This is a genomic window from Janthinobacterium leeuwenhoeki (assembly GCF_051380795.1).
In the GTDB taxonomy this organism is placed as follows: Bacteria; Pseudomonadota; Gammaproteobacteria; order Burkholderiales; family Burkholderiaceae_D; genus Janthinobacterium.
In genome coordinates this window covers 1-41,397 of the sequence record NZ_JBNYXT010000042.1, presented here as the reverse complement: position 1 = coordinate 41,397, position 41,397 = coordinate 1, and the positions used below count along the sequence as shown (strand labels likewise).

Below are 41,397 nucleotides of genomic sequence, written 5' to 3'. Positions count from 1 at the left end.
AGTTTGGGGCTTTGATGATAACGGACATCTCACCCGACTGCGTCGCCTCATATCCGCTTCCTGTTCGTCAGGCCAGCGCTTTGCCTTCGGCTTCCTCCAGATCCGCAGTCGCCCGCGACACCCTTGCCGTTCAGCTAACTCTTCCCCTTGTCGGGCGAGTAGAGGACTTTCACCTCCCAGTGAGTGCGCCCTGCCGGGCGCACCGTAAAAAAAGCCGCGCCACCCTTGCGGATGGCGCGGCTTTCAGGAAGTGCTAACGATCACACCTTGCGTTGCGCGACAGCATCTACTACGCACAAGGCCGTCATGTTGACGATGCGGCGCACGGTGGCCGATGGCGTCAGGATGTGCACCGGCTTGGCGCAGCCGAGCAGGATCGGGCCCACGGCGATGCCGTTGCCGGCGGCCGTTTTCACCAGGTTGTAGGCGATGTTGGCCGACTCGATATTCGGCATGACGAGCAGGTTGGCGTCGTTCTTCAGTGCCGAGTTTGGCATGAGTTTCTGACGCAGCTTGCTGTCGAGGGCCGTATCGCCGTGCATTTCTCCGTCGATTTCCAGGTCCGGCGCGCGTTCCTTGATGATGGCCAGGGCGGCGCGCATCTTTTGCGCCGAAGCGCTGTCGCTGGAACCGAAGTTCGAGTGCGACAGCAACGCTGCGCGTGGCGACAAACCGAAACGGGTCATCTCTTCGGCGGCCATGATGGTGATCTCGGCCAATTGCTCGGCGTCCGGGTTTTCATTGACGTGCGTGTCGACCATCACCAGTTGGCGTTCCGGCATGATCAGCACGTTCATGGCGGCGTAGACATTGCTGCCGGCGCGCTTGCCCAGCACCTGGTCGATGTATTTCAGGTGCAGCTGGGTAGTGCCGAAGGTGCCGCAGATCATGCCGTCGGCATCGCCCTTGTGGATCATCATCGAACCGATCAGGGTGTGGCGGCGGCGCATTTCCAGCTTCGCGTATTCCTCGGTGACGCCCTTGCGGCTGGTCATGGCGTAATAGGTGTTCCAGTAATCGCGATAGCGCTCGTCGAAGTCCGGGTTGATAACGTCGAAATCGGCACCTTGCTTCAGACGCAGGCCGAATTTCTGGATGCGCGCTTCCAGCACGGGCGGGCGGCCCACCAGGATAGGACGCGCCAGTTTTTCATCAACCACCACTTGCACGGCGCGCAGCACGCGCTCTTCTTCGCCTTCGGCGTAGACGATGCGTTTGAGTTCGACCGGCGTGGATTTGGCCATCAGGAACAGCGGCTTCATGAAGGTGCCGCTGCGGTAGACGAATTGCTGCAGGCTGTCGGCGTACGCTTGCAAGTCCTTGATCGGGCGCGTGGCGACGCCCGATTCCTCGGCCGCCTTGGCGACGGCTGGCGCGATCTTGATCAGCAAACGCGGATCGAAGGGCATCGGAATCAGGTATTCAGGACCGAAGGACAGGTTGCTGATGCCGTAGGTGGTGGCGACGATGTCGGACTGCTCGGCATGCGCCAGGTCGGCGATCGCGTGCACCACGGCGATTTCCATTTCGCGCGTGATCGTCGTCGCGCCGCAATCGAGGGCACCGCGGAAGATGTACGGGAAGCACAGCACGTTGTTGACCTGGTTCGGATAGTCCGAACGGCCCGTGGCGATGATGGCGTCGCTGCGCACGGCTTTGACTTCTTCCGGCAGGATTTCCGGATTCGGGTTGGCCAGCGCCAGGATCAGCGGGTTCGGCGCCATCTTGCGCACCATGTCTTGCTTCAGCACGCCGCCGGCGGAGACGCCGAGGAAAATGTCGGCGTCCGGGATGATCTCGGCCAGGGTGCGCAGCGGCGTGTCTTGCGCGAAGCGTTCCTTGTCCGGATCCATCAGTTCCGTGCGGCCCTTGTAGACGACACCGGCCAGGTCGGTGACGTAGATGTTTTTCAGGGGGAAACCCAGGTCGACGATCAGATCCAGGCAAGCCAGCGCCGCGGCGCCAGCGCCCGACACGACCAGCTTGCAGTCCTCGATTTTCTTGCCGACGGCTTTCAGGCCGTTCAGGATGGCCGCGCCGACGATGATGGCGGTGCCGTGCTGGTCGTCATGGAAGACGGGAATCTTCATGCGGTCGCGCAGCTGGCGCTCGATGTAAAAGCACTCGGGCGCCTTGATGTCTTCCAGGTTCACGCCGCCGAAGGTCGGTTCCAGCGAAGCGATGATGTCGACCAGCTTGTCCGGGTCCATCTCGTTGATTTCGATGTCGAAAACGTCGATGCCGGCGAACTTCTTGAACAGCACGCCCTTGCCTTCCATCACCGGCTTGGCGGCCAGCGGGCCGATATTGCCCAGTCCCAGCACGGCCGTGCCGTTGGTGATGACGGCCACCAGGTTGCCGCGCGCCGTATATTTATAGGCATTCGCCGGATCGATGACGATTTCTTCGCACGGTGCCGCCACGCCTGGTGAGTAGGCCAGTGCCAGGTCGCGCTGGTTGGTCAGTTGTTTGGTGGGCGTCACGCTGATTTTGCCGGGGCGCGGGCACTCGTGATACTCGAGTGCGGCCAAGCGCAATTGTTGACGCAATTCTTCTTTTTTATCAGATGACGAATCCATGCTGTGCTGCCTTCCTGTTTGGTCGATCGGGTGTTCCGGATTTTATCAGACCGATTCTTTCAATTAGCTAGGTATTTTCCGCTAGCCACAGTCTGATATCACGAAAACGCATAACCTAGCATTGTAAAGCCGTCCGGCGGCACAAACGCTGCGAACAAGAAAAACTATCAAATTTTATATTTCAATTAGTTTTTTGATGAGTCACCGGGAGCACGCCACAGCGGCAGCGCGGCGACGGCGCGCTCGATATCGTCCATCTCGTCCGCGCCCAGCGTGCTGGCGAACGGCGCGGACAAAATGCTGCGCATCAGCGCCAGGCGGGTCGTCGCTTGCTGCGCGTCGATGAAGTGCGTCGTCTCCGCGCAATACTGCGCGCGGCGCTGGGCATCGGCGCCGTCATCGTCGCCGTCGGGATAATAATGGCGGCCGATGTGATGCAGCGACTGCAGCAGGAATTCGATTTCGCGCAGGATGCGCAGTGCATCCTCGCCGGACAGCACGATGCGGCGGTTGGCGGGCAGCAGGGAGGGCGGCGTGGCCGGACTATTCAAAATTGTCCTCGATCAGGAAGCCGTAGCCGTCATCGATCAGCATGTGCAGATAGGCATCGAAGCTGTCGGCGATGACCTGGTAATTGTCGGGGTCGTGCAGGAAGCGCACCACCTGTCCGCAGGTACCGGACGCCGTGGGGGCGAAATCGATATACAGCCGCGACGAGCCGCCATTGTTCATGCAGTGCGAAAAGCACAGGCGCTGGCCCTGTTGGATACTGGCGTCGATGCGGGCGTCGACGATGCCGGGATCGTCTTCCAGGTAATGGCCGTAGATATCGGCGATGCTGCGCTGGTTCGCCTGTCCGTCCTCCAGGATTTGCTCGACGGAGCTCAGGTAATACGGATACTCGAACACGTCCGAGCCCAGCATGTACACCAGCACCGTGCCGCCGGCATACTCCTGATAATAGGTGCCGTTGTACGTGCCCAGCAGGCGCAGCAGGCTATCCGGGCACAGCGGATAGGTTTGGCGCAAGCTGGCCAGTTGTGCCGCGCTGGCGCCGCTGGCCAGCGCCAGCTCCGCCAGCGGTGCCGGCGGCAAGGCCTGGCGCAAGCCTGTCAGATAGTGGTCTACGATGTTCATAGCCGAAATATATCAGCTGCGTGCACACGGCATATGCACCCTAGCGCGACTGGGCCAGCCTGCCTCCCGGCGCGAAGCGCACCGCGATCAGCAATAACACCACGACGCCAGCGGCCATGACCATCCACGCCTGGGCCAGACTGGACGAGTGCTGGCGGATCAGGCCGGCAATGAAGGGCATGCTGCTGGCGATGATGTAGCCGCCGCCCTGCACAAAGCCCAGCAGCGCCCCGGCGCCGGCCGGGTCGCGCACGTGGTCCATGCTGACGATCAGCGACAGGGGAAACAGAGCGCCGATGCCGCAGCCCAGCAGGATCACGGCGGGGATGGCCAGTTGCGCGGGTGCCACGATCAGGCAAGCCAGGCCCGCCAGCACGGCCAGCAGTACCGACAGCAGCAGGATGCGGCGGTCGGGGAAGCGGTGGATGATGCTGGAAACCAGCAAGCCCGCCAGCACTTCCACCAGGGTCAGGGCGCCCAGCAGCAAGCCGCTGTCGGCCGCGCTCCAGCCCAGTTCCGTATAAAACGGCGGCAGCCAGGCCAGCACCAGGGTGTAGGCGCCCGTGCCGATGCCGAAAAACACCATCAGCAGCCAGGCACGGCCACTGCCCACGGGCAGGCTGGCGCCCGCGCCGCTGGCCACCTCCACGCGCGAAGCGGCGGCGCGGCGCCACAACAGCGCGGCGGCCACGGCAGGCAGCGCCCACAGGGCCAGCAGCGCATTCCAGCCCCAGCTTTGCGCCAACGGTGAGGCGGACGCGGCGGCAATGGCCGCCCCGCCCATGATGCCGGTCGTGTAAAACCCCATCAACTGGCCTGCCCGCGCGGGGAAATGGCGCTTGATGAAAGCCGGCAGCAAGGCTTGCACCAGTGCGATGCCCAGGCCGCCCAGCGCCGCCGTGGCGATCAGGCCGCTGCTGCCATGCAAGGGCCAGCGCAGGGCGCAGGCGGCAGCGATGATGGCGATGCCGATGCCGATGCCGCGCGCCACGCCCAGCCGGCGCTGCAGTTGCGCACCGGCCAACGTGCACACGCCCATGGCGAACACGGGCACGGTAGTCAGCAAGCCAGCATCGGCATTGCTGATGCCCGTGCTGGCCTGGATGCTGTCAAGCAAGGGGCCGATGGCCGCCAGTATCGGGCGCAGGTTCAGGCCCAGCAGGATGATGGCGGCCACCAGCAGGGCCGAAGAAGCGGAAGAAGAAGAGGTCGCGGCAGGTCGTGCGGATGGCATGGGATAGTCCTTGCCTCGCTGGGAGGCACATGGTTTAATGCGTCATCAATTATGACTCGATGAAAAGTATCTTAACATAAAGATAGAAATCTATCTTGATGTCGAGATAAATGAATAACCCATGACAACTATCCCGCAAGAACACACGCGCGCGCAATTTGCCGCCGCACAATGGCAGCGCGAACTGCCGCAGATGGATACCAGTGCCATGCAGCTGGTGGGCCAGTTGGGCACGGTGGCGCAGCTGATGGCGCGCGACTGGCTCAACCCGCTGTTTGCCGAACACGGTTTGCAACCGGGCGAATTCGACGTGCTGGCCACCCTGCGCCGCTCGGGCGCGCCCTACAGCCTGACGCCGACGGCCCTGTACGAGGCGGCCATGCTGTCCTCGGGCGGCATGACCAACCGTATCGACCGGCTGGAAGCGGCTGGCCTGATCGAACGCCAGAAGCACCCCACCGACCGGCGCGGCGTGCTGGTGGCCCTGACACACAGGGGATTGGAATTAATTGAAAAGCTGGTGCTGCTGCACGTGGACAACGAACGCGCCATGCTCTCGCCTTTGAACCCGGACGAGCAGCGCCAGCTCGACCAGTTGCTGGCCAAGCTGCTGCACGGCATGGCGCAGGCGAAGAAAAGTTAGGAAAGGTTAGGAAAGCAGACGCGCCAGCTCGCGCAGCGCCGCATTGCCGCGCCGGGCCAGGCGCTGCAGTTCGGCAGGGGCGCGACTGTCGTAGATGGCCTGGACATGGCGCGCGCTGGCCGCGCGCAGGTCGATATCGCTGTCGCGGTCTGGCACATCGGCATCGGCCACGTGCCCCTCGACCAGGGTCAGATAGTAATGACGGGGCTTGCCGCGCAAGTTGGCGGCAAACTGCAGCACCAGTCCATTTTCGAACAGCAGGGCGCCGCTGCGGCCACCCTGCTCGAGCAGCACGCGAAACGCCGGCAAAGGCTGCCGCGCCGCGCGCAGAAAACCCGCCAGGTGCACCTGATACCCCAGGTCCAGGCCATTCGCGCCCAGCTGGCCACGCTGCAGATACGCCTTGAACGATGCCTGCACCGGCCGCCCTCCCCGGCGGAACAGGCGGGCATCCTCGTACAGGCACAGCTGGCCGCCGTCGCTGATGGCGTCGAAGCCGCGCGCCGCCAGTTCCTGCGCTTCGAAGCTTGTCAGGCCGACGGCTTGCGGGTCGCGCAGCCAGCCGTGATCGAGCCAGGATTGCAGTAAAACGTGAATATCGAGAATGGGCATGACAAGTTGCTCGGCAGTGGCAAAGACCCGTATTGTAGGCCAGCCTATAATAGCCGGGCCACACCATCACTCAACGAACAGACTACGCCATGGCCCCACACGACGCGCTTTCCGAATTCGACCTGATCAAACAGTATTTTGTGCGCCAGCGCCCCGGCCGCGCCACCCTGGGCATCGGTGACGATTGCGCGCTGATGACGCCAGCGGCGGGCAAGCAGACCGCCATCTCCTCGGACATGCTGGTCGAGAACCGCCACTTCTTTGCCGGCGCCGACGCCCGCATGCTGGGCCACAAAAGCCTGGCCGTGAACCTGTCCGATCTGGCCGCCATGGGCGCGCGCCCCGTGGCATTTACCCTGGCCCTGGCCCTGCCACAAGCCGAACGCAGCTGGCTGGCGGGCTTTGCCGAAGGCCTGTTTGAGCTGGCCGACGCCTTCGGCTGCGAATTGATCGGCGGCGACACCACCAAGGGCCCCTTAAACATCTGCATCACCGTGTTTGGCGAACTGGCGCCGGGCCAGGCCCTGCGCCGCAGCGCGGCCGTGGCAGGCGATGACATCTGGGTCAGCGGCACCCTGGGCGACGCGCGCCTGGCGCTGGCCGGCTACCGCATGGAACAAGAGCTGGCACCAGCCGACCTGCTGACAGCCGCTGCGCGCATGCACACGCCCACGCCGCGCGTAGCGCTGGGCTGCGCCCTGGCCGAAGCGGGCCTGGCGCATGCTGCCATCGACATCTCGGACGGGCTGGTGGGAGACCTGGGCCATATTCTGAAGGCTTCGCAAGTGGGCGCCACCCTCGACGTCGACGCCCTGCCGGCCGGCCCCGTGCTGGCGCGGCAGGAAATCGCCCTGCGCCGCCGCTACACGGCCGCCGGTGGCGACGACTATGAACTGTGCTTCACGGCACCCCCATCGTCACGCGATGCCATCGCCGCGTTGGCGGCCAGCTGCGGCACACCGGCTACGCGCGTGGGCCGCATCGAGGAGCAAACGGGCTTGCGGCTGGTCGATGCGACAGGCTTGCCACTCGATTTGCAGTTATCGTCCTTCGACCACTTCAGCGACTGAATCAGCGCAGCGCCACGCGCGCCAGCCCCGGCTGGTTCACCATCCAGTAGTGCTGGAAGGCCAGGCGAATATTGTCGCGCAGCTGGGTGTCATCCCACGGTTTCGTATAGAAACGGTAGATGGCGCCCCGGTTGATCGAGTCGAGCACGGCTTCCAGGCCCGTGTAGCCGGACAGGATGATGCGGATGGTTTCCGGGTACAGCTCCTTCACTTTACTCAGGAACTCCGTGCCGCTCATGCTGGGCATGCGCTGGTCGCAGACGATGACGTGCACGCGGTGCAGGGCCAGCATTTCAAAGCCTTCGGCCGGCGTACTGGCCGTGAGAATTTGATAACCCTCGGGACGGAACAAACGGTGCAGGGACGACAGCACGTTGACATCGTCGTCAACGATGAGCAGCGTCTGCGCCGGCTGGGCAGCCGGATCGTGGCCGGGCGGCAGGCCCGCGCCGGCGACGATCATCTGCCCCAGTTCCAGCGCCGGCAGGGCGCGGCTGAAATAAAAACCCTGGATTTCGTCGCAGCGGTTGCGCCGCAGGTATTCCAGCTGCGGGCGCGACTCCACGCCCTCGGCCACCACGCTCAGTTTCAGGCTGTGCGCCATGCTGACGATGGCCAGCGCGATGGCCGCGTCGTTCGGGTTGCTGGTGATGTTGCGCACGAAGGCGATGTCGATTTTCAGCTTGTCGATGGGGAAGCGCTGCAGATACGCCAGGCTTGAGTAACCGGTGCCGAAATCGTCGATGGCCACCTTCACGCCGATTTTTTTCAGCTTGCCCAGCACGACGATGGTGCGCTCGGCGTTCGACATCAGCGCCGTTTCCGTCAGCTCCAGTTCCAGCAGTTCCGGCGCCACATTGTGCTGCGCCAGCGCGTGCGTCACCTCGGCTTCCAGGTCGCCTTCGGCAAACTGGCGGCTCGACACGTTCACGGCCACGTGCACGGGCCCCACTTCGCTATCACGCCACGCGGCGATCTGGCGGCAGGCGGCCTGGATCACCCAGGCGCCCACGCGCACGATCAGGCCCGTGTCTTCCAGCACCGGCACGAATTCGGCCGGCGCCACCAGGCCGTAGCCGGGACGGCGCCAGCGCAGCAGCGCTTCCACGCCGCTGATGCGGCCCGTGCGCAAATCCACCTTGGGCTGGTAATACAGGATGAATTGATCGTGTTCGAGCGCATGGCGCAGCGCCAATTCCAGGTCCAGGCGCGCCAGCACCTGCACGTTCATGCCGGCCGTGAAAAAGCGGTAGCCATCGCGGCCCGCCTGTTTGGCGCCGCCCATGGCCGTATTCGCGTATTTGATGAGCGTTTCCGGGTCGGTGGCGTCGTCCGGATACATGGCGATTCCGATGCTGGCCGTCAGGGTGGCCGCATGGCCGCGCAAGTCGAACGGCGCGCGCAAGGCTTCGCGCACCTGGTTCGCTACCGCCACGGCTTCCTGCTGGTTGCGGCTCATGGTGAGTATCAGCGCAAATTCGTCGTTGCCCAGGCGCCCCACCGTGTCGCGCAGGCGCACGCATTCGACCAGGCGGTTGCTGAACTGGCGCAGCAACTCATCGCCCAACGCCGCGCCCAGGGTGTCGTTGATGCTTTTAAAACGGTCGAGCGCGATGAACAGCACCACGATGCGCCAGCTTTTTTCCTGCGCCAGTTCGACGGCATGGGCCAGGGTCTGGTAAAACAGGCTGCGGTTCGGCAGCCCCGTCAAGCCATCGTAATGGGCCAGGTGCTTCAGGCGCTCCTGTGCCTGGCGCCGTTCGCTGATGTCGCGCGCCACGGCGATCAGCAGCAGGCCACCCGTGCCAGGGGTGCCAGGATAGCCGCCCGCCACGGGTGCCTGCGCATACCAGTGCCAGCCCAGTTCCACGGGCACCAGGCTCAGGTCACGCCGCACCAGTTCGCATTCCGTCACTTCCCTGGCCAGGTGGGCCGGGCCGCCGGGCAGCGCGGCCAGTGGCGGGGCCGGCGGCGACGGCAGCAAGGTGCCGGGCGCCAGCGCCAGCAGTTCGGTGCGCGCATAGCCGAGCAGGCGGCACGCGCCGTCATTGACATCGACCAGGGTCATGCCCAGCACGTCGACGAGGAAGATGGCGTCGGTGGTGGCGTCCATGGCGCCGCGAAAGCGCTGCAGTTCGGCCGTGCGCTGGCCCACCGTGCGTTCGAGCAGGGTGTTGTAGTGGCGCGCGGCGCGGTGCAGCAGCCGCACTTCAAGCATGTTGCGGATGCGCGTGAGCACTTCGAGCGCGTCGAAGGGCTTGCTGATGAAGTCGCGCGCGCCCGCTTCCAGCGCGGCCAGCTTGGCGTCCGGGTCGGCGGCGATCACCAGCACGGGCAAATAGCCTTCCAGTTCCAGCGGGCGCAAGGCATCCATCACGTCGTAGCCGCTCATGCCGGGCATCACCAGGTCGAGGATGATCAGGTCGAACTGGTGGCGCTGGTGCAGGCCGGCCACGGCGCGCGCGTCGAGGGTGCTGCTGAGGGCCGTGTAGCCGCCGCTTTGCAGCAAATGCTCGAGCAGGCGCAAATTGACTTCCTGGTCGTCGACGATGAGAATTTTCGCCGCATAGATATCGGCCTGGCTGATCATGACGCGCCTGTTCCCTTCTGCCGGCGCTGCTGCGCCACATAGGCCAGGGTGCTGTTGATCGCCTCGGTAAATTCATCGAGGTTGATCGGCTTGGTCAGATAGCGGTAAAAACCCAGCGCCATGCTGCGCTCCACATCGCCCGGCATGGCGTTGGCCGTCAGGGCGATGACGGGAATGTGCGCCGTGCGCGGGTCGGCGCGCAGCATTTTCAGCGCGTCCGTGCCGTTCACATGCGGCAGGTTGATGTCCATCAGGATCAGCTGCGGCAAATGCGTGCGCGCCATGTCCACGCCCATGCGGCCATCCGTTGCCGTCAGCAGCTGCAATTGGGGGCAGTAGCGCACGATTTCCTCGACCAGGGTCAGGTTGGCGGGATTGTCTTCCACGTACAGCAAGGTCACGGGGGCGCTGTGCTCGAGCAGCGCCCCGGCCAGGTCCGGCCGTGGCAAGGCCAGCGGGTCGGGCGCGGGCAAGGCATCGACCACGCGCAGCTCGATCCAGAAGGTGCTGCCCTCGCCGGGCGCGCTGGAGACGCCGATGCTGCCATCCATCAGCTCCACCAGGCGCTTGGTGACCACCAGGCCGATGCCGCTGCCTTCTTCCGTGCCGCCTTCCTGTCCCAGGCGGTTGAAGGGCTGGAACAGCAGCGCCACCTGTTCGCCGTCGAGGCCCACGCCCGTGTCGCGCACGCTGATGCGCACCCGGCCGCCCGCCTGCGGCGCGCAATCGATGGCCACCTGCCCCCGCTCGCGGTTGTACTTGAGCGCATTTGACAGCAGGTTCAATAAAATCTGCTTGAGGCGCGTGCGGTCGGCCAGCACATTCAGGGGGCAGGCGTCGGGGAAGGCCATGCCGATGCCGCGCTGGCTGGCCAGCGGCGCGATCATGTCGCGGCATTCCTGCAAGATGGCGTCCAGGCCCACCGGTTCGAGCGACAGGCTGACCGTGCCCGATTCCACCTTCGCCAGGTCGAGGATTTCATTGATCAAGGTCAGCAAATGGCGCCCCGATTTCAGGATATGCCCGGCAAATTCCTTCTTTTGCTCCAGGGTCGACGGCAGGCGGTCGGAACTGAGGATTTGCGCGAAGCCCAGGATGGCGTTGAGCGGCGTGCGCAATTCATGGCTCATCGACGACAGGAAGGCCGACTTGGCATAGTTGGCGCTGCGCGCCTCTTCCATCGCCATGGCCAGTTCGCCATTCGTCATTTCCAGCTGCATCGTGCGCTCGTGCACGCGCACTTCCAGCTCCTGGTTCAGGCGCATGACTTCCTGCTGCGCCTGGGTGCGCCGCTCGCCCTCGCGCGCCAGCTCGCCGTTCGAGCGCTCCAGCGCCTGCGTGCGCAGCTCGATCTCGGCCAGCATCTTGTTGAAGGAATCGACCAGCTGCGCCACTTCGTCGACGCTGAGCTTGCGCGCGCGGCGCGAGTAGTCACCCGTCTCGATCACTACACGCGCCACGTCGGCGATATCGAGGATGGGTTGCGTAATGACGAAATCGAGGCGGCGCAGCAGCAGCAAGGCAACCAGCAGCGCCAGCACCGTCACGCTCAGGGCGATGGCCAGGTAATCGGCCGTGCGCCCGGCCAGCTCGTAGTCGGCGCGCAGATACACGGTGCCCAGCAGTTCGCCATTGTCGACGATGGGCTTGAACAGTTCCACCGAGCTGCCGGCGATGCTTTCGCCTTCCTTGCCCGCCTTCGCCGGCACCTCGCCCACGCGCTCGTTTGCGCGGTAGCTGGCGAACAGGCTGCCGTCGGCCTTGTACAGGGCGCCGGCCGACACGCGCGGGCGGATGCGCATCAGGTTGAGGTTTTCCAGCGCCAGGCGTTCGTCGTCGAAGGCCAGCGCGGCCGAGCTCATGTGCCCCAGCAGCTCGGCCTGGGTACTGATGTCGGCCACCAGGTTGCGGTGGTAAGCGCGCAAGTCGTAGACGACGATGGTACCCAGCGAAATGACGAGGGCCACCAGGGTGGTCAGCAAGACCACCGACATCAGCTTGTGGCGGATGGAACGCAATCTGATCATCTAGGCGCCCCCCGTCTGCACGCGATAGGCGGCCAGCAGCATGCGCGCGCTGATGCGGATATGCGCCTGCGCCACGGGCTTGAGGGACACGTCGAAGCGCACCTTGTCTTCGGCCATCACAAAATTGATCATGCTGCCCATCGCGTAGACCTCATCCGAATCGGATACCGTCAGCAACGCCAGGCCACGGCTGGCGGCCAGCATCTCTTGCAGGGTCGCCTTGTCCAGCGCGCCCAGGTACAGCACGTGCAGCCCGGCCAGCGCTTCGCCGCGGCGCACTTTTTTCACCTGCACGGCGCGGCCGTGGACGCTATGTCCGGCCACGCTCTGTTCGAGCTGCTCGGCCAATGCATCGGCGCCCGCCACGCCGATCACCAGCGGAGAATCGGGCCGGGCAAAGCTGCCGTCTGGCCATTCGACATAGCCGGCAAATTTGTACAGATATCCGGCCTTGACCTGGCGTTCCAGTTCCCCCGGCACCTGTGCCCGCGCATCGGCGCACAGCACCCCGAGGAACAGCAATAGCCAGCCCCAGCGCAGAGAGCGGCCAGCGCCGCGCGCGGGGCGGCGCAGGGGGCCAGGATGAAGCCACCAGGTCCAGTTCAGAATTGCCATGACAACCGAGTAAAGATAATGCAATACGAAGGCGCGGCACCATGCCGCTTGCCCGTTCGAGCGATGCGCACCAGGGTGGCGCAGCGACAGAGCGCCTGCCGGCCCGAAGTGGTAGCAAATTTATAAAAGAGTGTACGCATTTTCGCTGTTACCGGGGAAAGTTTCTTTTACCGTTGGCCATGCTACAGTCTTACCACCATTCTCACCGCATGCAGGAGTCATCCATGAGCAGCCCACTCGTCCCCCTTTCTACCGCAGTCGGCCTGGCCTTGCAGACAAAGGGCTTGCTGCTGGCCACGGCCGAATCGTGCACGGGCGGCGGCGTGGCGCAAGCCGTCACGGATATCTCGGGCTCGAGCGCCTGGTTCGAACGGGGCTTCGTCACCTATTCCAACGGGGCCAAGAGCAGCATGCTGGGCGTGCCCGCCGAACTGATCGCCGCACACGGCGCCGTCAGCGAGGAAGTGGCCGCCGCCATGGCGCAGGGCACCCTGGCCCACAGCGAAGCCCAGGTGGCCGTCTCGACCACGGGCATCGCCGGCCCCACGGGCGGCGTACCGGGCAAGCCCGTCGGCACTGTCTGCTTCGGCTGGGCCATGCACGGACGCGTGCAAACACAGCGGCTGGTGTTTGCGGGCGACCGCCAGGCCGTGCGCGAGCAGGCCGTGGCGCACGCCCTGCGCGAACTGCTGCGCTTTATCCAGTAGCGTCGGCGACGCATCAGCAATGCGTGGCGGCCGGTGCCATGGCGTGGATATTCGGCGATGCCGGCGGAAAAGCTGCAGCTTGACAGGCTGCGCGGCGCGAACTGGATCAGCACTTCATCGCCAAAGATCTGCGCCTGGCGGCGGTTGCCGACGAGGCAAGACAGGGCTTGCTGATTCAGGCGGTCTATAGCGGCTTGATCGAGACTGAAGATCGGCACTGCGTCCTCGTTCACACTCTGGGGTGGATTTTTCACACAAAACTTGCTCTGTATCAATGGTATCCTGATCAACATCATAAGCAGATTCGCTGTCCCGCATCGCATCTTTGCAAAGGACTGTGGTAAAAATACCAGTCGCGGCCAGACACGCAGCGGCCGCCGCTGTCACGGATCTTTGATTGTCACTGACGCAACAACTTGGAGTAGTCGCAATGCAAAACACGGTACATTTCATCTTGCAGGGCAAGGGCGGCATCGGCAAGACCCTCGTCTCGACCCTGCTGGCGCAATGGATAGGCGGCAAGGACGACACGCCTTTGCGCTGCTATGACACCGATCAGGAAAACGCCACGTTCTCGCGCTACAAGGCGATGAACGTCAAACATGTGCCCGTCATGACGGATGCGCGCAACATCGATCCGAAACGCTTCGACGCGCTGATGATCGACATACTCGAAGAGGACGGCAACTGCGTGGTCGACAATGGCGCGAACACGTTTTCGCCGCTGATGGGCTATCTGCTGGAAAACGACTGTTTTTCGCTGCTCGAAGAATCGGGCCGCAAGGTCTATATCCACACCATCGTCGGCGGCGGCGACACCTTGCACGACACGGCCACGGGCTTTGTCGCGACAGCCCAATCGACAACAGTGCCGCTGGTGCTGTGGCAAAACGAACACTTCGGCCTGCTGCAATCGGCGTCCGGCAAGCAGTTCGTCGACTCGCAGTCGTATGCAGACAACCGCGCGCGCGTGAAAGGCAGCATCACCTTGAGCCAGCGCAATCCCGACACCTTCGGCGCGGACGTCAAGAAAATGAACACGGCGCGCCTGACGATGCAGGAAGTGCTGCAGAACGACAAGTTCAATATCATGGAAAAGCAACGCATCAAGGTCGTCTACCGCGACATCTTCGAACAACTCGACAAGGTGCAATGGTAGATGGACCAGCATAAACTGCGCAGCCACGTGTTCGACAAGACGGGCATCAAGATCGACGTCGATGACCCGATATTCGCCCTGGTGGCGCTGAACGAAGCGGTGCTGGCGGAAACCGTCGAGCGCCAGCTGGCCTTGCTGGACGCCGCCACGCAAGCGCTGGCGGCGCAGGCGCGCGCGGCGGGCGGCTTGCCTGCGCTGCCGCCAGCCGCCCTGGCCAGCCCTGCCGATAATGCGACGGCGCCAGCCGTTGGCTTCACGCCGCGCGAATGGCGCCTGCTGGGCGCGGCCGCCATCGTCTCCGTCGCCTGCGCGCTGCTGGTGCTGGGCGGGGCGGCGCTGCTGTATACACTGTAGCACCGTCGCGCTGCGCCAGCCACGAGCGGGCCGCAGCGTCTTCTCCACTCATCCCTGGAAGCATGCATGAAACCGATCAAACTGCTGGCCCTCCCCGCCCTGCTGCTGTCGCTGTACGGCACCCCGCTCTCTCTCAGCCACGCCGCCGATGTGGCCATCGCGACGGGTGCGACGTCCGTGCCGCATATCGCCTACGAAAAATACACCTTGCCGAACGGCCTCGACGTGATTCTCGTGGAAGACCATAAGTTGCCCGTCACGGCCGTCAATATCTGGTACCACGTTGGGCCGGCGAATGAAGCGCCGGGCCTGACGGGCTTTGCCCACCTGTTCGAGCACATGATGTTTGCCGCCACCAAGCACGTGCCGCGCGGCATGGCCGACCAGTTGCTGGAAGGTGCGGGCGCCACCGATTCGAACGGCAGCACGGATTTCGACCGCACCAATTATTTCGACACGGTGCCGTCGAACCAGCTGGAACTGGCCCTGTGGACCCATTCCGACCGCATGGGCTATCTGCTGGACGTGCTCGACCAGACGGCGCTGACGAACCAGCAGGACGTGGTGCGCAACGAACGCCGCCAGAGCGTGGAGAATGCGCCGTACGGCATCGTGCAGGAAGCCCTGTACCACCAGCTGTTTCCCAAGACCCACCCGTATTACGCCAGCGTCATCGGTTCGCACGCGGATATCCAGAACGCGAAACTGGCCGACATCAAGGATTTCTTCAGCAAATACTATGGCCCCAACAACGCCAGCCTGGTGATCGCCGGCGACATCGACAAGGCAAAGACCAAGGCACTGGTCAATAAATACTTCGGCAGCTTCAAGAGTGGCCCAGCCGTGCCGAAACCGAATGTCGTGACGCCGCCCATCACGCAGGAACGCCGCAGCGTGGTGCAGGACCGGGTCGAATTGCCACGCGTCTTCATGGCCTGGCTGACGCCGTCCGCCTACACCAAAGATGACGCGGAACTGTCGATGGCCGCGCACATCCTGGCCGGCGGCAAGTCCAGCCGTTTATACAAATCGCTGGTGTACGACAAGCAGATCGCCCAGGACGTGGACGCCAGCCAGGGCTCGAACGCCCTCACCTCCATCTTCACCATCGACGCGACGGCGCGCCCGGGCCGCAAGCCCGAGGAAATCGAGCAAGCCCTGCAGGCAGAGCTGGAGCAATTGCGCGACCAGGGCCCCACCGAGAAGGAACTGGAACGGGCGCGCAACAGCATCGAGACCAGCATGCTGAGCCAGGTGGAAAAAATGGGCGGGCACGGCGTGGCCAACTTGCTCAACGAATACAACCAGTACCTGGGCGACCCCGGCTATCTGGCCAAGGATATCGAGCGCTACCGCCAGGTGACGGCAGCCGGCGTGCAGCGCGCGGTGGACACCTACCTGAAAAACCAGTCGCGCGTCGTCGTCTACGGCGTGCCGGGCACGCCGGACCTGGGCGCGGAAGTGCCGACGCCGGCGCCTGGCAAGGTCAAGCCTGCGCCAGGCACGGCCATCAATGCGGACGAGCCATGGCGCAATGCCGTGCCAAAGGCTGGTCCCGCACCGAAGATTGTTTTACCGCAAGGAAAATCGTTCACCCTGGCGAACGGTTTGACCGTGATCCACCACTACAACGGGGCCGTGCCGCTCGTTTCCAGCCAGCTGGTGATCAAGAGCGGCTCGGGCGCCAATCCGCTGGCGCAGCCGGGCTTGGCTAGCTTTACGGCGCAATTGCTGCAGGAAGGCACGGCCACGCGCAGCGCGCCGCAAATCGCCGACGACGTGGCGCAACTGGGCGCCCTGTTGAGCACCGGCTCCGGCACGGATGCCTCGTTTGCCCAGCTCACGTCGCTCAAAGCCACGTTCCCGCAAGCGCTTGACGTGCTGGCCGACGTGGTGCTGCACCCGCAATTCCCCTCAGCCGAAGTAGAGCGCCAGCGCGCCAGCCGCATCGGCCAGCTGGCGCAGCAGCGCGAAAACGCGGGTGCGGTGGCCGCCCGGGTGGAAGCGGCGGCCCTGTACGGCCCGCAGCATCCATATGGCTATATCCAACTGGGCACGGAAGCGGCCCTGAAAGCGGCCAGCCGCGCCGACCTGCAAGCGTTCTGGCAGCAGCATTACTTGCCCAACAATGCGGCGCTGATCGTTTCGGGCGATATCGATGAGGCGCAACTGAAGGCGCTGGCCGAAGCCAAGTTCGGCAGCTGGAAGGCAGGCACCGTGGCGCCAGCCGTGGCCGCCGCGCCGCAGACGACGAAGGCAAAACTGATTCTGGTCGACAAGCCGGGCGCGCCGCAAACGGCCGTGCGCCTGTCCGCCATCGCCGTGCCGCGCGCCACGCCCGATTACGCGCCGCTGCAAGTGATGAACGCGGCGCTGGGCGGCTTGTTTACCAGCCGACTGAACACCAACTTGCGCGAAGAGAAAGGTTACACGTATGGCGTGCGCTCGCAATTCCAGTACCGCAATCAGCCTGGACCGTTCTCGATTGCCGCCAGCGTGCGCACCGATGTGACGGGCCCGGCCGTATCGGAAACCGTCAGGGAAATCCGCGCCATGATCGCCAAGCCCTTGGCTAGCCAAGAACTGGCGAATGCGCGCAACTCGCAAGTGCTGTCCTTGCCCGGCCAGTTCGACACGAATGCCAGCATCAGCGCCAGCATGGCGAACGCGTATATCTACGGCCTGGGCCTCGACTATTACACGACCTTGCCGCAGCGCTTTGCCAGCGTGACGGACAAGCAGGTGCAGCAGGTGGCGAAAAAATACCTGCAGCCGGAAAAGCTGATCGTTATCGGCGTGGGCGACAAGGCGAAGATCGCCCCGCAATTGTCCAAGCTGAAACTGGCGCCCGTGGAATTGCGCGATGCTGAGGGGGCAGTAAAGTAAGTTCTGGGGTCTGCCCCCATTGCTAGCGGCGCTTGAACAGCGCCAGCTTGTCGATGAACGCCGCCACGGCCACCCCGGCCGTGTAGGCGATCAAATCACCCCAGCCGAAGGCGGAACCCAGCACCAGGTGCCCCAGCGGATGCGAACGCAGTTCGACGAGCCATGGCGCCTGAACCAGCTGGCCAAATTCTACGCCAAAGCAGATCAGCAAGGACCACAAGGCCAGTTGCCACGTGCGCATGCGCGTGGCGAGGATGCCCAGCGCAAAGACGATCATCATGGCCCACAGGGCGTCGCCCGGATACTTGCCGAGCGCGGCGGGGAGAAATTGGGGATAGGCGCGCGAGGCCAGGCCCAGCGCGATGACAGCCACGGTTGCGCCCACCTGCAGCAGGCGGCGGCGTTCAGGTTTTACCAGGAACATATTTCCATTCAAAGGCACAATACGGGCCGAACCATTGCGGCCCGTCCGATATTGTACTGTGCCTGCCCTGCCCGCCTGGCGCCTATTTCGTCATGGCAAGTTCAACCGGCACCCTTGCGCTGCGCCGGTCAAGGGGAGCCACCTGCGCAGCCCCGCCGGACGGATGGGCGCTTAGAGCCTATCCCGGTAGGGAGCGTCTTCTGCTGGCAGTTCATCAGGAGCGCGGACAAGGCGTGAGGAGGACGCGTGGCGAGCCACGCGATGACGAGCAACGCCGTCCCCGCTTCTGAGGGCCGCCAGCAGGGGATGTATTCATCTACTGGGATAGGCTCTTAGTCTCCCAAGCCCGCATACAGCGCCGTGCTCAGGTAGCGCTCGCCGAACGACGGGATGATGGTGACGATGGTCTTGCCCGCGTTTTCCGCGCGGCGCGCCACTTGCAGGGCGGCCCACAGGGCGGCGCCCGACGAGATGCCGACCAACAAGCCTTCATCGCTGGCGGCCAGGCGCGCCGTGGCGAACGCATCGTCATTCTTGACGCAGATGATTTCGTCGTAGATGGCCGTGTTCAAAATCTGCGGCACGAAACCGGCGCCGATGCCCTGGATCGGGTGCGGCCCTTTGGTGCCTTTCGACAGCATTGGCGACGCTTCCGGTTCCACGGCAATCACTTGCAGGCCCAGCTTGCGTTCCTTCAGCACTTCGCCGATGCCCGTGATGGTGCCGCCCGTGCCCACGCCGGCGATGACGATGTCGACTTGCCCATCCGTGTCGCGCCAGATTTCCTCGGCCGTCGTGGCACGGTGGATGGCGGGATTGGCTGGGTTGTTGAATTGCTGCAGCATCAGGTAGCGCGGGTCGGCCGCCACCATTTCCTCGGCCTTGCGGATGGCGCCCAGCATGCCTTCGCTGCCGGGCGTGAGCACCAGCTCGGCCCCGTAGGCGCGCAACAGGATGCGCCGTTCGCGGCTCATGGTGTCGGGCATGACGAGGGTGCAGCGGTAGCCGCGCGCGGCGCACACCATGGCCAGCGCGATGCCCGTGTTGCCGCTGGTGGGCTCGACGATGACGGTATCGGGATGGATCTTGCCCGCAGCTTCCGCAGCGACGATCATGGACAGGCCGATGCGGTCCTTGACGCTGTGCGCGGGATTGTAGAATTCGAGTTTGGCCAGGATGGTGGCCACACTGCCGGCGGCGATGCGGTTGATGCGCACCAAGGGGGTGTTGCCGATCAGTTCAGTGACGTCGTTGGCGATGTTCATGGAAGCAATCTCCGCTATTTCAAGAAACCCCAGTCTACCGCGTTTCAGAGCACTGATGGCGGCGGCGCAAGCATGCGCCACCGCCAAAATGAACAATTACTTCACGTCCAGCAATTCCACGTCGAAGATCAGTGCCGAGTTCGGCGGAATGTCGCCATTGCCGGCGCCGCGCGGACCATAGGCCAGTTCGCCTGGAATGATCAGGGTGCGCTTGCCGCCCACTTTCATGCCGGCCACGCCCTGGTCCCAGCCCTTGATGACCATGCCCTTGCCGAGCGGGAAGTCAAACGGGCCACGGCCTACGGAGCTGTCGAACTTCTTGCCGCGCGAATCTTTCGCCAGCGGACGATACAGCCAGCCCGTGTAGTGCACGGTAACGGTATTGCCGGCGGACGCTTCCTTGCCCGTGCCGACCTTGTTGTCGATCAGGATCAATTTATCGGCGACAGGGCCGGGGCTCAGCGAGACGGCGGAGGCGGGAACAGGCGCTGGCGCCTGTGCCTGCGCCAGCGACGCGGCGACGGAGCAGATCAGGGCGAACAAAACGGAGCTACGCGTCATGATGGTTTCTTTCATTGAGTTTCGGTGAGATACCTGCAGTCCAGATAGCGCAGGGACAACAATAATAGCAAACCGCTGCCCGAAGTTGAAAACGCTGTCACAAGACTTACACTTTCCACGCCCGTTGCCGGCACGCAAGAAGAGCTGGTACTGCCGGAATGGGCTTAGAGGTCCTGCAAGGCTGAAGCCCCAGGCTGGCGCAAGCTTTTCAGCACATGCGCGGCCGCCACCATGCCGAAGCTGGCAGTGACCACCACGCTGGAACCGAAGCCGGCGCAGTTCAAGCCCGTGACGCCGGCGGGCGCGCTGCCATCGATGGCGCAGGCTTCCGCGCTTTCTGGCGTGCTCAACGGTTCCATGGAAAATACGGCGTCGACGTTGAATTTGTTTTTCACGCCACGGGGGAAACCATATTCGGTGCGCAACAGTTTTCGCACGCGCTTGAGCAGCGGTTCCTGTTCCGTTTTCGACAGGTCGCGCACGGCGATCAGGGTCGGGTCCGTCTGCCCGCCCGCACTGCCGATGGTCAGCATGGGCAGATTGCGTGCGCGGCAATACGCGATCACGGCCGCTTTCGCCTTGGCATTGTCGATGGCGTCGACCAGGTAGTCGAAATCGCGCCCGCCCAGCAACTGCTCCAGGTTATCGGGGCTAATAAAATCCTCGATCTGCGTGACCTGGCACAAGGGGTTGATCAATTCGATGCGTTCGGCCAGGGCCGTGATCTTGGCCTTGCCGATGGTGTCGCTCATGGCCTGGATCTGGCGATTGATGTTCGATTCAGCAACATTGTCCAGGTCGATCAGGGTCAGGCGGCCGATGGCGCTGCGCGCCAGCGCTTCGACGATCCAGGACCCGACGCCGCCCACGCCGATCACACACACATGCGCGGCGCGGAAGCGTTCCAACGCGGGGGCGCCGTACAGACGGGCAATGCCGCCGAAACGCCGCTCAAAATCGATCTCGGTCAAGTCCATGGAAATTAGTTCATTGGTGGAGGTATGCATGGCGCCATTTTAACGGACACTGCGCTGGCGGATATTCTAAAATAGCTGAATTGACACAGCGACAAGCTGCATTGTCGCCGCGCCCCCACACCGCCACCACGAGAACTCGCCATGACCACTCCCCTGTTCGACTCCGTTCCCGGCTTTGACCAGCCCATCGCCGTACTCAAGCATTGCCACGACAAGATCCGCAAGCAGCTGACGACCCTGCAAAACCTGCTGGGCCACCTGGGACAGAATGGCAACACGCCGGAAGCGCAGCAGGCGGCCAAGGCCGTGTTGCAATACTTCAATAAAGCCGCCCATCTGCACCATGACGATGAAGAGCAGGACTTGATGCCCATGCTGCAGGCGACGGCCACGGGCGAGGACGCCGCCCTGCTGGCCACCCTGGTGCCGGAAATCCTCGCCGACCACCAGCGCATGGACCAGGCCTGGCTGACCCTGCGTCCGGAACTGGACGCCATCGCGGTCGGCACGGCCTCGCAGCTGTCGCATGATGGCGTGCGCGACTATGTTGCCGCCTACCAGGCCCACATGGCCAAGGAAGAGGGCCAACTGGCGCCCATGGCCAAGCGCCTGTTCAGCGCGCAACAGATGGAGCAGCTGGGCACGGCCATGCAGCGCCGCCGCGGCATCGCGCCCGATGCGCCTGAAGTGCCGGACACGGCCGCCGTGCTGGCAGCCATGCGCACCGATTACGTCCAGTCCAGCCTGAGCGAGACGGATGTGCTGGCCGATCCCATCGCCATGTTCCAGAAATGGTTTGCCGAAGCCGTCAACGCGCAGGTGATGGAGCCGAACGCCATGGACTTGTCCACCGTCACTCCCGATGGCAAGCCCAGCTCGCGCGTCGTGCTGATCAAGCAGTTCGATGAGCGGGGCTTTACCTGGTACACGAATTACCACAGCGACAAGGGCCAGCAGCTCGAGCACAATCCCAACGCCGCCCTGCTGTTCTTCTGGCGCGAGCTGGAGCGGCAAGTGCGCATCGAGGGCACGGTGGTGAAAACCACGGCGGCCGAGAGCGACGAGTATTTCAATGTGCGCCCCGTGCAAAGCCGGCTGTCGGCGATTGCCTCGCAACAAAGCGCGCCCATCGACAGCCGGGCCACGCTGGAAAGCCATTACGCGGCCGTGGTGGCCGCCGTCGGCGACGCACAGCCGCCGCGCCCGGCCCACTGGGGCGGCTATCGTTTGCAGCCGGAACGTATCGAATTCTGGCAGGGCCGCCGTTCGCGCTTCCACGACCGCATCGTGTTTACGCGCGGTGCTGACGGGCAATGGAGCATGCAGCGTTTGCAACCCTGAGCAAGCTAGTCAAGGCGGCGCAAAGCGAGCTGGTCAATATAGGTGTAGGCTATGAGGGCAGAAGTTACTAAATGACATTGTTTCTCAGTTTGCGGATGCCACGGCCGCCGCTGCATTGGAGGCCATTTTGTTTATACAAAACCAACTCAAGTCCTGGATCGCCAGCATCCGCAGCAAGACCGCCTTGCCGCTGCGCATCGAGTTGTGGAACGGCCAGCATGTGGACCTGTCCAGCGAAACGCCCAGAGTCACCATCCGTTTGCCGACCGTCGCCTCGGCCCGCTATCTGCTGAATCCGTCGCTGGCCAATCTGGGCTCGGCCTATGTGGAAGGCAATATCGAAGTCAAGGGCACGGCGATGGACATGATTGCCATCTGCAATGCCCTGGCGCGCAATACCTTGAAACCGGAAGGCAAGCTGGCCCGCATCGTGCGCAGCTTTACGCACGACAAGAGCAAGGATGCCGAAGCCATCCGCTACCACTACGACGTGTCGAACGCGTTCTATGCACAGTTTCTCGACCCCGCCCTCGTGTATTCCTGCGCCTATTTCGAGCACGGCGATGAAACCCTGGCGCAGGCGCAAGTCAAGAAGATCGACCATATCCTGAAGAAAATCCAGTTGCAACCGGGCCAGACCCTGCTCGACATCGGTTGCGGCTGGGGCGCGCTGGTCATTCGTGCCGCGCGGCAATATGGCGCCCGCTGCGTGGGCGTGACCCTGTCGGAAAACCAGTACGCGCTGGCGCGCGAGCGTGTGGCGGCGGCTGGCCTGGCGCACCTGATCGATATTCGCCTGCAAGACTACCGCGACGTGTCGGGCCAGTTCGACCGCATCACCAGCGTGGGCATGTTCGAGCACGTGGGTCTGAAACACTTGCCCGACTATTTCTCCATCATCAACAAGCTGCTGGCGCCCGATGGCATGGCGATGAACCACGGCATCACCTCGACCGACCCGGAGAATGGTGAAACACCGTATGGCGGCGGGGAATTCATCGAAAAATATGTGTTTCCGCACGGCGAGCTGGCACACATCGGCAATGTGCTCAAGACCATGCAGCAAGGGGGGCTGGAAGTGCTGGACGTGGAAAACCTGCGGCGCCACTATGCGCGCACCTGCGCCCTGTGGACGGAAAATTTCGAAGCCCATGCCGAGCAGATCCGCCCGCTGGCGGATGAACGGCACTTCCGCATCTGGCACGTCTACCTGGCTGGCTGCGCCTATGCCTTCGAGCAAGATTTGATCAGCCTGTACCAGATCGTCTGCGTGAAGGCGGGCCGGCGTTCTTCCACCCTGCCCTGGTCGCGCAACTACATGTATGCGCACGATGCCAAGCCGGCGCCCGTGCTCGCGACCTGACAGGCGCGCAGCGCCGGGGACTGCATCACTTCAGGCGCCCCGCATACATGGCGCGGAATTTCTCTACCTTGGGCACGACGACCAGGGCGCAATAGCCCTGCAAGGGATGCTGCTCGGCATAATTTTGGTGGTAATCCTCGGCCGCATAAAAGGTGGCCGCCGGCGCCAGTTGCGTGACAATGGGCGCATCCCACACGCCGGCCATCTCGGCCAGCACCTTGCGCGCCACGCTTTCCTGCCCGGCCGACTGGTAATAGATGACGGAACGGTATTGCGTGCCGACATCGTTACCCTGGCGATTCAGGGTGGTGGGATCGTGCAAGGTAAAAAAGATTTCCAGCAAGTCGTGATAACTGACGACGGCGGGATCGAATTCCAGGCGCACCACTTCCGCGTGGCCCGTGTCACCCGTGCAAATCTGTTCATATGTGGGGTCGGGCACGCTGCCGCCCGTGTAGCCGGACTCGACGCGCGTCACGCCACACACTTCCACGTACACGGCAGCGTGGCACCAAAAACAGCCACCGCCGAATACCGCCACTTCCGTCTGTTGATGCATGATGCCCTCCCGCAACGCCTCTGCGACGTATCATTTCACCACTGTAACGTAAAGCGCCATAGCCCGCAGCGCCGCGTGCAACGGCACGTAATGCACCGCACATAGGGGCATACTGGCCACGTTTGCGCTGGCGCGGCCAATTTTTGGCATAATGTCAGCAAATAGACAGGTCACTCATGAACACACGCTCCCCCCGCGCGCCAGCGCAAGAATTCGATACGACACATTTCCGTCAGGCACTGTCGCAGTTTGCCACCGGCGTGACGGTCATCACGACGCGCCTGGCCGACGGCAGTTTCCGTGGCTTGACGGCCAGTTCCTTCAATTCCGTCTCGCTATCGCCGCCCCTGGTGCTGTGGAGCCTCGGTTCCGTGGCGAACAGCATGCCCATTTTCAGCGGCAACTCGCATTACGTCATCAATGTGCTGGGCGCCGACCAGGCGGAACTGGCGACGCGCTTTTCACGCCGCACGCCGAATCCCTTCGACGACGTTGAATACGAACTGTCGCGCACCGGGCAGCCCATCCTGAAAGGCGCGTCGGCCTGGTTCGAATGCCACAACCGCAGCCGCTATCCGGAAGGCGACCACGTCATTTTCGTGGGCGAAGTGGAACAATGCGCGTTTGCCGCGCAGCCGCCCTTGATCTTCCACAATGGAAAGTTCAATACCCCGCCAACCTGAGCGGGAGCGGGACAAAAAAAATCCGCCGAGGCGGATTTTTTGTTTTACAGGGTAAAGTTATATCCGATGCTGACACTCACGGCAAGCGGGTCGAGCTTGATGTCCTGCGTCTGCCCCGTCGAGAATTTCGCCCTGGTTTTCAGGTAAGTCTTGACCACGGCCACGTCGGCAAACCAGCGCTCGTTGAAGGCCAGGGTGCTGCCGACCACCAGGCTGCCTGTCAGCTTGTTATCCATGCGGTAGGTGACTGGTTTTCCACCCGGATCCAGCAAAGCCGTCATCTGGCCCGAGCCTTTTTCCTTCTGGAAATAGGCATACGTCAAGCCCGCACCCACGTAGGGGCGGATCATCGCATTAGGCTGGAAGAAGCGGTACTGGATGAAGGCCGTCGGCGGCAAGGCTTCCGCCGTCCCCAGCTTGCCCGTGCCCTTGATGGCACCATCGCCGATCAGGTCATGCTTGTACGGCACGCCCAGGATCATTTCAGCGGAAATATTGTCCGTGATCATGTAGGCAAAGGTCAGGATGGGCTTGGTATCGGGCTTGACATCGGCTTTCGTGCCCGGCAGCGCCGGCGCGGAAATGTCGCCACTGTCGACGTGCGGCGTGATCTTGTTGAGGCCAGCCTTGGCCATCCAGGTGCCTGCGCTTTGCGCCGAAGCGCCCGTTGCCATGGCCATCGCGGCTGCTGCGGCCAGCACGCGTACAGCGGTATTCAAACGATTCTTCATCTTGTCTCCTGATCATTGTGTGCGGATAGCCGGGCTATCCAAACTTGTCGCTGCCAGCGCCAGCCAGGTCCCGTAGACGTAGCTGGCGCGGCCATCCCTTACAGCCAGCCCCGCACGACCATGTCCTTGGCCACGTAGCGGGCCAGCAACAGGTTGTTGAACGGCGTAGGGTGCACATCGTCGGCATACGAGAAGTGGCTGACGTCGCCCGCTTTCAGGTTCGTGCCATTGCAGACCAGCGAGCTGCCCAGGATATTGCCTGGCGCGCTCAAGTCGCACGCCGTCTCGCTGACGTTGGTCAAACCATACGGGCCAGGGTTGGTGCCCTGGTCACGGCTGACGGCAAACACGTCGACCAGCAAGACTTTCGCATTGCCGCTCAGGCCGCCGCTCAGTTCGCCATTGAAGGCGCTGACCATGGCATTGATAAGCGCTTTCGTGTTCGCATCCTTGCTCAAGCCCGATGGCGTACCGGCCACGTCCGGCAGGTTGTTGACCACCACATAGTTGGCGCCCTTGGCGATGATCTGATCCTTGATCAGCACCACCAGTTCGGTGCCCGCCTGTTTCATGGAGGCAACCAGCAACGGGCCCTGGGCCGCAGCGTAATCGGCACCGGCCTTGGCGCCGGCGGCATTGCCCGTCACCGTCGCATCGGCTTGTGCCTTGGCGACCAGCGGGCCAAACACGGCAGGCGAAGCTACTGCGGAATTACCCTGCTGGACGGCAGCAGCGGCGACAGCGGCCTGCACGATAGATGTCGACGTGGCGCCTGGCGCCGCGCTGGCCGTCTTGACGGCGGCGCCGATAGCAGCCGCTGCCGTGGCAGGGTTGGTCGCGCCGGCCGCCAGGGCCATGGTCAGATTGGTGGCGAAAGCCTGGGCGCCAGCGGTCGCGCCCGCAGCCTTGCCGGCCTCCGTCGCGCCCGCCTGCAATGCACCCAACTGGAACAGCACGTCATTACCACCGGCCATCACGAAAACAGCTTCCGTGCCGCTGAACTTGCCGCCAGACACAGCCAGGTGGTTCGCGATCTGCGTCACCACGGGCACGGTCAGGGCGCCCAGCGCGCTGCCCGTCGCCTTGTTGTTCGGGCCAACCGGATTGGTCACGCGCGAGCCGCCCATGGCGTAGCCAAAGCAGCCGGCATGCTTGACGCGCGGTACGGACAAGCCTTGGGCCGCATTGCCTTCCAGGCCAGTCTCGGCGGCGCATGGCTTGGCCAGGCCGAATTGCGCGGCCAGGTGCTCGGTCCAGTTCTTGCCCGTCAGTTCAGGATTGATCTTGGTATTGTCGCCATTAATGGTGAACTTGCCGCCACCTTTCGCCGCCACCGTGCCTACGGCATACGAGCCGACATCGGACAGGCTGTCGCCGAACGACACCTGCGCCGTGTATTTGACTTTCAAAGTTTGATCACCGCCACTGGCGCCGCCGCAACCTGCCAGGACAGCCGCAGCCAGCACGGCCAGCGCGAATTTTGTTTGATGCATTTTGTCTCCTCGGTCTTTTTTCTGGTTTCTAAACGAACGGGCGTGCTATTCGCTACCCAACTAATATGCCATCGTTCCGTAGGCTTGTATAGAAAATATGTTTTAAAAATCAACGAAATAACAACACCGCCGGCGCCCTGTCACGAGCGGACGATCGCCTGAATTATGGAGGATATAAGATGTTTCGTGGCAAGCATCTCTATTGCGCTGCATCAAGAAAAAGCCCCTTTCGGGGCTTTTTATGAAGCGGACAGGAATTGCTGCAAGATACCACTTGAGCCGAACGCGGCACGCCGCAAACGGTCATTCACGCCCAGCCAGGCGGGGCCGGTGGGCGGTGCTTCGACGAGTATCAGCTCGGCGCCGACCTGGTCCATCGTGCGCAGCGAGGCATACAGCGCATGTGCGTAATTTTCCGGGCTGGGCGCCAGGCGCACGCTGGCGCTGGCCGGCGGCAGATCCGAGTAGTGGATCAGGGCCACGCGGCGCCCGTCATTGAGCAGGCGGTTCAAGGTGGCGCGCACGTCGTCGCTGTGCTGCATCGCAACAGGCGTGTGCGGTGCATAGTGCGATTCCAGCGTGCCCGAGGCGCGCGGCGCGGCCGCGTCCGCCACGGCCGGTGCGCGACCGATGACGGCGGCGATCTGCTCGCTGCTGATATGACCGGGACGCAATAGCACGGGACCGTGCGTGGCCAGGCGCGACAGGTCGACGATGGTCGACTCGATGCCCACGTCGCTCTGCCCGCCATCGAGGACCAGGCCCAGCAAGCCGCTGGCGAGTTCCGCAGCGAACTCATCGCGCACATGCTGCGCCGTGGTGGGGCTGACATTGCCGAATTTGTTCGCCGACGGCGCCGCCAGGCCGCCGTTGCCGCCCTTGAAGGTGCGTAGCAATTCGATAGCCAGCGGATGCGACGGGCAGCGCAAGCCCACCGTGTCCTGGCCACCGGAGACGGCGTCGGGGATATGCGCTGCGCGCTTGACGATCAGGGTCAGCGGACCGGGCCAGAAGGCAGCCACCAGTTGCTGCGCTTCCACGGGGATGTCTTCGGACCAGTGCGCCAAGTCGGCGCCGGGCGCCACGTGCACGATCACGGGGTGATCCGATGGACGGCCCTTGGCTTCGTAGATGCGCGCCACGGCGGCCGGGTTTTCCGCATCGGCGCCCAGTCCATACACGGTTTCCGTCGGGAAAGCGACGAGGCCGCCCGCTTCCAGCACGGCGGCGGCCGCTGCCAGGTCGTGTGCGGACACGCTCACGGCGTGATTCCCAGGATCAGGCAAGCGTCGCGCAGGCGCTGCTGTGCCTCTGGCAAGGTGGCGGCAATCAGGGTCAGGTGGCCCATCTTGCGCCCGCGGCGCGGATCGTCCTTGCCATACAGATGCAGGCAAGCACCTGGCAGCGCCAGCACCTGGTCCCACGCGGGTTCGCAGGCGGCATCGCTGCCGTCGGCAAACCAGGCGTCGCCCAGGATGTTGAGCATCACGGCCGGCGAATGCTGGCGCACGTCGCCCAGCGGCAAGCGCGCCATGGCCCGCACCTGCTGCGCGAACTGGCTGGTGACGCAGGCGTCCATCGTGTAGTGGCCGCTGTTGTGCGGGCGCGGCGCCATTTCATTGACTACCAGGCTGCCATCGTCGAGCACGAAAAATTCGATGCACAGCACGCCGACATAAGCGAGTTCGGCGACCATGGCTTGCGCCGCGCGCTGCGCCTTGGCGGCGCAGTCGTCGGACACGTTCGGGCCCGGCACGGTGGTGGTAAACAAGACGCCGTCGCGGTGCACGTTTTCGGCGATCGGATACACGACCGACTCGCCGTCCACGCCGCGCGCCGTCAGCACGGATACTTCATACGCCAGCGGCAGCATTTTTTCCAGCAAGCAAGTAACCTCGCCCATGTCCGCGAAGGCGGCACGCACCTCGTCGCGCGTGCGCACGCGGAACTGGCCCTTGCCGTCATAGCCCATGCGCACGGTTTTCAAGATACCTGGCAGCAAGTCGTCGGCTATGCTGTCGATATCGTCCTGCGTGGCAATCACCATGTGCGGCGCCGGCAGCACGCCCGATTTCGAGGCGCAATCGACAAAGAAACGCTTTTCCGCAATGCGGTCTTGCGCCACCGACACACCGTGCGCATCCGGCGCCACGAACACGCGTTCGGCCAAGCGCGACAGGCTGTCGGCCGGCACGTTCTCGAATTCCGTGGTGACGGCCAGGCATTGCGCAGCCAGCGCGTCGAGGCCGGCGACATCGCTGTAGCCAGCATTGACCAGGCGCTGCGCCACCTGCCCCGCAGGGCAGGCGTCCGACGGTTCCAGTACAGCCACCTGATAGCCCATGCTCTGGGCAGCCTGGGCAAACATGCGGCCGAGTTGGCCGCCGCCCATCACGCCCAGCCACGCCGGTGGGTTGGCGGCGGGCAGCAAGGGGGAAGTCGATTTACTATTCATTATTTTTCAAACACATTATTCAGGCAAGACCATGGCCTTGGCGGCGGCCGTTTGCGTGGTACGGAAGGCTTCCAGCTGGTCGGCCAGGGCATCGTCGTTGGCGGCAAGCATCGCCACGGCCGTCAGCGCCGCATTCGCCGCGCCCGCTTCGCCGATGGCGAAGGTGGCTACCGGCACGCCCTTGGGCATTTGCAGGATGGACAGCATGGAATCTTCACCGCGCAAGTACTTCGATGGCACGGGTACGCCCAGCACGGGCACGATGGTCATCGCCGCCACCATGCCAGGCAAGTGGGCCGCGCCGCCGGCGCCGGCGATGATGGCGCGCAAGCCGCGCGCGCGCGCGCTTTTCGCGTACGCATACATCTCGTCGGGCATGCGGTGCGCGGAAATGACTTGCGCTTCGTACGGCACGCCAAACTGTTTCAGGATGGCAACCGCATTCTGCATCACGTCCCAGTCCGAGGACGAGCCCATGATGACGCCGACCAGCGGCTTATTTTGCTCGCTCATCTCAGGCCTTCAGCTTCTCGCCCGTCAGGCGTTCGATGGCTTCAAAGTACTTGGCCTGGGTTTTTTCGATGACGTCGGCCGGCAGCGCAGGCGCCGGTGCGGTCTTGCCCCAGGTCAAGGTTTCCAGGTAGTCGCGCACGAATTGCTTGTCGAACGACGGTGGCGAAATGCCAGGCTGGTAGGAATCGGCAGGCCAGAAGCGCGACGAGTCGGCCGTCAGCACTTCATCCATCAAATGCATGACGCCGTTGTCGTCCAGGCCGAATTCAAATTTGGTGTCGGCGATGATGATGCCGCGCGTGGCGGCGTATTCGGCGGCCGTCTTGTAGAGTTGAATGGCCACGTCGCGCATCTTGGCGGCCAGGTCGGCACCGATGCGCTCTTCCATTTCTGCAAAGCTGATATTTTCGTCATGCTCGCCCAGCTCGGCCTTGGCAGCCGGGGTGAAGATCGGTTCCGGCAGTTTTTCCGCCTGTTGCAGGCCGGCTGGCAGCGCGATGCCGCAGATGCTGCCCGTGTCCTGATAATCTTTCCAGCCCGAACCGATGATGTAGCCGCGCACGACTGCCTCCACCATGATGGGTTTCAAGCGCTTGGCCACGACGGCGCGGCCCTTGACTTGCTCCACTTCATCGGACGCCACCACGGATTCCGGCGCCACGCCGGTCAGGTGGTTCGGCACGATATGGCCCAGTTTCTCGAACCAGAAGTCGCTCATCTGGTTGAGGACCTTGCCCTTGCCGGGGATAGGCTCGTTCATGACGACATCGAAGGCCGACAAGCGATCCGTGGTGACGATCAGTATCTTGTCGTCGCCAACGGCGTAGTTGTCGCGGACCTTGCCGTGGCCCAGCAATGGCAGGGAGTGGATGGAAGTCTGATAGAGGCTGTTCATAGCGGGGGAATAGTTGGATGAAACGAAACCGGCAGGCAGGGGATGCCTGCCGGTCGAGAAAATCGGGCACGAGGATACGCTGTATGCGCAGGCCTCCTGCCCGTTCCAGACAGAATTTTACTTCACAATTTGCGACAGCTCGCCGGCCTTGTAGCGCTCGGCCATTTTTTCCATCGTGATGACCTTGATTTTCGAGGCCTGGCCTTCGCAGCCGAATGCCTGCATGCGCGCGCGCACGATTTGCTCTGCAGCAAGACGGGCTGGCTTCAGGTAGTCGCGCGGGTCGAATTTCGATGGGTTTTCAAACAGGTATTTGCGGATCGCGGCCGTCATCGCCAGGCGGATGTCGGTGTCGATGTTGATCTTGCGCACGCCGTGACGGATGCCTTCCTGAATTTCCTCGACTGGCACGCCGTAGGTTTCCTTCATGTCGCCGCCAAATTCGCGGATGATGGCCAGCAATTCCTGCGGTACCGACGACGAGCCGTGCATCACCAGATGGGTGTTCGGGATGCGCGCGTGGATTTCCTTGATGCGGTCGATGGCCAGGATGTCGCCCGTCGGCTTGCGCGTGAATTTATACGCGCCGTGCGAGGTGCCGATGGCGATCGCCAGGGCGTCGCACTGGGTGCGCTGCACGAAGTCGGCCGCTTGCGCCACGTCCGTCAACAGTTGCTCGCGCGTCATGGTGCCGTCGGCGCCATGGCCGTCTTCCTTGTCGCCCTTCATGGTTTCCAGCGAACCGAGCACGCCCAGTTCCGCTTCCACCGTCACGCCGATGGCGTGCGAGAATTTCACCACTTCACGCGATACTTCCACGTTGTATTCGTAGGAAGCCACCGACTTGCCGTCCGCTTCCAGCGAACCGTCCATCATCACGGAGGTAAAACCCGAGCGGATGGCGGCCATGCAGACGGCCGGCGACTGGCCGTGATCCTGGTGCATGACGACGGGAATGTGCGGATACGCTTCGACGGCGGCGTCGATCAGGTGGCGCAGGAAGGCTTCACCAGCGTACTTGCGCGCGCCAGCGGACGCTTGCATGATCACCGGGCTGTTGAGCGCATCGGCGGCGGCCATGATGGCTTGTACTTGCTCCAGGTTGTTGACGTTGAAAGCAGGAATGCCATAACCGTTTTCGGCAGCATGGTCCAGCAGTTGACGCATGGATACGAGAGACATGGTAATACTCCAGAGAACAATAGAAACTGTTGCGGCGCTTCGCGGTGGTCAATAACCGCGCCGGCGCCTGAATTCTTTCAACTAAATTAGAACTTACTCGAACTCGCCGACTGTGACGATTTTCAGGGCATTCGTGCCGCCCACCTGGCCCATCGGCTCGCCCCAGGTGACGACGATCATGTCGCCCTTGCTGACGATGCCCTGCGCCACCAGCAGTTCTTCCGCCTGCTTCAGCACTTGCGCGCTGGGGGCGTTCTGCATCAGATGATACGCCCGAACATTGCGGTACAGCGCGGCTTTGCGCAAAGTGGTGACACTGGGCGTGAGCGCGTAGATCGGCGTATCGATACTGTGGCGGCTCATCCACAAGGCGGTGGAACCGGATTCCGTCAGCGCCACGATGGCTTTCACGCGCAAATGGTGGGCCGTAAACAGGGCGCCATACGCGATCGACTGGTCGATGCGGGTAAAGGTAACGTTGAGGAAATCGGCATCGAGCTTGTTGTATTCGGACTGTTCCGCTTCGACGCAGATGGCGGCCATCATTTCCACCGTCTCGATCGGGTACTTGCCCGAGGCCGTCTCGGCCGACGTCATGACGGCATCCGTGCCATCGAGCACGGCATTGGCCACGTCGGACACTTCCGCGCGGGTGGGCACGGCGTTGACGATCATCGATTCCATCATCTGCGTGGCAGTAATGGCCAGCTTGTTCGACGCGCGCGCCATCTTGATCATGCGTTTCTGCAAGGCCGGCACGGCCGCATTGCCCACTTCGACCGCCAAGTCGCCACGCGCCACCATGATGCCGTCGGAAGCGTCGAGGATTTCCTGCAGGGCAGGAATGGCTTCCGCGCGCTCGATCTTGGCGATCATCATCGGCTTGTGGTGGTAGGGTTCGCCCGCGATATTGGCCAACTGGCGCGCCATTTCCATGTCGGTCGCGCATTTCGGGAAGGAAATAGCCAGATAGTCGGCCTGGAAACTCATGGCCGTCTTGATATCTTCCATATCCTTGGCCGTCAGCGCGGGCGCGGACAGGCCGCCGCCCTGGCGGTTGATGCCCTTGTTGTTCGACAACTCGCCACCGATCTTGACGGTGGTGTGGATTTCGCTGCCGTGGATGCGCTCGACGATCAGCACGATGAGGCCGTCGTTCAGCAACAGCACATCGCCCTTGTGCAGGTCGCGCGGCAAGGCCTTGTAGTCGAGGCCAACCCGCTCCTGGTTGCCCAGTTCGCCGTTTTCTCCCCACTTGGCGTCGAGGATGAAGCGCGCGCCCGCTTCGAGCTCGATGCGCGTGTTTTCAAACTTGCCGACGCGAATCTTCGGCCCCTGCATGTCGGCCATGATGGCCACTTCGCGCCCGCATTCAGCTGCCGCCAGGCGCACCAGCGCCGCGCGGTCGATATGGTCTTGCGCCTTGCCGTGGGAAAAATTCAAGCGCACCACGTCGACGCCCGCACGTATCATCTTCACCAGGATATCGAAGTCGGTGGAGGCGGGGCCGATTGTTGCTACGATTTTTGTACCGCGTGGCATAGGAGTCCTTGTGCGCGAGCGAAAGTGAGCAAGGCCGGCTCGATGCTGCATCCGGCAAGGTAAAAGCGCAGCGATCAGGCTGCGCTTGGTACTGAACTGCTGACTGCAGCGCCTTAAGCGGCGCGTTGCATCAGAATCTCAACTGCTGGGAGGGTCTTGCCTTCCAGGAACTCCAGGAAAGCGCCGCCGCCCGTCGAGATATAGCTGATTTTATCGGTAATGTCGTATTTGGCAATCGCCGCCAGGGTGTCGCCACCGCCAGCGATGGAAAATGCTTTCGACTCGGCAATGGCCAGGGCCAGGGTCTTGGTGCCGTTGCCGAACTGGTCGAATTCGAACACGCCCACGGGGCCGTTCCACACGATGGTGCCGGCGGCAGCGATCTGCTGTGCCAGCAAGGCGGCCGTTTTCGGGCCGATATCGAGGATCATGTCGTCATCCGCCACGTCGGCCACGTCCTTGACGGTGGCGGCGGCCGTGGGCGAAAACTCCTTGGCGCACACGACATCGACGGGAATCGGCACTTGCGCGCCACGCTTGGCCATGATTTCAATGATGGCCTTGGCTTCTTCGACGAGTTCCGCTTCCACCAGCGACTTGCCCACGTTCAAGCCGACGGCTTTCATGAAGGTGTTGGCGATGCCGCCGCCGACGATCAGATTATCGACCTTGTCGGACAGGGCTTTCAGGATAGTCAGCTTGCTCGATACTTTCGAACCAGCAACGATGGCCAGCAGCGGGCGGGCAGGGGCGTGCAAAGCTTTCCCCAGCGCATCGAGTTCGGCGGCCAGCAGCGGGCCGGCGCAGGCGACAGGGGCGAACTTGGCGATGCCGTGCGTGGACGCCTCGGCGCGGTGGGCCGTGCCGAACGCGTCATTGACGTAGATATCGCACAGCTTGGCCATTTTTTGCGCCAGCTCATCGCTGTTTTTCTTTTCGCCCTTGTTGACGCGCACGTTTTCCAGCAGGACCACCTGGCCGGCAGCCAGGTTGTCCAGGCCGGCGCCATCGACCCAATTCTGTTTCAGTGCAACTTCCTGGCCCAGCAGCTCGGACAGGCGGGCGGCCACGGGCGCCAGGCTGTCGGCAGGCTTGAACTCGCCTTCCGTCGGACGGCCCAGGTGCGACGTCACCATGACGGCAGCGCCAGCGTCCAGCGCGGCGCGGATGGCCGGCACCGAGGCGCGGATGCGCGTATCTTCGGTGATCTTGCCACTGTCATCTTGCGGGACATTCAGGTCGGCGCGGATAAACACGCGCTTGCCTTGCAGTGCATTTTGGGCGATCAAATCTTGCAGACGGATGAAGTTGAGAACAGCTGACATGGCGATCCAGATGACGAGTGGAAGGAAGTGCGCTATTTTACCGCAATGACCAGACCAAATCCCCGATTTGTCCTGCTTTACTGAAAAACATGCAACAGTCGCAAGCCCGTGAAAACCAGCATGCCAAACACGATGGTTTGCAGCATATTGCGGCGGATCACGAAAAAGAGCGTGGCGGCAATACCCGACAAGAGTTTCAAATTCGACAATTCAAAGTGTACTTGCTGCCCTTCCATCAGCATGTCGGGCGCGATGATGGCCGCCAGCGCGCAGGCCGGCGCATAGCGCAGCATCTCGTTGATCCTGCGCGGAATGCTGATGTGATGGCCAACCAGCCAGAACGTGCTGCGCGTGGCGGCCGTGGCCACCACCAGCACGGCGATGGCGATCCACACATCGGTCCTGCCCCAGTCCAATCCGTCAAACATGGCGTTTGTTCCATTTCTCGGTCAATTCTTCCACGGCCATGGCCGACAGCATGCCCGCCAGGACGGCCACCAGCAGACCCAGCTTGTATGGCAAGCCAAACGCCAGCACGGCCACCGTGCCCGCCACCAGCACGCCGCACAGGGCGGCGCGGCTGAGGATCAGCGGCACCGTCACGCACAGGATCGCCAGGGTGCCGGCAAAACCCAACCCCCATTCGGCCGGCACGACGGCGCCCAGCACGATGCCGATGAAGGAACCGATTTGCCAGGCCAGCCAGTTGGGATAGATCAAGCCTTTCAAGAAAGGCAGCTTGGCCGGGTCCGGCGTTTCATGCGGGTAGCGCTGCAGGAACAGGCCCACGGTGATATCGCCCGCCACATAGCCGAGCGCAAAGCGCTGGCGCCACGGCAGATGGGAAAAATGGGGCGCCAGCAGCACGGAAAAGATGACGAAACGCAAATTAACGACGAGGGCCGTGGCAAAGATCACCCACACGGGTGCCTGCGCGGCCAGCAGGGGCAAGGATGCGAGCTGGGCCGAACCGGCAAAGACAAACAGGGTCATGGCTCCCGCCTGCGCTACAGTCAGGCCACTTTTCACCATGGCCACGCCCACTACCATGCCCCAGGCGGCGATGCCCAGCAGGGTGGGCGCACCCAGATTCAGCCCGGCGCGCCAGGCATCTTTCAGCAGGGCATCGTCGCTGGCGGCCGGGACGGTGCTCACGCGGCGCTCCAGCAGGCGCACTGTGGTAACAGCACAACAATGGTGCGCGGGGCGCATGGGCGCAACAGTAATACCGGCAAGGCAAATCCAGTCAGTGTGGCGCTGCAGGCGCCATATTTCCGCAAAAACCCGCGCCGCAGCCGAAGATGATCGAGTCGACATTTTAGCCATGATTTTTGCTGTCTGCCTGAATCCGTTAAAATCGTACTTTTGGCAGCAGCCGACTTCCTTCCATACAGCCTCACGGAGCATGACAAGATGACAAAAACCACCCAGCCAGCGGTCGAACTCGACAGTAAAGACCTGCCAGCCCACTGCCCTAACCCGGCCATGCCGCTGTGGTCGTCGCATCCGCGTGTGTTTCTGGAATTCAACAAGGAAGGCATCGCCAAGTGCCCTTACTGCGGCACGGCGTACACCCTGAAGGAAGGCGCCAGCGCCGGCCATCATTAAACTGCCCAGCGGCGCGCCCCCAGCGCGCCGTTTTCATTTGCCCTTCCGAGTGTCATATAAGCCGCTCAAGCCGGAGTCGTCATGAAACGTCTGAAAGAACTCAATGGCAGCGCCGCCGAAGTCGAAGCGGCGTTCTACGATGCCTTGCACCGCGCCGACCTCGAAGCGCTGATGGCGCTATGGGCCGACGATGAAGAGATCGTCTGCATCCACCCGGGCGGCGCGCGCCTGATCGGCCATGCCGCCATCCGCGCCTCATGGGAAACCATACTGGCGGGCGGCGGCCTGCACATCGTGCCGGCGCAGCTGCATGAAACGCACAATTTGATGAGCTCGGTGCACACCGTCATCGAAGGCGTCACCACCGAAGAAGGCGGTCCGGCGCATCTGCTGGCCACGAATGTGTATGTGAAAACGCCGCGTGGCTGGCGCATCGTGCTGCACCACGCCTCCATCGCCCCGGGTGGCGTGCCGGCCGATGCCACGGGGGCGCAGATCCTGCACTGATGTCTTTGCCTCTTATCTACCACACTCCCTACACCGCCCCGCTGTGGCTGCCTGGCGGCCACGCGCAGACGATTTATCCTGCCGTGTGCCTCGCCAAGCCGGCCGTGGCCTTCCGCCGCGAACGCTGGCAAGCGCCAGATGGCGACTTCGTCGACGTCGATCTGGTCGACGGCCAGCCGGGCCAGCCCTTCGTGGTGCTGTTCCATGGCCTGGAAGGCTCGTCGAACAGCCATTACGCGCGTGCCCTGATGGCCGAGGTGGCCGCACGCGGCTGGTCGGGCGCCGTGCCGCATTTTCGCGGCTGCTCGGGCGAAGCCAACCTGGCGCCCCGTTTCTACCATTCGGGCGATGCGCAGGAAGTGGACTGGGTCGTGCGCACACTGCGCCCGCGCGCCACGGGAAAATTTTACGCGGCCGGCGTGTCGCTGGGCGGCAACGCCCTGCTGTGCTGGCTGGGCCAGTCGCAGCACCAGGCCGATTTCATCGATGCGGCCGCGGCCGTGTCGGCCCCGCTGGACCTGGCACAAGGGGGCAAGGCCCTGTCGTCCGGCGCCAACCGGCTCTACACGCGCATGTTCCTGAACACGCTCAAACCGAAATGCCTGGCCAAGCTGGAACAGTTTCCCGGCTTGTTTGCGCGCGAGGCCATGCTGGCCGCGCGCGACTTGCACGCCTTCGACAATGTCGTCACGGCGCCCCTGCACGGCTACCGCGACGCCGACGATTACTGGCACCGCGCCAGCGCCAAGCACGTCATCTCGGACATTACCGTGCCAACCCTGGTGCTGAATGCGCAAAATGATCCCTTCCTGCCCGGGCGCTTCTTGCCGCGCAGCGCAGCGCCCAAGGTCACGCTCGAGTATCCGCGCCACGGCGGTCACGTCGGCTTTGCCGCAGGCAAGTTGCCGGGAAGCACGCGCTGGCTGCCGCAGCGCCTGATCCATTTTTTTGAAGGCGGCAACACGGCGCCCTCTTCCCTGCAAAGCTGTCACGCTGCTAGCTCGCAAACGCACACGGAAAACGCACCACATGGATGAACTCGTCAAACAGGCGCTGGCCAAATGGCCCAACGTGCCCCACTGCTACGGCTGGCTGGGCCTCGATGCACGCGGCCACTGGCGCATGCGCGACCAGCAGGCGCAACAGCAACAACTGCCCGGCGACAAGATCGCCCACGCGGCCCTGTTGAACTTTATCAACCGCAATTACGGCCAGGACGAACGCGGTTGCTGGTTTTTTCAGAATGGCCCGCAGCGCGTGTATGTGAACCTGGAAGCGACGCCGTACATCGCCCGCAGCGATCCGCAGCACGGTTTTGTCTTGCAGACAGGCGCGCCGCTGGCGGCCATCGAGGTAGCGTATCTGTGCGACAACGGCGCGCTGATCCTGCACCACGGCGGCATCGTGGCGCAAGTCGATGACCGCGACATGGCCCACGTGCTGGCGTCGCTGCGCGTCGATGGCCAGCAGGCCAGCGACGAGGCCCTGCTGGCATGGCTGGAAGAACGCCAGGGCAAGCTGAGCCTATTGCATGATGGCAAGGAGATTGCCGTGCAGCCGCTGCGCTACGATGCCGTGCCGCAGACCTTCGGCTTCCAGCGCACGCCGCAAGCCGCATAAGGGTCAGTCCTTCTGGTCCTTGATCTGTTCGCGCCGCTTTTCCTGCAATTCCCGCTCGCGCGCATCGATCACGGCCTGGTCATAAAAGGTTGCATCCGTCGATTTGCGGGCGATCGTCAGCTGGTCCAGCGCGGCCATGGTGGCGCCCTGCAGCACGTAGGATTCGGCCAGCGCCATGTGCTGCAAGGTCATCTTGCCCTGGTCCGCATAGGCTTTCGCCAATAAATCGTACAGTTCCGGCTCTTCCTTGTAGAGCTGTACCTGCTCGCGCAAATACAGGGTTGATTGCTCCAGCTTGCCGGCAGCCATCAGCGCTTGCGCATACTGGTGGGCAATGCCGCGCGAGAGGGGAAACTGCTGGCGCGCCGCATCGGCCGCCTTCAAAGCCTGTTGCGCCACTTCCTTCTTTTGCGCCGGCATCAACAGCACTTCCAGCCCCATCGCCGCCAGCAGCGAATTGGGGCTCTGCGTGCCGCCCGAGGTAAACACATTCGGCCCGGCCGGCTGGTGCAGGGCGGCGTTGGCCGCATCGAGTTCCTTTTGCGCCTCCGCCGGCTTGCCCTGCTTGACGGCGACAAAGGACAAGCCGTAGTGGGCGGCCGTCACCTGGAAGCGGCTTTGCTGTTCCAGCTGCGTCTTGAAGACGGCCTTGGCATTCAACAGGCCTTGCACGCTGTCATCCTGCAGCACGCGGGCGCGGGCCCGCGCCAGGTGGAAACTCAGGCTGTCCGCACGCTGCTTGTAGGGCTGCTCGCGGATGCGCGCCTGGATGTCGGCGATGCGTTCCGTCGTCAGCGGGTGGGTCTGCAGATAGGCAGGCATCAGGTCGCTGTACGAACGGCTGGCCGCCTGCATGCGGCCGAAGAAGGCCACCATGCCGGTGGTGTCGAAACCGGCCTCGCCCATGATCTGGAAACCGATGCGGTCCGCCTCGCGTTCGGCATCGCGGCCGAAATTGAGCTGGCGCTGGATGGCCAGTCCCTGGCCGGCGGCAAACACGCCCAGGGCCACATCGCCGCCCGCGCGCGACGCGAGCGCCGCCAGCAGCATGGCCGCCAGCGGCATCAGGGCATCCTGGCGCTGCTGGCCCAGCATGCGCGCGATATGGCGCTGCGCCACGTGGCCGATCTCGTGCGACAGCACGGAAGCCAGTTCCGCCTCCGTCTGCGCCGCCAGCACCAGGGCCGAGTGGACGCCGATAAAGCCGCCCGGCAAGGCAAACGCGTTCAACTGGGGATCGCGCACGGCAAAGAAGAAATAGTCGTAATTCGTTTCGCCGCGCACGCTGGGGCGCGCCGCCACGAGGGCGTTGCCGAAAGTATTCAAGTATTCCAGCAAGGGCGCGTCGTCGAGGTAATCGCGGTCGCCGCGGATGCCGCGCATGATTTCCTCGCCAATCTTGCGCTCCATCGCCGGCGACAGGTCTTCGCGCGAGGTATCGCCCAGATTCGGCAGATTCGGCGCCGGCGGCACGGCCAGCGGCGTCCTGCTGGCGGCCGGCGCCGCTGAAGCGGCTGTATACGTTTGCGCCAGCGCAAACGGCGCCGCCAGCCACAATGCAACCAGCATGGATGCACGCCGGGAGCCGCGCAACCATGCCGCAGCGGCGTTTTCAAGGACGATCGGGAGGGAAGTTTTTGCATTCACGGGTGCTATCATACCTTGTTAGCGGCGCCCATTCCCACGCAACAAGCATGCGCCATGCCAGTGGCATGACGTCGTGGCCCGGCGTGCCGCGCCCCCACTTCTCACCTATTTTGACGCCATGACAACAGCAGACAAGCAAGCCCCCGCCGGAGAACTGACCCATTTCGACGCCACGGGCCAAGCCCATATGGTGGACGTGGGCAGCAAGGAAGATACGCGCCGCAGCGCCGTGGCCGCCGGCACCATCCGCATGCAGCCGGCCACCCTGGCATTGATCATTTCCGGCAACGCCAAGAAAGGCGACGTGCTGGGCATCGCCCGCATCGCCGCCATCATGGGCGCCAAGCGCACCAGCGACCTGATTCCCCTGTGCCACCCGCTGGCCCTGACGCGCGTCACCGTCGATTTTGAAGTCGACGAGGCGGCCAACAGCGTGCACTGCCGCGCCCAGGTCGATACCACGGGCAAGACGGGCGTGGAAATGGAAGCGCTCACTGCCGTGCAAATCGGCTTGTTGACAATTTATGATATGTGCAAGGCCGTCGACCGGGGTATGCTCATGACGAACGTGCGCGTGCTGGAAAAACATGGCGGCAAGTCGGGCGACTGGACAGCGGAGATTGATAAGTGATTGATCCGATTAGAGAAACACCTCTCCTTGACGCAACCATAAACCCAATGCGCCACGACGCCGCCTGAGCCTGCACAAGCCGTCAAAAGTGAAGAAAATCGGTTCTTTTCCCACGTCTGTCCCACAAGGAAGGCGTATGGCATCAATTCGACAACGGTCGGGCGTATGGCAAGCTCGTGTACGGCGTAAGGGTTACCCAGAAGAGGTAGCCTCATTTAACACCAAGGCCGAAGCACAGAAATGGGCTAGAAGCATTGAGTCTGGAATGGATCAAGGATCGCATTGGAGCATCCGAGATGCAGAAGACCTGCTTCTTGCCGACATACTGCAACGGTATATGAAGGAAGGGCGTTCTCAAGAACCAAGTGCAACACCTTTGTCCTGTAAGGTGTCGGCATGTCGAACAGCTATAAACATTTAACTACCCAAGAGAGGGCCGTGGTCATGACCATGCGCGATGAC

General features: G+C 63.2%; 39 protein-coding genes. 14 read left to right on the top strand and 25 right to left on the bottom strand.

Going from position 1 to position 41,397, the window contains the following annotated elements:
- Positions 1–260 precede the first annotated feature (260 nt).
- From ACQ4WS_RS22920 to ACQ4WS_RS22905, 4 genes are all read right to left on the bottom strand, one after another.
- Positions 261–2,579, bottom strand: coding sequence for an NADP-dependent malic enzyme (locus ACQ4WS_RS22920; RefSeq protein ID WP_436479318.1), 2,319 nt, complete (start codon positions 2,577–2,579; stop codon positions 261–263).
- Positions 2,580–2,764: 185 nt separating this feature from the next.
- Positions 2,765–3,130: a hypothetical protein gene (locus tag ACQ4WS_RS22915; RefSeq protein WP_436479317.1), complete on the bottom strand. Its 366-nt coding sequence runs from the start codon at positions 3,128–3,130 to the stop codon at positions 2,765–2,767.
- On the bottom strand, positions 3,123–3,716 hold the full coding sequence (locus ACQ4WS_RS22910; protein WP_436479316.1) for an SMI1/KNR4 family protein: 594 nt from the start codon (positions 3,714–3,716) through the stop codon (positions 3,123–3,125). The genes ACQ4WS_RS22915 and ACQ4WS_RS22910 overlap by 8 nt, the downstream gene beginning before the upstream one ends.
- A gap of 40 nt (positions 3,717–3,756) precedes the next feature.
- Complete coding sequence (locus tag ACQ4WS_RS22905) at positions 3,757–4,950, bottom strand: MFS transporter (protein WP_436479315.1); 1,194 nt, start codon at positions 4,948–4,950, stop codon at positions 3,757–3,759.
- A gap of 121 nt (positions 4,951–5,071) precedes the next feature.
- Here ACQ4WS_RS22905 and ACQ4WS_RS22900 point away from each other — a divergent pair, with 121 nt between their 5' ends.
- Positions 5,072–5,593, top strand: a complete 522-nt coding sequence (locus ACQ4WS_RS22900; protein WP_436479314.1) for a MarR family winged helix-turn-helix transcriptional regulator — start codon at positions 5,072–5,074, stop codon at positions 5,591–5,593.
- Positions 5,594–5,599: 6 nt separating this feature from the next.
- On the opposite strand, the gene ACQ4WS_RS22895 is transcribed toward ACQ4WS_RS22900, so the two are convergent.
- On the bottom strand, positions 5,600–6,205 hold the full coding sequence (locus ACQ4WS_RS22895) for a hypothetical protein (protein ID WP_436479313.1): 606 nt from the start codon (positions 6,203–6,205) through the stop codon (positions 5,600–5,602).
- An 89-nt stretch (positions 6,206–6,294) separates the two neighbouring features.
- Here ACQ4WS_RS22895 and thiL point away from each other — a divergent pair, with 89 nt between their 5' ends.
- Positions 6,295–7,275, top strand: coding sequence for a thiamine-phosphate kinase (gene thiL, locus ACQ4WS_RS22890; RefSeq protein ID WP_436479312.1), 981 nt, complete (start codon positions 6,295–6,297; stop codon positions 7,273–7,275).
- Position 7,276: 1 nt separating this feature from the next.
- Here thiL and ACQ4WS_RS22885 read toward each other — a convergent pair whose 3' ends face one another.
- From ACQ4WS_RS22885 to ACQ4WS_RS22875, 3 genes are read right to left on the bottom strand one after another with little or no spacing between them, the layout of a single operon-like run.
- On the bottom strand, positions 7,277–9,865 hold the full coding sequence (locus tag ACQ4WS_RS22885) for an EAL domain-containing protein (RefSeq protein ID WP_436479311.1): 2,589 nt from the start codon (positions 9,863–9,865) through the stop codon (positions 7,277–7,279).
- Positions 9,862–11,892 (bottom strand): sensor histidine kinase, YfiR-like protein-associated, encoded by a 2,031-nt coding sequence (locus tag ACQ4WS_RS22880; RefSeq protein WP_436479310.1) that lies wholly within the window; start codon positions 11,890–11,892, stop codon positions 9,862–9,864. Before ACQ4WS_RS22880 ends, ACQ4WS_RS22885 begins: the two co-directional genes overlap by 4 nt.
- Positions 11,893–12,507, bottom strand: a complete 615-nt coding sequence (locus ACQ4WS_RS22875) for a TOL_0243 family YfiR-like periplasmic protein (RefSeq protein WP_436479309.1) — start codon at positions 12,505–12,507, stop codon at positions 11,893–11,895.
- A gap of 224 nt (positions 12,508–12,731) precedes the next feature.
- Here ACQ4WS_RS22875 and ACQ4WS_RS22870 point away from each other — a divergent pair, with 224 nt between their 5' ends.
- The 4 genes from ACQ4WS_RS22870 to ACQ4WS_RS22855 all read left to right on the top strand — a co-directional run bounded on the left by ACQ4WS_RS22870 (position 12,732) and on the right by ACQ4WS_RS22855 (position 17,613).
- A complete protein-coding gene (locus ACQ4WS_RS22870) occupies positions 12,732–13,214 on the top strand; it encodes a CinA family protein (RefSeq protein ID WP_436479308.1) in 483 nt (160 codons plus the stop codon).
- A 430-nt stretch (positions 13,215–13,644) separates the two neighbouring features.
- Positions 13,645–14,373 carry a P-loop NTPase family protein gene (locus ACQ4WS_RS22865; protein ID WP_436479307.1) on the top strand — a complete coding sequence of 243 codons (729 nt, stop codon included), beginning with the start codon at positions 13,645–13,647 and terminating at the stop codon, positions 14,371–14,373.
- Entirely contained in the window at positions 14,374–14,727 is a 354-nt protein-coding gene (gene traM, locus ACQ4WS_RS22860; RefSeq protein ID WP_436479306.1) for a conjugal transfer transcriptional regulator TraM, read from the top strand.
- 66 nt (positions 14,728–14,793) lie between these two features.
- Positions 14,794–17,613: a M16 family metallopeptidase gene (locus tag ACQ4WS_RS22855; RefSeq protein ID WP_436479305.1), complete on the top strand. Its 2,820-nt coding sequence runs from the start codon at positions 14,794–14,796 to the stop codon at positions 17,611–17,613.
- Between the two features lie 22 nt (positions 17,614–17,635).
- Here the strand turns inward: ACQ4WS_RS22855 and ACQ4WS_RS22850 are convergent, their stop codons facing one another.
- The 4 genes from ACQ4WS_RS22850 to ACQ4WS_RS22835 all read right to left on the bottom strand — a co-directional run bounded on the left by ACQ4WS_RS22850 (position 17,636) and on the right by ACQ4WS_RS22835 (position 20,870).
- The gene (locus ACQ4WS_RS22850; RefSeq protein WP_436479304.1) at positions 17,636–18,037 is read right to left on the bottom strand and encodes a ribosomal maturation YjgA family protein; all 402 of its coding nucleotides are present in this window, start codon (positions 18,035–18,037) and stop codon (positions 17,636–17,638) included.
- Between the two features lie 332 nt (positions 18,038–18,369).
- Complete coding sequence (gene cysK / locus ACQ4WS_RS22845; protein WP_436479303.1) at positions 18,370–19,302, bottom strand: cysteine synthase A; 933 nt, start codon at positions 19,300–19,302, stop codon at positions 18,370–18,372.
- A gap of 96 nt (positions 19,303–19,398) precedes the next feature.
- Positions 19,399–19,863 carry an FKBP-type peptidyl-prolyl cis-trans isomerase gene (locus tag ACQ4WS_RS22840; RefSeq protein ID WP_436479302.1) on the bottom strand — a complete coding sequence of 155 codons (465 nt, stop codon included), beginning with the start codon at positions 19,861–19,863 and terminating at the stop codon, positions 19,399–19,401.
- 164 nt (positions 19,864–20,027) lie between these two features.
- Positions 20,028–20,870, bottom strand: a complete 843-nt coding sequence (locus ACQ4WS_RS22835; RefSeq protein ID WP_436479301.1) for a tRNA threonylcarbamoyladenosine dehydratase — start codon at positions 20,868–20,870, stop codon at positions 20,028–20,030.
- A 111-nt stretch (positions 20,871–20,981) separates the two neighbouring features.
- On the opposite strand from ACQ4WS_RS22835, the gene pdxH reads away from it, so the two are divergent.
- Together pdxH and ACQ4WS_RS22825 are read left to right on the top strand one after the other, a co-directional pair.
- Positions 20,982–22,181 carry a pyridoxamine 5'-phosphate oxidase gene (pdxH, locus tag ACQ4WS_RS22830; RefSeq protein ID WP_436479300.1) on the top strand — a complete coding sequence of 400 codons (1,200 nt, stop codon included), beginning with the start codon at positions 20,982–20,984 and terminating at the stop codon, positions 22,179–22,181.
- Positions 22,182–22,308: 127 nt separating this feature from the next.
- Positions 22,309–23,544 (top strand): class I SAM-dependent methyltransferase, encoded by a 1,236-nt coding sequence (locus ACQ4WS_RS22825; protein ID WP_436479299.1) that lies wholly within the window; start codon positions 22,309–22,311, stop codon positions 23,542–23,544.
- A gap of 25 nt (positions 23,545–23,569) precedes the next feature.
- On the opposite strand, the gene msrA is transcribed toward ACQ4WS_RS22825, so the two are convergent.
- Positions 23,570–24,103 carry a peptide-methionine (S)-S-oxide reductase MsrA gene (msrA, locus tag ACQ4WS_RS22820; RefSeq protein WP_436479298.1) on the bottom strand — a complete coding sequence of 178 codons (534 nt, stop codon included), beginning with the start codon at positions 24,101–24,103 and terminating at the stop codon, positions 23,570–23,572.
- Positions 24,104–24,279: 176 nt separating this feature from the next.
- On the opposite strand from msrA, the gene ACQ4WS_RS22815 reads away from it, so the two are divergent.
- On the top strand, positions 24,280–24,786 hold the full coding sequence (locus ACQ4WS_RS22815; RefSeq protein ID WP_436479297.1) for a flavin reductase family protein: 507 nt from the start codon (positions 24,280–24,282) through the stop codon (positions 24,784–24,786).
- 44 nt (positions 24,787–24,830) lie between these two features.
- On the opposite strand, the gene ACQ4WS_RS22810 is transcribed toward ACQ4WS_RS22815, so the two are convergent.
- The 11 genes from ACQ4WS_RS22810 to ACQ4WS_RS22760 form a co-directional block, all read right to left on the bottom strand.
- Entirely contained in the window at positions 24,831–25,517 is a 687-nt protein-coding gene (locus ACQ4WS_RS22810) for an OmpW/AlkL family protein (protein WP_436479296.1), read from the bottom strand.
- 98 nt (positions 25,518–25,615) lie between these two features.
- Complete coding sequence (locus tag ACQ4WS_RS22805) at positions 25,616–27,010, bottom strand: SGNH/GDSL hydrolase family protein (RefSeq protein ID WP_436479295.1); 1,395 nt, start codon at positions 27,008–27,010, stop codon at positions 25,616–25,618.
- 239 nt (positions 27,011–27,249) lie between these two features.
- Positions 27,250–28,272, bottom strand: coding sequence for an L-threonylcarbamoyladenylate synthase (locus ACQ4WS_RS22800; RefSeq protein ID WP_436479294.1), 1,023 nt, complete (start codon positions 28,270–28,272; stop codon positions 27,250–27,252).
- Positions 28,269–29,465: a 5-(carboxyamino)imidazole ribonucleotide synthase gene (locus ACQ4WS_RS22795; RefSeq protein WP_436479293.1), complete on the bottom strand. Its 1,197-nt coding sequence runs from the start codon at positions 29,463–29,465 to the stop codon at positions 28,269–28,271. Before ACQ4WS_RS22795 ends, ACQ4WS_RS22800 begins: the two co-directional genes overlap by 4 nt.
- 15 nt (positions 29,466–29,480) lie before the next feature.
- Positions 29,481–29,978, bottom strand: coding sequence for a 5-(carboxyamino)imidazole ribonucleotide mutase (gene purE, locus ACQ4WS_RS22790; protein ID WP_436479292.1), 498 nt, complete (start codon positions 29,976–29,978; stop codon positions 29,481–29,483).
- 1 nt (position 29,979) lies between these two features.
- A complete protein-coding gene (locus tag ACQ4WS_RS22785) occupies positions 29,980–30,873 on the bottom strand; it encodes a phosphoribosylaminoimidazolesuccinocarboxamide synthase (protein WP_436479291.1) in 894 nt (297 codons plus the stop codon).
- A gap of 117 nt (positions 30,874–30,990) precedes the next feature.
- Complete coding sequence (gene fba, locus ACQ4WS_RS22780; protein WP_071075342.1) at positions 30,991–32,055, bottom strand: class II fructose-bisphosphate aldolase; 1,065 nt, start codon at positions 32,053–32,055, stop codon at positions 30,991–30,993.
- Positions 32,056–32,148: 93 nt separating this feature from the next.
- Positions 32,149–33,597: a pyruvate kinase gene (pyk, locus tag ACQ4WS_RS22775; protein ID WP_436479290.1), complete on the bottom strand. Its 1,449-nt coding sequence runs from the start codon at positions 33,595–33,597 to the stop codon at positions 32,149–32,151.
- Positions 33,598–33,710: 113 nt separating this feature from the next.
- Positions 33,711–34,922, bottom strand: coding sequence for a phosphoglycerate kinase (locus ACQ4WS_RS22770; protein WP_436479289.1), 1,212 nt, complete (start codon positions 34,920–34,922; stop codon positions 33,711–33,713).
- Positions 34,923–34,999: 77 nt separating this feature from the next.
- Positions 35,000–35,350 (bottom strand): AzlD domain-containing protein, encoded by a 351-nt coding sequence (locus ACQ4WS_RS22765; protein ID WP_436479288.1) that lies wholly within the window; start codon positions 35,348–35,350, stop codon positions 35,000–35,002.
- Complete coding sequence (locus tag ACQ4WS_RS22760) at positions 35,343–36,077, bottom strand: AzlC family ABC transporter permease (protein WP_436479287.1); 735 nt, start codon at positions 36,075–36,077, stop codon at positions 35,343–35,345. Before ACQ4WS_RS22760 ends, ACQ4WS_RS22765 begins: the two co-directional genes overlap by 8 nt.
- Positions 36,078–36,335: 258 nt before the next feature.
- Here ACQ4WS_RS22760 and ACQ4WS_RS22755 point away from each other — a divergent pair, with 258 nt between their 5' ends.
- From ACQ4WS_RS22755 to ACQ4WS_RS22740, 4 genes are all read left to right on the top strand, one after another.
- Positions 36,336–36,530 carry a zinc-finger domain-containing protein gene (locus tag ACQ4WS_RS22755; RefSeq protein ID WP_436479286.1) on the top strand — a complete coding sequence of 65 codons (195 nt, stop codon included), beginning with the start codon at positions 36,336–36,338 and terminating at the stop codon, positions 36,528–36,530.
- An 81-nt stretch (positions 36,531–36,611) separates the two neighbouring features.
- On the top strand, positions 36,612–37,037 hold the full coding sequence (locus ACQ4WS_RS22750; RefSeq protein ID WP_436479285.1) for a YybH family protein: 426 nt from the start codon (positions 36,612–36,614) through the stop codon (positions 37,035–37,037).
- Positions 37,037–38,074, top strand: a complete 1,038-nt coding sequence (locus tag ACQ4WS_RS22745; protein WP_436479284.1) for a YheT family hydrolase — start codon at positions 37,037–37,039, stop codon at positions 38,072–38,074. Before ACQ4WS_RS22750 ends, ACQ4WS_RS22745 begins: the two co-directional genes overlap by 1 nt.
- Positions 38,067–38,657 carry a DUF2946 family protein gene (locus ACQ4WS_RS22740; protein WP_436479283.1) on the top strand — a complete coding sequence of 197 codons (591 nt, stop codon included), beginning with the start codon at positions 38,067–38,069 and terminating at the stop codon, positions 38,655–38,657. Before ACQ4WS_RS22745 ends, ACQ4WS_RS22740 begins: the two co-directional genes overlap by 8 nt.
- Before the next feature lie 3 nt (positions 38,658–38,660).
- Here ACQ4WS_RS22740 and ACQ4WS_RS22735 read toward each other — a convergent pair whose 3' ends face one another.
- On the bottom strand, positions 38,661–40,226 hold the full coding sequence (locus ACQ4WS_RS22735; protein WP_436479282.1) for a beta-barrel assembly-enhancing protease: 1,566 nt from the start codon (positions 40,224–40,226) through the stop codon (positions 38,661–38,663).
- Positions 40,227–40,422: 196 nt separating this feature from the next.
- On the opposite strand from ACQ4WS_RS22735, the gene moaC reads away from it, so the two are divergent.
- The gene (moaC, locus tag ACQ4WS_RS22730) at positions 40,423–40,935 is read left to right on the top strand and encodes a cyclic pyranopterin monophosphate synthase MoaC (protein WP_436479281.1); all 513 of its coding nucleotides are present in this window, start codon (positions 40,423–40,425) and stop codon (positions 40,933–40,935) included.
- The last annotated feature ends 462 nt before the right edge of the window (positions 40,936–41,397 follow it).

Bases quoted from the DNA above. Each gene is read 5' to 3' on its own strand.
- ACQ4WS_RS22855 (WP_436479305.1), top strand. From the start codon at position 14,794: ATGAAACCGATCAAACTGCTGGCCCTCCCCGCCCTGCTGCTGTCGCTG.
- ACQ4WS_RS22740 (WP_436479283.1), top strand. From the start codon at position 38,067: ATGGATGAACTCGTCAAACAGGCGCTGGCCAAATGGCCCAACGTGCCC.
- ACQ4WS_RS22795 (WP_436479293.1), bottom strand. From the start codon at position 29,465: ATGAATAGTAAATCGACTTCCCCCTTGCTGCCCGCCGCCAACCCACCG.
- ACQ4WS_RS22865 (WP_436479307.1), top strand. From the start codon at position 13,645: ATGCAAAACACGGTACATTTCATCTTGCAGGGCAAGGGCGGCATCGGC.
- ACQ4WS_RS22900 (WP_436479314.1), top strand. From the start codon at position 5,072: ATGACAACTATCCCGCAAGAACACACGCGCGCGCAATTTGCCGCCGCA.
- ACQ4WS_RS22880 (WP_436479310.1), bottom strand. From the start codon at position 11,892: ATGATCAGATTGCGTTCCATCCGCCACAAGCTGATGTCGGTGGTCTTG.
- ACQ4WS_RS22765 (WP_436479288.1), bottom strand. From the start codon at position 35,350: ATGTTTGACGGATTGGACTGGGGCAGGACCGATGTGTGGATCGCCATC.
- ACQ4WS_RS22870 (WP_436479308.1), top strand. From the start codon at position 12,732: ATGAGCAGCCCACTCGTCCCCCTTTCTACCGCAGTCGGCCTGGCCTTG.
- ACQ4WS_RS22750 (WP_436479285.1), top strand. From the start codon at position 36,612: ATGAAACGTCTGAAAGAACTCAATGGCAGCGCCGCCGAAGTCGAAGCG.
- ACQ4WS_RS22895 (WP_436479313.1), bottom strand. From the start codon at position 6,205: ATGCCCATTCTCGATATTCACGTTTTACTGCAATCCTGGCTCGATCAC.
- ACQ4WS_RS22785 (WP_436479291.1), bottom strand. From the start codon at position 30,873: ATGAACAGCCTCTATCAGACTTCCATCCACTCCCTGCCATTGCTGGGC.
- moaC (WP_436479281.1), top strand. From the start codon at position 40,423: ATGACAACAGCAGACAAGCAAGCCCCCGCCGGAGAACTGACCCATTTC.
- ACQ4WS_RS22835 (WP_436479301.1), bottom strand. From the start codon at position 20,870: ATGCATACCTCCACCAATGAACTAATTTCCATGGACTTGACCGAGATC.
- thiL (WP_436479312.1), top strand. From the start codon at position 6,295: ATGGCCCCACACGACGCGCTTTCCGAATTCGACCTGATCAAACAGTAT.
- ACQ4WS_RS22770 (WP_436479289.1), bottom strand. From the start codon at position 34,922: ATGTCAGCTGTTCTCAACTTCATCCGTCTGCAAGATTTGATCGCCCAA.
- ACQ4WS_RS22885 (WP_436479311.1), bottom strand. From the start codon at position 9,865: ATGATCAGCCAGGCCGATATCTATGCGGCGAAAATTCTCATCGTCGAC.
- purE (WP_436479292.1), bottom strand. From the start codon at position 29,978: ATGAGCGAGCAAAATAAGCCGCTGGTCGGCGTCATCATGGGCTCGTCC.
- ACQ4WS_RS22840 (WP_436479302.1), bottom strand. From the start codon at position 19,863: ATGACGCGTAGCTCCGTTTTGTTCGCCCTGATCTGCTCCGTCGCCGCG.
- ACQ4WS_RS22810 (WP_436479296.1), bottom strand. From the start codon at position 25,517: ATGAAGAATCGTTTGAATACCGCTGTACGCGTGCTGGCCGCAGCAGCC.
- cysK (WP_436479303.1), bottom strand. From the start codon at position 19,302: ATGAACATCGCCAACGACGTCACTGAACTGATCGGCAACACCCCCTTG.
- ACQ4WS_RS22850 (WP_436479304.1), bottom strand. From the start codon at position 18,037: ATGTTCCTGGTAAAACCTGAACGCCGCCGCCTGCTGCAGGTGGGCGCA.
- ACQ4WS_RS22755 (WP_436479286.1), top strand. From the start codon at position 36,336: ATGACAAAAACCACCCAGCCAGCGGTCGAACTCGACAGTAAAGACCTG.
- fba (WP_071075342.1), bottom strand. From the start codon at position 32,055: ATGTCTCTCGTATCCATGCGTCAACTGCTGGACCATGCTGCCGAAAAC.
- ACQ4WS_RS22745 (WP_436479284.1), top strand. From the start codon at position 37,037: ATGTCTTTGCCTCTTATCTACCACACTCCCTACACCGCCCCGCTGTGG.
- ACQ4WS_RS22875 (WP_436479309.1), bottom strand. From the start codon at position 12,507: ATGGCAATTCTGAACTGGACCTGGTGGCTTCATCCTGGCCCCCTGCGC.
- ACQ4WS_RS22805 (WP_436479295.1), bottom strand. From the start codon at position 27,010: ATGCATCAAACAAAATTCGCGCTGGCCGTGCTGGCTGCGGCTGTCCTG.
- msrA (WP_436479298.1), bottom strand. From the start codon at position 24,103: ATGCATCAACAGACGGAAGTGGCGGTATTCGGCGGTGGCTGTTTTTGG.
- pyk (WP_436479290.1), bottom strand. From the start codon at position 33,597: ATGCCACGCGGTACAAAAATCGTAGCAACAATCGGCCCCGCCTCCACC.
- ACQ4WS_RS22735 (WP_436479282.1), bottom strand. From the start codon at position 40,226: ATGCTGGTTGCATTGTGGCTGGCGGCGCCGTTTGCGCTGGCGCAAACG.
- ACQ4WS_RS22920 (WP_436479318.1), bottom strand. From the start codon at position 2,579: ATGGATTCGTCATCTGATAAAAAAGAAGAATTGCGTCAACAATTGCGC.
- ACQ4WS_RS22905 (WP_436479315.1), bottom strand. From the start codon at position 4,950: ATGCCATCCGCACGACCTGCCGCGACCTCTTCTTCTTCCGCTTCTTCG.
- ACQ4WS_RS22910 (WP_436479316.1), bottom strand. From the start codon at position 3,716: ATGAACATCGTAGACCACTATCTGACAGGCTTGCGCCAGGCCTTGCCG.
- ACQ4WS_RS22815 (WP_436479297.1), top strand. From the start codon at position 24,280: ATGAACACACGCTCCCCCCGCGCGCCAGCGCAAGAATTCGATACGACA.
- traM (WP_436479306.1), top strand. From the start codon at position 14,374: ATGGACCAGCATAAACTGCGCAGCCACGTGTTCGACAAGACGGGCATC.
- pdxH (WP_436479300.1), top strand. From the start codon at position 20,982: ATGACCACTCCCCTGTTCGACTCCGTTCCCGGCTTTGACCAGCCCATC.